Here is a 56448-nt window from a genome sequence, read left to right as displayed (position 1 = left end):
GGCGGTCCTCGTCCTGCCCGGTCTCACGATCGCGGGCGGAGCCACCTGGCTCTGGGGCAGGACCGAGGGACGCTGGGGCACCCCCATCGCCGACGGCGCCATGAACGAGGCCGTCTTCGAGACCTGGCCCTGGGTGATCCGGGCCGCCGCCGTCGCCTCGGCCCTGTTCCTGACCTGGCGCTCCCAGCGCCCCCGCTAGGGCCTGTCCGGCGGATCATGCCGAAGAAGCGGGGTCCGGCACGCCCGCCGCCCCGAGCTCCTCGAGCAGGAGGGCGCCCCCAGCGGCGTTGTCGTCACCCGCCGACTCCCCCGCTCGACCTGGCTGGAGATACCGCCGGCCCCCGACTCGTCCCGCCGGACAGGCCCCAGGCCCTGGGGAGGTACGCCGGTCCGTCGTTTGCGTGCGCTGGGCACAATGGCGGGTATGGCCTCCACGACCGCGCTCCCGCCCACCGTCGGTTTCGACCTCGACATGACGCTCATCGACTCCCGGCCCGGCATCCGCGCCTGCTACCAGGCACTCTCCGAGCGGACCGGGACCCCCATCGACGCCGACCTCGCCGTCACCCGGCTGGGACCGCCCCTCGCGGACGAGCTGGTCAACTGGTTCCCGGCCGACCGGGTCGACGAGATGGCCGACCTGTACCGGGCGATGTACCCGACGTACGCCATCGCCGCCACGCCCGCGCTGCCCGGCGCCCGCGAGGCCATGGCCGCCGTACGCGAGGCGGGCGGGCGCACCGTCGTCGTCACCGCGAAGTACGAGCCGAACGCCAAGCTGCACCTGTCCCACCTCGGCATCGAACCGGACGCCGTGATCGGCGACCTGTGGGCCGAGCAGAAGGCGCCGGCGCTGCGCGAGCACGGCGCGGGCGTGTACGTCGGCGACCACGTGGGCGACGTGCGCGGCGCGCGGACCGCCGGCGCGCTGTCCGTCGCCGTCGCCACCGGCCCCTGCGACCCCGCGGAACTGCGGAAGGCCGGCGCGGACGTCGTCCTCACCGACCTGACCGAATTCCCCCGCTGGTTCTCGGCCTACGCGGCCGGAATCCAGGTCTGATGCGTGGCGGCGCGTGCCCGGCCCCGGCCCGGCCGAAACGGCGGGGTCGGGGCACCGCCGAGAGCGACGGCCCGGGTCGCGCGCCCCGGGCCGTCGCCCGGCCGCAGAAGTCGGCCGACTCCGCCCCGGACAGCGGTAGTGCCGGTTCCCAGAGTGTCTCCGCGAGGTGCCCCAGTGTCCGTAACGTTGGTCAGCGGCGCATCGGAGAACCTACGTACAAGAGCGGTGGACCTTGGGTACGAGTGGAAGACAACGCGGTGAGCAATTCGCCGACACCTGCGCTGAGGCCGGACGGAGCCGGCTGAACCCCATCGGCCAGCTCCGGAGCACCGTCTCCCGCACACCGCATGCCGCCACGACGTATGCGCGTAACCTGCCCGGCCGGCATGACATCGGCACCGCGCTGCGGCGGACACCAGCATCGGTGTGGAACGACAATGTGACGGACTGCGCCGCCGCGCTCACTTATTACGCGGTGCTCGCGCTTTTCCCCACCCTCCTGGTCACGGTCTCGCTGATCGGGATCGCCGGCGCCTCGGCCACGGAGAACCTCATCAGCAACGTGATCGCTGTTGTCCCGGCAGAGTCACGCCCGGTGATGCACAGCACGCTCAGGAGCATGGCCGACCAGCGCACAGCTGCCTGGGTTCTGGCGGTCTTCGGCACGCTCGGCGCTCTGTGGTCTTCCTCCAGCTACCTGGGAGTCTTCCGCCGAGCCCTGCACGCCATGCACGGCGTCGAGGACCTCCGCCCCGCGTGGAGGACAACACCACGCCTGGTGATCACCGCTCTGGTGTTGCTGGCGCTCCTGGTCACCAGCGCCCTGGTGCTCGTCCTGACCGCCGAAGCGGCCCCCGCCCTCGGTCGGCTCGTAGGCCTGGACAGCATGGCCGGCACCGCGTGGAACGTACTGAAGTGGCCGCTTCTGCTGGGCCTGGTCGCCGTCCTGGTGCTGGTGTTGTTCCGCTCGGGCCCGGCCCGGACGCGCGGCGTGCGGCAAAGACTTCTGGGAGACGCTCTGGCCATGGCCCTGTGGCTCGCCGCCTCCGCCGGTTTCGCTCTCTATGCCTCGCAGGTCGGCTCCTACAATCGGCTGTACGGCTCCCTCGCCGGGATCGTCGTCTTCCTGGTGTGGGTCTGGCTGTCCAACCTCGCGCTGCTCATCGGTGCCCAGTTCAACGCCGAACTGGCCAAGATCCACCGCTGATAGGAACCTGCGTCTCTCCCATGCCCCAGGGAGAACCGATGGCTGGGCGGTTCGGCCAAGGGGCATCAAGGGGGCCCGACCGGAGAACGCCGACAGCGTTGCTCGCTTCAGGCTACGGGGCAGCCGGTCCGTGGTGGCAGCCGTTGCGGTCGTTGCTGTTGTCGAGTGTCACGCTGCCGTACTCTCGGCCGGCCACCTGCTCGACCTTGGCCGGGATTCGCATATCCCGCTTGTCGGGGTGGAGCCTGAGGCGTAGTTGTTCTGGGCTGTCGACCGAAAGTATGAAGGGGAAGCCTCTCCGGTCAGGTTCGGCGTTCTTGGCTGTCGGCTCCATGGGGCGACCGCCTCCAGCTGCTCCGCCAGGGTCACCGCGCGCTTCCGGGGCCTTTCCTGGGCCTGAGTTCGCCGACCAGTTCGGTCTCGATGCCGTGGGACCGCGACCTCCCGGCGTCACACGGGGCCGGCCGAGGCTCGTCGAAGGTGGCAGCGGCCTTGCGCCATCCTGGCGCGTGCACGAGCCGGTCGTGATCCCGTCTCCACCGGCCGGGCCGCCGACTGCGGTCGCCAACAGCAAAGACCAGAACCACCCGGGCGTCGCGCCGGCGAACCCGGCCATGACACAATCAAAACCGATCCGTTGGTGGTCAATGTCCGCCACGATCGCCGAGGTACCCGATGACGCGCTGTTGCTCCGCATGCTCGCCCACTGTCTCCTGGGCGAGCCGACCTGTACGGACACGTACGGTCCCTGCGTGAACCGCCGCGCAACGCGCCGCTCCACAGCGCGGGTGAACGTCCAAGCAAACCAACCCTGGCTGGGAGCTCGTAATGGCGCGGATAGCCCTGCGTGACAAGACCGCGAAGAATCCTGGGGAGCGGGTTCCCGGAGAACCTCCCCTGTCCACGCTCGGCCGGGTGCTGGCCATGATGCTGGCCTTCGCGGGGGCGGTCGTGTTCGCGGTGGTTCTGGCCCGGCTGACTCTGGAACCCTCGGCGGCGTCCGTGACGCTGACGCACAATAACCTGCGTCCTGGTGACTCCATCCGTGCGTACCTCGCGCATCCCGCGGCCCCTGACACAGTCAAGCAGCTCGGTGGCAATATTGTGATGGGGATGCCGTTCGGTGTGCTGCTGCCGGTACTGGTACCCCGAACGCGAGGACTGTTCCGCGTAGCGGCGGCCACCGCTCTCGTGATGATCCTCGTCGAACTCGTCCAGGGCGCCCTCATTGTCGGGCGCGCCTTCGACGTCGATGATGTATTGCTCAACACCACGGGTGCCCTCATGGGTTACCTGCTGATCGGCCGCCGGATGGGTCGCGCGGTGCATCCCCGACGCCGCTACTGGTGGGACCGGTTCACCAAACGCCAGGTGACTGCTGAAGACCCGGCATAGGCGCGCCGTGCCGCGCCCCCTGTTCCGCCGCCCTTCGCCGGGCGAACCATGGAGTCATGGCGTCGAGGAGCGAGCCGGGCGAGGATCCGGCCGTGGAGGCGGTTGGCCGGGCGGATGCGGTACGACTGACCGAGCAACCGCGGGCGGCGACTGGTGAAGCACGGCGGGCCGCAGTGGCCGTGGCACAGCGGGTACGGGACGCGCGCCGGGCGCGGGTGGCGATACCGCTTGGGTACAGCGGCGGGTGGGGTGAGTACGCGCAAGCCGAACTCGGGATCGGCAGGGCGCAGGCGTACCGGCTGATCGCCATCGCGGAGTCGGCCGAAGGGCTGAGCCGGGCGATCGGCGTGGCCGGTGTCCTGACCACGGTGTCGCCCGCGGGTGACACCGGTGCGACCGGGGTGATCGATCTGGGACTGTCGCAGCGGGCGCTGCGCGAAGTCACGGCCGGCTCGATGGACCGACCACCGTCGTCACCGAGCGGCTCACCACAGCAGCCCAAGCCGGGTGGCTTGAGGGGCGGCGGTCCGCGCCGTCGTGGGCTGGGCGGTCGACGAGCTCCGCCGCGCTCCACTCGTCCTCGGCGGTGATACCGGCGAGGGCGACGACGGTGCTCTGGAGCGGGCGCTCGCTGACACCGGGCACCAACCCGCTGACACGAACGCGGTACGACGCCTGGCCGACGAGATGGCCGCGGGCGGCTGGGAACGGTGCCGGCGGGCCGGCATCGACGACACGGTTGCCTTCGAGACCAAGGTCGCGATGGCCGGGGCCATGGTCCGCCGGGCTGTCGAGGAGAAGATCCCGTTCGGCTGGGTGACCGCGGACGCCAAGCCCGCATCAGCCACTACGGACAACGCGGCCACACGCCCCCAGAAGCCGACAAACCATCACCACGAGGACCGTTGCGGTACTAGATCTGCTTCGTGGCGGCGCGGGCCTGACGGCGTCCCGCCGCGGCCGAACGCAGCACGCCGGCGCCCGCCATCAGGAATCCGACGCCCATGAGCATGCTCAGTACGAACATGTACGTCGGAAAGGCGTCGGTTCCGAGGAACAGCGGTGCCACCGTGACCAGAGTGGCCACAGCGCCGATGATGAAGACGATGCCGCCGGCACGGACCAGGCCGTCTCCGGGAGCCGGGGAATTCGCTTGGGTTTTGTCAGCCACCCGACCAGGGTAGTTCCTGGCGCGAAGGAACAACCCGGCGGCGTCTTGCCACCGGCCCGAAGACCACTAGCCTTGGTTGCGGCGGGTCACCGGGGCCCGCCTGAGCGCTATCAAGAGCCGTTTCAGAAGCAGTTTTCCGACGAGTACGAGGACGAGGACGGTCGTGCCCACCGGCAAAGTCAAATGGTTCAACAGTGAGAAGGGCTTCGGCTTTCTCTCCCGTGACGACGGCGGGGACGTCTTCGTCCATTCCTCGGTGCTCCCCGCCGGCCTCGAGACGCTCAAGCCGGGCCAGCGCGTCGAGTTCGGCGTGGTCGCCGGGCAGCGCGGTGATCAGGCCCTGTCCCTGACCGTCATCGACCCGACCCCGTCGGTCGCGGCGGCCCAGCGCAAGAAGCCCGACGAGCTGGCCTCCATCGTCCAGGACCTGACGACCCTGCTGGAGAACATCACGCCGATGCTGGAGAGGGGCCGCTACCCGGAGCGCACCTCCGGGAAACAGATCGCCGGCCTCCTGCGCGCCGTCGCCGACCAGTTGGACGTCTAGTGCCGCAACAGGCAACGTCCGCCCCGTCGCGACGCCCGGCACGCACTCTCGCCGCACCGGACACAAGCCCAAGTACGTCCAGTACGAGGGCGTGCGCCCGGCACGCCGGGAGCACGCACCGGACGCCGCTCCTTGACGGGCAGACGTTGCCTGCCGCGGCACTGGCCCGTACCGGTCCCCGTACCTACGGGAACCGCAGGGCGTCCGGGCCGAGGGGCGGTACCAGTCCCTCGGCCGCCGCGCGTGTCAGCAGGCCCCGCACCGCCGCGTAGCCGTCCTCGCCGAGGTCGGCGGTGAACTCGTTGACGTACAGCCCGATGTGCTGGTCGGCGACGGCCGGGTCCATCTCCTGGGCGTGCTCCATGACGTACGGACGGGTCGCCTCGGGGTCCTCCCAGGCGGCCCGTACGGAGGTGCGGACCGAGTCGGCGAGCCGGGTCAGGGCCGCCGGTCCGAGGGACCGCTTGGCGATGATCGCGCCGAGCGGGATCGGCAGCCCGGTGGTCCGCTCCCAGTGTTCGCCCATGTCGGCGAGCTTGTGCAGCCCGTAGTTCCGGTACGTGAAGCGCGCCTCGTGGATCACGAGGCCCGCGTCGACCTTCCCGTCCCGCACGGCCGGCATGATCTCGTGGAACGGCATGACGACGATCTCGCCGACCGGGCCGGGCAGGGTGTCCGCCGCCCAGAGGCGGAAGAGCAGGTACGCCGTCGACCTCTCGCTCGGCACCGCGACCGTACGGCCGCTCAGGTCCACCCCCTCCTGCCGCGTCAGCACCAGCGGACCGCAGCCCCGGCCGAGCGCGCCCCCGCAGGGCAGCAGGGCGTACTCGTCGAGGACGTAGGGGAGGGCCGCGTACGACACCTTCAGCACGTCGAGCTCGCCGCGTTCGGCCATGCCGTTGGTGACGTCGATGTCGGCGAAGGTGACGTCGAGCGCGGGCGCGCCGGGGACGCGGCCGTGCGCGAGGGCGTCGAAGACGAAGGTGTCGTTGGGGCAGGGGGAGTACGCGATACCGAGCGGGCGACCGTCGGTCACGGGCTCAGGTTCGCCGGACTCGCCGGATTCACCGGGATTACGGGGTGCAGTGGTCATGCGGGTTCCAACTCTCCAGGACGGGCGCGAGCTTCCCGAACCCCTCGGTGAGGGCGGCCAGGGCGTCGCCGATGCGCCAGGCGGCGCGGTCGCGCGGGCCCACGGGGTTCGACACCGCCCGGATCTCCAGCACGGGCACGCCGTGCGCGGCGGCGGCCTCGGCGACCCCGAAGCCCTCCATGGCCTCGGCGAGCGCGCGGGGGTGCAGGCCGGCCAGGTGCGCTGCGCGGGCCGCGGTACCGGTCACCGTCGACACGGTGAGGACGGCACCGGTGAGGGCGCCGGTCGCGGCGGCCGCGCTTCGGACCAGGGCGGCGGGGGGCAGGTGGGTGACGGTGCCGAAGCCGAGTGCGGTCACCGGCAGGAAGCCGTCCGCAGTCTCGGCACCCAGGTCGGCGGCGGTGATCTCGTCGGCGACGACGAGCGAGCCGACGGGCGCGCGCGGCGCGAAACCGCCGGCGATCCCGGCCGAGACGACGACGTCGTAGGGGCGGCCCGACAAGGCGGCGGCGGTGAGGGCGGTGGCCGTGGAGGCGGCGGCGAGGGCCGGGCCGACACCGGCGGCGAGGACGTCGGGGCCGTCGGCGATCTCGACCACGGTCACCCCGGCCACCCCGGGCAGCGCGACCTCACGCACGGCCCCCGGGAACGCCCCGGCCACCGCGTCCCGCTCGGCGGGGACCGCGGTGGCCACGAGGACCCCGCCCCGCGTCCCCGGCCCCGTACGGGCGGGGGACGCGGGGCCGGGGGACGTACCGGGGCCGCCCGGGCCGTTCCCCGGGTTGATCAGGCGTCCTTCTTCAGCCGGAAGTTCCACAGGCCCGTGGCGTCGCTCTCGCCCTCCTTGACCGACACCAGGGTCGAGTCGCCCTGGGCGCCGTACTGGGCGTTGAAGAACACGCTGCCGGGGATGGTGCGGTAGGTCTTGGTGCTGGATTCGGTCAGCGGCTGACCGTTCATCAGGATCGTCCAGCCCTTGTCGGCGACCTCCGGGTCGACACCGAAGCGCACGGTCTCGTCCGGGTCGACCGTGATCTCCTCGACGTCCTTGTCCTGGAGGCACTTGGAGAGGTCGGCGGCCTTCAGGGCCTCGCCCTCGCCACCGCAGGTCGCCTCGGAGCTCACCGAGGAGCTGCCGACGGTGAGGGTGGACATCGCCGTCGGCTTGTCACAGGCAGACAGGACGAGCAGTCCGGCGGATACGGCGCCGGCGGTGGCGACGGCACGGCGGCGTCGCACGGCGCGGGCACTCGGAGCGGCTGCGCCGCGAGGCAACGTGGTCATGGGCGAAAGGCTATCGGGCACGCCCCACCCCCTCCCCACGTGGGGGTGCGGCGTGGCCGGAGCGTTACGCCACCCGCGCGCGAGCCCTCCCGGGAGCGGGGCAGGACCCGTCCGGTCCGTACGCCGACCGGGCTCACGAAACCCGCGTGCGCGAGCCGTCCCCGGGGCGGGGCAGGACGGGCCGGGGCGAGGACCGGTGCGGGTGCCGCCGCCGGAGGCCGCGGCACCCGCACGCCCGTCCGGTCCGTACGCCGACCGGGCTCACGCGACCCGTGCGCGTCCGTTGCCCCCGCTCCCCCCGCTCCCCCCATTGCCCCCGTTGCCCCCGTTGCCCCCGCTGTGCCGGGCCGAGCCGATCAGGCCGCGGACGGTGGCCAGCCAGCCGATGGCGACGATCGCGGCGCCCACTGCCAGGCCCATCGACCCGATCAGCGGCATCGCGATGCCGATCGCCCCGCCCAGCACCCACGACACCTGGAGCAGCGTCTCGGAGCGCGCGAACGCCGACGTACGGACCAGTTCGGGCACGTCCCGCTGGATCAGCGCGTCCAGGGACAGTTTGGCGAGCGCCTGCGCGAACCCGGCGATCCCGGCCAGGCAGGCGATCACGACCGCGCCGAACAGCGCCGCCGCGGTGATCGCCGCGGCGGCCACACAGGCGACCACCGTCACGATGATGATCTCCGGCGCCCGGGACCTCAGCGAGGCCCCGACGGCCGTACCGAGCGCGTTGCCCGCGCCCGCGGCCACTCCCACGACGGCCAGGGACACGGCGGCGCTCTGCCCGGACATCGGATGCTCGCGCAGCAGGAACGCGAGGAAGAAGATCAGGAACCCGGTCAGACAGCGGATGGACGCGTTGGCGGCCAGCGCGTGGGTGACGGCCGGGCCGACCGTGCGCAGGCCGGGCCGCTTGACCGGCTTGAGGTGCGGACCGTGCAGATGTGCCTCGTCCGCCGCGAGCAGCGCCGTGTCCTCACCCTTCGCGGAGTCCACCTTCGACGGCAGCGTGAACGCCAGCACCGCCCCCGTGACGAACAGGACGAACGCCCCGTACAGCGGCCAGCGCGGCCCGAGCTGGTGGAGGCCCGCGCCGATCGGCGCCGCGATGCCGGTGGCCAGCAGGCCGCCGAGGGTGACCCGCGAGTTGGCCTTCACGAGCGAGAACGCGGGTGGCAGCAGCCGCGGCACGACGGCGCTTCTGACCACCCCGTACGCCTTCGAGGAGACCAGTACGCCCAGGGCGGCCGGATACAGCTGGATGCTGCCGGTGACGACCGCCCCGGACAGCACCAGGGCGAGGATCGCCCGGGCGAGCATCGCGCCCGCCATCGCGGCCCGGCGGCCGTGCGGGAGACGGTCCAGGAGCGGGCCGACCACCGGGGCCAGGAGCGTGAACGGGGCCATCGTGATGGCGAGGTAGAGGGCGACCCGGCCGCGGGCCTCGTCCGTCGGCACGGAGAAGAAGACGGTGGACGCGAGGGCGACGGTGATCATGACGTCGCCGGCGCCGTTCACCCCGTGCAGTTCGATCAGTTTGCCGAGGCCGGACTCGCCGGCGCCGTGCGCGTGGGTCGCCCGGCGGATTCCGCGCGCGGTCCCGGTCACCGGGAGGCGCAGACCGCGCCCGAGCGCGCGCAGCGGACCGCCGGCCCGGCCGGTCCCGACACCTCGGCCCTTTTTCGGACCCTTCACCTTGACCCCGTCGGCCTCACCGGTCCCGGTGGCGCCCTGGGGTGTCCTCGCGGTAGCCACGACGTTCATAGTGCCCCGATATGGCGGTACGTAGTGCCGTAACCGTGGTGACGGCTCCGACACGTGCCGCTGTCCGGCGGAACGCCCCGGTGGTGCGGCGCCCGCCGGCCGTCCGCCACGCGGTGCGGCAAGGGCGTTGTGTGCGGGCGTCGCGGGCCCCGCGGGCGTGGTGGGGGTGACGGGGGGGCGGGACGGATTCCGGCGCCCGAGGGCCCGAGAACCACCGTCGGTGTAGGCCATACGCACGCGAGAAGGTAGCGTGCGTATCTCAGCCATCCCGCAGAATGGATGGAGGCGCGCCCGAGCACGAACCGGCGCGGACGTCGACGCGGTCCTCCGGTCCGCTCCGTCCGCCCCCCGCGCTGGGAGTGGCGCACACGTGAGACGGCGTAGGAGAGAAGCGATACCTGTGAGCGCAGCGACAACGCGAAGCCGCACCCCCGACCGCCTGTGCGCCGAGGCGGTCGACCTCGCCCGTGCCGCAGCCGAGGAGGCCGCCGCGCCCGGGGTCGTCGGAGAGCACGAGGGGCTCGTCTCCGAGGGCGACCGGGTCGTCACCCACTTCTTCGCCTGCCGCGAGCTCGGTTACCGGGGCTGGCGCTGGGCGGTCACCGTCGCCCGAGCCTCCCGCGCCAAGCTCGTCACGGTGGACGAGGCGGTCCTGCTGCCCGGTCCCGACGCGCTGCTCGCACCGGAGTGGGTGCCGTGGAGCGAGCGGCTGCGCCCCGGCGACATGGGCCCCGGCGACCTGCTGCCCACCGACGCCGAGGACCTGCGGCTGGAGCCCGGCTACTCGGGCGAGGACGAGCCGGCCCCGAACTCGACGGTCGCCGCGGCCGCCTCGGTCACCGGGGAACTCGCCGAGCTGGTGGAGGCGGAGGACGCCGAGGTCGCCGGGGGCTCCCCGGCCGACCTGACGATCGCACCCGCCCGCGGCTCGATCGCGTCGGTCGCCGAGGAACTCGGCATGCGCCGCGCCCGCGTCCTGTCCCGCTACGGCCTGCACATCGCCGCCGACCGCTGGGAGGAGGCGTACGGCGCCAAGACCCCGATGGCGCAGGCGGCGCCCGCCTCCTGCGTCAGCTGCGGTTTCCTCGCCCGTATCGGCGGTTCCCTGGGCCAGGCTTTCGGCGTGTGCGCCAACGAGTTCTCCCCGGCCGACGGCCGCGTGGTCTCTCTGGCGTACGGCTGCGGCGGCCACTCCGAGGCCGCGGTCATGCCCAGGCCGCCGCAGCCCGTCCCGCCGAGGATCGACGAGACCCGCGTCGACCCGTTCCCGCTCCGCCCGGCCGCGGACTCCGGCTCGGTCCCGGCGACGGAGGACTCGGCTTCGGCGGACCTGGGTCACTCGTAGGCGGAGTACCCCGCCCCCGCAGGGGCCGTCCCCCGACGGCCCGGGCGAAGGCGTCGTCCTTCGTCCGCCGCCTCTCCGTCACTCGCCAGGGGGGCGACGACGGAGAGAGCCGGGCGGCCCGCACGGCGTCCGGTGTCCGCTCGGGCGTGGAGTGAGCCTCCCTCGTGTCCCGCAGTGCCGCCGCCATGGCCTTCGGTATGGCCTCGATGTCCGGGTTCGTTCCGTGGAGGATCGTGGCCGGTGCCGCCAGGACGAGGTCCGGGCGGGCCCGGGCGGGATCGGTGATCACCGGCATGGTGTTCGGTCCGGCGACGACCGGCCGTACGGTCAGCGACGGCCACGAGTGGAACCCGACGGGTTCGGGCCGGGCGTCCCCTTCGGCTGCGGCCCGGTTCTGGCAGGTGACGAACAGCACTCGGGTCATCCACCGGGTCGGCCGGGACATGCGTCCCGGCCCTGCTGGGGCGCTCGTGACGGAGCCGGGGAACTCGTAGGGATGGTGCGGGGCCTTCTTCGTTTCCGTGCCGCCGGAGAGCTCCCGCCCGGCTGCCCGCCATGCTGTGGACAGGGCTTCGGCAGCGCGTCGACGACCGGTTCGGCGGCGTGTGCGAGGGGCGCCGGTCCGGCCCGTCACAGCCCGGCGAGGGCCGGTGAGGGCCGGTGGTGGGCGAAATCGGCCGTGGCGGGGAACCGCCGACCCCCTCTTTGGTCGTCTCGCGTTCGTGAGTGGGACGACCAGACGTGCTCGGATACGGAACGAGTACGACCATCGGGGGGATCGATGTTCACTGTTTTCCGACTGTCGGCGCCCGCTGTCCGGCCTTCGCGCGGGGCCCTCACCGCCGTCGCGGTGGTGACGGCGGTCGCGGTGCTCGCCGGCTGCGGCGGCGACGGAGAGCGGAGGGGCACGACGAAGGGGGGCACGCAGACCTCGCCGAGCGCCTCCGCCTCGCCGAGCGCCTCCGCCGGGCCCTCGGCCTCCAGCGGCGTCGGTGCCCTGCCCGACGCGTACGACTTCACTCCCGCTCCGGAGCGGATACCGAGGACGGCTGCCCAGGCCCGCGCTCTCACGCGCGACGTCGCGCTCGCGCCCGCCGACTGGACGCCCGACATGGTCCGGCACGACCCGTACGAGACGGCCGGCACCTGGCCGGTGCTTCCCGACACCTGTGTCTGGACCCGCGGGAAACTGCCCGACGGGGTGCTGGACAGCCACAACCGCCGTATCGACCTGCCGGCGAAGGACGGCAAGGGCCGTGTCCTGGGATCGGTGACGGTCACCGTGCACCGGAACGAGGCGGGTGCCGAGAGGGAGTTGAAGGACACCGTTCAGGAGAGCTTCCGCTGCCCCGTGCAGGATCTCGGCGGCGGGCAGAAGCTCGACGGGCTGATGTCGATGCACATCGATCCCAAGGACGTGAAGAACGCCGACGCCACGCTCTTCGAGGCCGGCAGCTACTCGGGACCCGCCTCCGACGGACCCCAGGGCTACGTCTGGACCAAGTCCCGCATCGGGCCCGTCACCACGGCCGTCTCCGTCAAGGGCGCGAAGGGCCGCACGACCAAGGACCTGATCCGGCTCGCCGCGGAGGCCGGGGCGAAGCTGCTGTACCGGGTGGAGCTGGAGCTGAAGTGACCGACCTGCAACCGCTCGGGCCCAGGGACCCGGCGCGCATCGCCGGCTACCGGATACTGGGCCGGCTCGGCGCGGGCGGCATGGGCGTCGTCCTGCTCGGCAGATCGGCGGGCGGCACACTCGTCGCCGTCAAGCTGATCCGGGCCGAGTACGCGGACGACGCCTCGTTCCGCGCCCGGTTCCGGCGCGAGGTCGCCATCGCCCGCCGGGTGCGCACCCGATACGCCGTTCCGGTCGTCGACGCGGACACCGAGACCGCCGCGCCGTGGCTGGCGACCGCGTTCGTGCCCGGACCGTCGCTGGCCGACGCGGTCGCGGCGACCGGCCCGCTGCCGGTGCGGAGCGTACGGGCGCTGGGCTGGATGCTCGCCGAGGCGCTGGAGGCGGTCCACTCCGCGGGCATGGTGCACCGGGACGTCAAACCCGGCAACGTCCTGCTCGCGGCCGACGGCCCGCGCCTCATCGACTTCGGCATCGCCCGCGCCCTGGACGACACCGTGCTCACGGCCGCGGACGCCGTGGTCGGCTCCCCCGGATTCCTCTCCCCGGAGCAGGCACAGGGCCGCCCCGTCGGACCGCCCAGCGACGTCTTCTCGCTCGGCTGCGTGCTCGCCCACGCGGCGACCGGGACCCGGCCCTTCGGCAGCGGTCCCGTCGAGGCCATGCTGTTTCGGACCGTGCACGACCCGGCGCGGCTCGACGGCGTTCCGGCAGAGCTGCGGCCGGTCGTCGACGCGTGCCTGGCCAAGGAGCCGGGCGAGCGGCCCACCGCCGCGCGGCTGCGGGCCGGCTGCGCGGAGGACGCCACCGGACCCGCCTGGCTGCCCACCTCCGTCACCCACCTCATCGCCGAACGCTCCGCCCGGATGCTGGCCCTGCCGGAGATCGACGCGACGCACGTCGACCGTCCGGCGCACGCCGGCCGTCCCACACGGGTCGTGTCGCCCGACGGCCCGGACACCGAGGGGCGTTCCGGACCGCCGGGCAGACGGCGGATGCTCACGTACCTCGTCTCCGGGGCAGCCGGTCTCGCCGTCGCCGGGCCCACGGCGTGGCTGATCGGCCACGACGGCGACAGCGGCGACGGCGCCCGCCGACGCGACACGCCCAAGCCGGTGCTGCACCTCGGACTCCAGGCCGATCTGAGCGGCCCCGGACGCCGTCAGGGCAGGGCCGCCGAACAAGGAGTCCGCCTCGCCGTCGCGGAGCACAACGCCCGTGACGACAACCCGTTCACCCTGGCCCTGACCACCGCCGACGACCGGGGCGCCGCGGCGGGCGCGGAGTCGGCCGCACACCGCCTCGCGGCGGACGAGCGGATCGCCGCCGTGATCGGCGCGACCGGCGCGGACGCGGTCGGAGCCACGCTCGACACGTACGACGGGGCCGGGCTCACCCTCGTCAGCGTGCTCGACGGCGACATCCGCCACCTGAACCGGGTCCTGCTGTGCGCGAGGCCCGACAACGCCCTGCAGATGTATCCGGTCGCGCAGTACCTCGGGCTGCACGACCTCGACGACATCGCCCTCGTCGACGACGAGAGCGAGTACGGACGGCAGGTGACCCGCCTGTTCGCCGAAGGGCTGCGGGGCACGGGCGGGCGCAACGTCCTGCCAAAGACGGTCCCCGCGGACGGCCGGGACACCGACGCCCGGGTCCGGGCCGTGATCGCGCGGTCCCCCGGCGCCGTGGTCTACGGTGGCGGGCCCGACGGCGTGGCCCGCTTCGCCCGCGCCCTGGCGGAGACCGGCTACCGCGGACCCCGCCTCGCCAGTCAGACCGCCCACGATCCCGGCTTCCCCGCGCGGGCCGGGGCGGCCGCCGAGGGCTGGCTCGTGGTGTCCACGGCGACCGACCCGGCGGCCGCGCCGTCGACGCGCGGTTTCACCCGGGCGTTCCGCGCCCGTCACCGGGCCGATCCGCCCTCCTTCGCCGCCGAGGCGTACGACGTGGTGCGGCTGGTCGCCTCCTGCGTGCGCAAGCTGGACCGGCCCCGGCCGACCCGGCACGATCTGGTGCCCGTGCTGCGCAGGACGACGTACAAGGGGGTGTCGAAGAGCTATGCCTTCGAGCCGGAGAACGGCGGGTACGTGGGCGAGGGCGTCTTCTTCTACCGTGTGACCAAAGGCCGTTTCCGCTTCCTCGGCAGCGATCCCCGGAAGGTGTGACCCGGTCCGGCCGTACCGGTACGCGCCGGCACGGCCCGGGGCGCGTCCCGGGGGGCGCCCGCCCCCTCCGGCGCGATGCGCGCTCACGGCCGGTGGAGCGGTACCTTCGGGCTCACGCCGACGACGGCCGACGAGGAGAGATCAACGTGAACATGTTCGTACGGCCTGCGGACGAGGGCGCGGACCCGTTCGGTACGGCGCGTCTGCGGCGTGGGGTGCTGGACGCCTGGGCCGCCAGTCCCGCGCGGTTCCGTGAGGACGCCAACGCCGAGGAGGATCTCGTCCTCGGCGGGTACCGGGACCGCCTCGTCGTCGAGCTGGCGCAGAACGCCGCCGACGCCGCCGCCCGCGCGGGAGTGCCGGGGCGGCTTCGGCTCACGTTGCGCGACGGGGTGCTCGTCGCCGCCAACACCGGTGCCCCGCTGGACGCGGCCGGCGTCGAGTCGCTGTCCACCCTGCGTGCCTCCGCGAAGCGGGACGCCCCCGACCGCGCGGTCGGGCGGTTCGGGGTCGGCTTCGCCGCCGTGCTCGCCGTCACCGACGAGCCCGCCGTCGTCGGGCGGCACGGCGGGGTGCGCTGGTCGCTCGCCGAGGCGCGCGGGCTCGCCGAGGAGAGCGCCGGGACCAGCGCCGGGCTCGGTGACGAGATCCGGCGGCGGGACGGGCACGTACCGCTGCTGCGGCTGCCCTTCCCCGCCGAGGGGACCGCCCCGGACCCGTACGACACCGCCGTCATCCTGCCGCTGCGCGACACCGCCGCCGCCGATCTCGCCGAGCGGCTGCTGCACGCCGTCGACGACGCCCTGCTGCTCGCGCTGCCGGGGCTGGAGGACGTCGTCGTCGAGATCGGCGACGACGCGCCCCGTACCGTGACCCGCCGGGCCGAGGGCGACCTCACCGTCGTCGAGGACTCGCGGGAGGGGACCACCCGGTGGCGCACCGCCGCCGCGCACGGGCCGCTCACCCCGGACCTGCTCGCCGACCGGCCCGTCGAGGAGCGGCTGCGGCCGCACTGGTCGGTGACCTGGGCCGTTCCGGTCGACGCCGACGGCACTCCCGCCCGGCCCCGGACCAGTCCCGTCGTGCACGCCCCCACCCCCAGCGACGAGCCGCTCGGCGTGCCCGCCCTGCTCATCGCCTCCTTCCCGCTGGACTCCACCCGCCGGCACACCGCCCCCGGCCCGCTCACCGACTTCCTGGTGGAGCGCGCCGCCGACGCCTACACCGGGCTCCTCGCCGACTGGCGCCCGGTGACCGCCGGGATCATCGACCTCGTGCCCGGCCCGCTCGGCAAGGGCGAGCTGGACGGGGCGCTGCGGCAGGCGGTGCTCGCGCGGCTGCCGCGGACCTCCTTCCTGCCGCCCGCCGTCGAGCCGGCCGGGCGGGGCGAGGAGGGTGAGGACTCCGATCTGCCCGAGTCGCTGCGGCCCCGGGACGCCGAGGTCGTCGAGGGGGCGGGCGTCGAGACCGTACGGGTCCTCGCCGAGGTGCTTCCGACCCTGCTCCCCGCCGGGCTCGAGCGGCGGTCCGAGCTGCGCACGCTCGGGGTGGCCCGGGTTCCGCTGACCGATGCCGTCGACCGGCTCGCCGGGCTCGAGAAGTCGCCCGACTGGTGGCGGCGGCTGTACGAGAGCCTCGCCGGGGTCGAACCGGACCGGCTCTCCGGGCTGCCGGTGCCACTGGCCGACGGCCGCACCACCATCGGCCCCCGTCAGGTCCTGCTGCCCGGTGCCGAGGCCGCCCGGATCGACCCCGCGACGCTGGCCCGGCTCGGCCTCAAGGTCGCCCACCCGGACGCCGCGCACCCCCTCCTGGAGAAGCTCGGCGCCCTCCCGGCGACTCCGCGCGCGGTGCTCACCACCCCGCAGGTGCGGGCCGCCGTCGCCGCCTCCCTCGACGACGAGGGCGCCCTGAACTGGGAGGACGAGGCGCCCGACGCCGACGAACTCGCCGACACTGTCCTCGGGTTGGTGCGCGACTCAGGTCTCGAACCGGGCGACGAGCCCTGGCTGGGCGCCCTCGCCCTCCCCGACGAGGACGGCGAGCTCTCCCCGGCCTGTGAACTGGTCTTCCCCGGCGGCCCGTTCGCCCAGGTGATGCGGGAAGGGGAACTCGCGGCGGTGGAAACCGAGCTGGCTGAGCGATGGGGTGAGGGCCCGCTCGCCGCCTGCGGTGTGCTGGTCGACTTCGTGCTCGTCCGTGCCACCGACGTCGTCCTCGACCCGGACGAACTCGATCCCCGCGAAGGGGACTTCGCCGAGCCCGACGACGCGGGTCTGCTGGACGCCGTGGACGTGTGGAGCGAGGACGTCCTCGACCGCTTCCCCGACAGTCCCGTCCCCCCCGTCGCCACCGAACTCGTCGCCGTCCGCGACCTGGACCTCGTCGACGACGACCAGTGGCCCCACGCCCTCGCCCTGCTCGCCCGCCCGCCGCTGCGCGACGCCCTCACCCAGCCGGTCCGCGTCCTGCTGCCCGACGGCACCCACGAGGTCGTACGCCCCTACACCGCGTGGTGGCTGCGCGGGCACCCGGTGCTCGGCGGCCGCCGTCCGGCCGGACTGCGCGCCGCCGGGAGCGATCCGCTGCTGCGCGGCCTGTACGACGAGGCCGACGCCACCGGTTTCGACGACGAGCAGGTGCTGCGGGCCCTCGGCGTCCGTACCTCCGTGTCCGCGCTGCTCGACGAACCGGGCGGCGCCGCCGAACTCCTCGACCGCCTCGCCGACCCCGACCGGGAGGTCACCACCGGTCAGCTGCACGCCCTCTACGGGGCGCTGGCCGACCTCGACCCGGAGCAGGTGACCCTGCCGGACAGGGTGCGCGCGGTGGTCGACGGACGGGTCGAGGTGGTGGACGCGGCGGACGCGGTGGTCGTCGACTCGCCCGACCTGCTGCCGTTCACCGGGGGTGTGGCACTGCTGCCCGTGCGCCCCTCGCGCGCCGCCGAGCTGGCCGAACTGTTCCAGGTGCGACGGCTGAGCGAGTCCGTCACCGGCGACGTCGACACCGAGGGCACCGAGCACGACGTGCCGGAGCCGGTGCGGGTGCTGCTCGGGGCGGGCACCCCGGGCACCTACGTCGAGCACGAGGAGCTCTTCGTGGACGGCGTGGAGATCGACTGGCGGCTGACCCGTGACGGCGTGCTGCACGCCGCCACCCTGGAGGGCGTCGCCGCCGGACTGGCCTGGGCGGCCCGGCAGTGGCCGCGCCGGTTCGAGGTCGCGGCACTGCTGGAGGACCCGTCCAGGACCGAGGAACTGGCCCGGGACCGCTGGTTCGACTGACGGGTGTGGGAGGAGGGAGGGGGCTGGAATACCGGCTCCCCCCCCGCACGGGTCCGCCGGACGGGCTTCCCGCACGGGCCCGCCGGTTACTCCGTGGGTGCCTGGGCGCCGGACTCCGCCGCGTACGCCTCCAGCTCGCGGGCGAGTGTCTCCGCGTCGTACGGGCCGGTGTGCCGGCGGTCGCCGATGAAGAACGTCGGGGTCCCGCGGGCACCGCCGGCCTCGGCGCTCGCGGCGTCCGCCCGCACCTTGGCGGCGGTCCGCTCGTCGTCGAGGTCGCGGAGGAACCTCTCGACGTCGAGCCCGAGCCCGGCGGCGTAGCCGGCGACGTCCTCGTACTCGAGCTCGTCCTGGTGCTCGAAGAGCAGGATGTGCATGTCCCAGAAGCGGCCCTGCGCGTCGGCGGCGACGGCCGCCCGCGCGGCGAGTTCGGAGTGCGGGTGCACGTCGGGCAGCGGCAGGTGGCGGAAGACGTAGCGGAACCGGTCGCCGAACCGCTGCCGCAGTTCCTGGGTCACGCCGGTGGCGCGGGCGCAGAAGGGGCACTCGTAGTCGCCGTACTCGACGAGGGTGAGCGGCGCCCCGGGAGGTCCGTAGACGTGGTCCGTCTCCGGGTCGACCGGGCGGTCCAGGCGGCGGGGCAGGTCCGCGTCGGTCTGGCCGCGCAGGACGGCGGCCAGGCGGAACACGAGCCGGCCGAGGGCGGTGGCGAGCACGGCCGCCAGCAGCACGCCGACGGTCGCCTCGGCACGTACCACCGGGTCGTCGAAGGCGAGCCCGACGATCAGCAGGGACACGGTGAAGCCGATCCCGGACAGGGCGCCGCCGCCCAGGACATGGCCCTGCCCCACACCGGCCGGCAGCTGCCCGAGGCCGGCCCGGGTGCCGAGGCGGGCGCAGCCCCAGATGCCGGCCGGCTTCCCGACGACGAGACCGACGGCCACGGCCCAGGTGAGGGAGGAGGTCAGGGCGTTGGTCAGGACGCCGCCGCGCAGGTCGACACCGGCGTTGGCCAGCGCGAACACCGGGACGATGACGTAGCTGGACCAGGGGTGGAGCACCGTCTGGAGCCGCTCGTTGACCGAGACGGCCTGCTGGAGCCCCCGGTGCGCGGTCCTGCCGACGTCCGCGAGGGGGGACTGGCGGAAGGCGCGGAAGAGCCGCGCGGCCTGTTCCACCCCCTCGCGCGACGGGTTCGTGGCCGGGATCAGGAGACCGCCGAGCATGCCGGCGATGGAGGCGTGCAGGCCGGCCTGGAGGGTGGCGAGCCACATCACCAGGACGATCAGGACGTACGGTGCGGCCCGCCAGACGCGGAAGCGGGTCAGCGCGGACAGCGCCACGCCCAGGGCGAGCGCGACGGCCAGTTCCGGCACGCTGATGCTGCCGGAGTAGACCACGCCGATCACGGTGACGGCCACGATGTCGTCGATGACGGTGACGGCCAGCAGGAAGACGCGCAGCTGCGTGACGAAGCGCGGGCCCACCACGGCGAGCGCGCCCAGCATGAACGCCGTGTCGGTGCCGATGACCACACCCCAGCCCGTGGCGGCGTCGCCCCCGGGCGCGATCGCCAGATACAGCAGGACGGGCACGAGCATGCCGCCGATTCCGGCGAGGCCCGGGAGCATGAGCCTGCGGCGGCTGTTCAGCTCACCCACGGAGACCTCGTAGCGGACCTCCAGGCCGATGACGAAGAAGAACAGGGCCATCAGCCCGTCGTTGACCCAGTGCCCGAGGTCCATCGACAGACGGGCGTCACCGAGGGAGAGCGACAGATCGGTGTGCCAGAGGGAGGTGTACGCCTCCGACCAGGGCGAGTTCGCCCAGATCAGGGCCACCGCCACAGCGGCCAGGAGCAGGCCCGCGCTGCCCGCCTCGGTCGCCATGAAGGTGCGTACCGGGGTGGACAGCTGGGCCGCCAGTTCTCTTCTCCGTGACCGGGACTGGGAGCCCTCGGACTTGTTCCTCCGCGGGATCATCAGGGGGTCACCGTGCCCGTCCGTCCGCCGGTTTGCCTCCTGGCCGTGTCACGCGGGTGAGGCGTGGGGGCGGGGGTGTGCCGGCCCGGATGCCGATCCTGAAGTGTCGCGCACATATTTCCCACTTCTCGTACAACCATTCGCCGCAACTGCGTATCTGATCACGTGAGTCAACAGACTCCATGGTCACTCGGGTTCCGGATGTGACGACGAGCCGTTGGGTGACGTACCCAGAAGAATGTCGACCACCGGGACCCCTTTCTCCACATGGGGAACGCATGCGTATTCGTGCCACCGTCGCCGCAGTCTCCGGCGCCCTGGCCCTGTCCGCCCTCGCCGTCCCGGCCGCACAGGCCGACGGTCCCGGCAACGGGAACCCGACCAAGACCAGCGCAGCCGAGCGGTTCGGCACCTCCTCCGCGAAGTCGACGGCCCGTGTGGCGGCCGCCGCCGCGCCCACCGTCTCCAACGTCAAGGTGAACGCCGGCAAGAACGTCGTCCTCGGCACCACCACCGTCAAGACCTTCGCCGTGTCCCTGACCGCCAGCCACCCGAGCGGTATCGCGGACGCCTACATCGACCTCTGGCACGGCACCGACGTCGAGACCGACGTCGACGGCTACCTCCCGCCGAACGAGGAAGCCGCCAGCTGCACGGCCACCAGCGCCACGACGTCCAACTGCAAGCTCACCATCACCGCCACGCCCGGCTACGACGGCAACGTGTACGCCAACTTCCTGGCCGGCACCTGGAAGGTGACCGCCGGCGCGCTGGCGAACAACGGCGAGATGTTCTGGGACGACTACTACAAGACCCACAAGGTCCAGCGCCTGTCGAAGCTGACCGTCAACGCCTCCCCCGAGCCGGTGAAGAAGGGCAAGACCATCACGGTCACCGGCAAGCTGAGCCGCGCCAACTGGGAGACCGGCTCCTACTCCGGCCTGCCCAGCGGCCAGTCCGTGGCGCTGCAGTTCCGCAAGTCGGGCACCAGCACCTACACGAACGTCAAGGGCATCAAGACCGCCGCGGGCGGCGCCCTGAAGACGACCGTCACGGCCGCCACCGACGGCTACTTCCGCTTCAAGTACGCCGGCATCACGAGCACCGCCCCGGTCACCGCGGCGGGCGACTTCGTCGACGTGCAGTAGGACGCGTGCCCTGCTGGTCGCGCGTTCACCGCAGTCGCGCCCCGAGGGGCGCGGGGAACCGCGCGACCAGCCCCCACCGACCCGCACGGAACCCACAGGCGACCCGCCCCCGGCGGCCCCTGCCGAGCGCTAAGCGGGAAGGCGGCGGTCCACCCACTTCCACAGGAACTCCAGGGTGGCCGCCGCCACCACCGCGATGCCGACCGCCACCCACGGCATCGTCATCCCGACCAGCTTCAGCGCGAAGAACTCCTGGAGCCACGGCACGACCAGCACCAGCAGGAACCCGGCGGCCATCGTCGCCACCAGGGCGATCCGCCACCACGTGTACGGGCGGGCGATGATCGCCAGCACCCAGATCGAGATCAGGAACAGCGTCAGCGTCGCCGCGCTCGTCTCCGCCTCCAGGGCCCCCTCACCGCTGTAGTGGTGGCGGGCGATCAGGTACGTGGTGAACGTCGCCAGCGCGGCCAGCACGCCGCCCGGGACCGCGTACCGCATGACCCGCCGTACGAAGTTCGGCCGCGCCCGCTCCTTGTTCGGGGCCAGGGCCAGGAAGAACGCCGGGACGCCGATGGTGAGCGTGGACAGCAGCGTCAGATGGCGCGGCAGGAACGGGTACTCCACCTGCGAGCACACCACCAGCACCGCGAGCAGCACCGAGTAGACGGTTTTCACCAGGAACAGCGTCGCGACCCGGGTGATGTTGCCGATCACCCGCCGCCCCTCCGCCACCACCGACGGCAGCGTGGCGAAACTGTTGTTGAGCAGCACGATCTGCGCGACCGCCCGCGTGGCCTCCGAACCGGAGCCCATCGCGACCCCGATGTCGGCGTCCTTCAGGGCGAGCACGTCGTTGACCCCGTCGCCGGTCATCGCGACCGTGTGCCCCTGGGACTGGAGCGCGCCCACCATGTCCCGCTTCTGCTGCGGGGTGACCCGCCCGAACACCGTGCCCTCGTCGAGCGCCCCGGCCATCGCGTCCCGGTCGGCGGGCAGCCCGCGCGCGTCGACGACCGTCCCCGCCAGCCCGAGCTTCCCGGCGACCGCGCCGACCGACACCGCGTTGTCGCCCGAGATGACCTTGGCGTCGACGTCCTGCTCGGCGAAGTACGCCAGCGTGTCCGCCGCGTCCGGCCGCAGCCGCTGCTCCAGCACCACCAGCGCGGTGGGGCGGACCCCGACGGCGGCCTCGGGGTCGTCCAGGCCGCGCTCGCCGCGGGCGAGGAGCAGCACCCGCAGGCCCTGCTCGTTCAGCCGCCCCGTGCGGGCCAGGGCCGGGGCGCCGGCGTCGAGCAGCACGTCGGGAGCACCGAGCAGCCAGACGGACGTGGTCCCGTCGCCCTCGGTGAAGGCGGCACCGCTGTACTTGCGGGCGGAGGAGAAGGGCAGGGCGTCGGTGCGCCGCCAGTCACCGGCGTCGGGGTAGGCGTCGGCGATCGCCCGGAGCGAGGCGTTCGGCCGCGGATCGGAGACGCCGAGGGCACCGAGCACCTTCCGCACGTACGCCTCGTCGCCGTCGCGGCTGCTGCCGCTTCCGGGGGCGTCGCCGTCGCCGTCGCCGAGCAGGTGCAGTTCCGCGACGTCCATGCCGCCCTCGGTGAGGGTGCCGGTCTTGTCCAGGCAGACCGTGTCGACGCGGGCCAGTCCCTCGATCGCGGGCAGCTCCTGCACCAGGCACTGCTTGCGGCCCAGCCGGACGACCCCGATCGCGAAGGCCACCGAGGTGAGGAGCACCAGCCCTTCGGGGACCATCGGCACGATCCCGCCGACCGTGCGGGCGACGGAGTCCTTCCACTCGTTGTCCTTGACGAACAGCTGGCTGATGATCAGCCCGGTCGCGGTCGGGATCATCATCCACGTCACGTACTTGAGGATCGTGGAGATGCCCGAGCGCAGCTCGGAGTGGACCAGCGTGAACCGGGACGCCTCCTCGGCGAGCTGCGCCGCGTACGCCTCGCGCCCCACCCTGGTCGCCTGGAAGGCGCCGCCGCCCGCGACCACGAAGCTTCCGGACATGACCTGGTCCCCCGGCCGCTTGACCACGGGATCGGCCTCTCCGGTGAGCAGTGACTCGTCGATCTCCAGAGAGTCGGCCTCCGCGCACACCCCGTCGACGACGACCTTGTCACCCGGCCCGATCTCGATCAGGTCGTCCAGCACGATCTGCGAGGTGCCGATCCCGGCGCTCACCCCGTCCCGGCGCACCGTCGGCCGCGCCTCGCCGATCACGGCCAGGGAGTCCAGGGTCTTCTTCGCCCGCCACTCCTGGATGATGCCGATCCCGGTGTTGGCGAGGATCACGAAGCCGAACAGGCTGTCCTGGATGGGCGCGACGCCCAGCATGATCACCCAGAGGATGCCGATGATCGCGTTGAACCGGGTGAGGACGTTCGCGCGGACGATCTCGGTCAGCGACCGGCTGCTGCGCACCGGCACGTCGTTGACCTGCCCGAGGGCCACCCGCTGAGCCACCTCGGCGGAGGTCAGTCCGGTCACCGGTGACGTGAGGGTGCCGGGATGCACGGTACCGGACTGCGGGTCCGCGTCGAGATGCGTCATGCGGACGACGGTACGTGCGCGGGCACGGCCCCACCCACCCGTTGAGCGGAAGATCCGACCGGAGGAGGACGGCCGTGGCACCGTGGTCGTACGGGAGCCGCGGGCGGCCGGGTGGTTCGTCCGGCCGGCGGGGACGTACGGAGCCGTCCGGCCGGCGGCGACGTCAGTCGGTCGAGGAGGTGGGGGAGGCGGGGGCGGCGGGGGAGGGGCCGCGGAGCGGTTCGGCCTCCGGGACGTCCCCGCTCCCGACGGCCTGTGCGGCCCGCGCGTGCCTGATCGCGCTCTCGCGCCGGCGGACGTACCAGATGCCGATGAAACCGAGGCCGCCGCCGGCCAGACAGGTCCACAGCCACCAGGTGTGGCCGTGGTCGTCGAACCAGCCGTAGAACGGCAGCTGCACCAGGAAGAGGGCGAACCAGATGATCGTGCCGCCGACGACGGTGGCGAGCACGGGGCCCTCGAAGGGCTCCGGCGCCTCGTGCTTGGGGGTCCCCTTGACGATGTCGGAGAGACCCGAGAGGAAAGCGGCCATGCGGACAGCTTACGAGGAGCGGAGGGTGTGACGTCCGCCGCGTCCGCGCCACGCCGCCCACCTCGGTCTACGCGCGGAGATAGCGAGGGCGTCGTTATATGTTCATACTGAATCCGTTTGTCTCTGGCCACTTCTGTTCGTAGAAAACGCCAAAGGGCTTTGGGGGAAGCCCGTCGGCGATGAGGTTTCCGCATGCCCACGTCGGCCCCCGCCAAGGCTCCGATGCCCGATCAGCCGGGGTCCGGCCCCGGCCACGGCGCACTCGACCGCTACTTCAGGATCTCCGAGCGGGGCAGTTCCCTGCCCCGCGAGATCCGTGGCGGATTCGCCACCTTCTTCGCGATGGCCTACATCATCGTGCTGAACCCGATCATCCTGGGCAGCTCGACGGACCTGTACGGCAACCAGCTCGACAACGGTCAGCTGGTCACCGCGACCGCCCTGACGGCGGCGTTCACCACGCTGCTCATGGGCGTCATCGGCAACGTGCCGATCGCGCTGGCCGCCGGCCTCGGCGTGAACTCGGTCGTCGCGCTCCAGCTCGCCCCCCGGATGTCCTGGCCGGACGCCATGGGCATGGTCGTGCTGGCCGGTTTCGTCGTCATGCTGCTGGTCGCCACCGGTCTGCGCGAGCGCGTGATGAACGCCGTCCCGTACGGTCTGCGCAAGGCCATCGCCATCGGTATCGGCCTGTTCATCATGATGATCGGTCTCGTCGACTCCGGCTTCGTCTCCCGCATGCCGGACGTCGCGAACACCACGGTGCCGATGCAGCTCGGCACCGGCGGTCACCTCACCGGCTGGCCGGTTCTCGTCTTCGTCCTCGGCGCGTTGCTCACGCTGGCGCTGATCATGCGCAAGGTGCCCGGCGCGATCCTCATCTCGATCGTCGTGATGACCGTTCTCGCCGTGATCATCGAAGCGGTGGCCGACGTCCCCTCCTGGGGCCTGACGGCCCCGGCCTGGCCCGGCAACCCGGTCGCCACCCCCGACTTCGGCCTGATCGGCGAGGTCAGCCTGTTCGGCGGCTTCGAGCAGGTGGGTGTGCTGACCGGCGTCCTGTTCGTCTTCACCGTGCTGCTGTCGTGCTTCTTCGACGCCATGGGCACGATCATGGGTGTCTCCGACGAGGCCAGGCTGACCGACGCCCAGGGCCAGATGCCCGGCATCAACAAGGTCCTCTTCATCGACGGTGTCGCGGTCGCCGCGGGCGGCGCCAGTTCCGCCTCCGCCACCACCGCCTTCGTGGAGTCCACGGCCGGTGTCGGCGAGGGCGCGCGCACCGGCTTCGCCAACGTCGTCACCGGTGCGCTCTTCGCCGTCGCGCTGTTCCTCACGCCCGTCGCCACCATGGTCCCGTCGCAGGCGGCGACCCCGGCGCTGCTCGCGGTCGGCTTCCTGATCCTGGCGGGTTCGATCAGGGAGATCGACTGGGCGGACCACACCATCGCCATCCCGGCCTTCGTGACCATGGTGATGATGCCGTTCACCTACTCGATCACCAACGGCATCGGCATGGGCTTCATCACCTTCGTGGTGCTGCGCCTGGCGGCCGGGCGCGGCAAGGGGGTGCCGGCGGCGATGTACGTGGTGTCGGCGGTGTTCGCCTTCTACTACCTGATGCCGGCACTGGGCCTGACCTGAGCCGGTCCCGTGGCAGAAGGGGCGCGGCTCAGGTGACGTCGTAGAACTTCTCCGTCTCCTCGACGGCGGTCTGGAACCGCTGGTCGAAGTCATCGCGAACGAGCGTCCGGACGACATAGTCCTGGACGCTCATTCCGCGTCTGGCGGCGTGCTGCCGGAGCCGCTCGAGCAGCTCGTGGTCCATGCGCAGGCTGAGTACGTCGGTCCCCATGGGCATGAGCGTTGCCGCACATCCCGGCTCGGCGTGCGCGCTTCCACGCCGAGGTCACCCGTATGAGTGATTCGAGTGAGTAATTCGGCCTCGTGGTTCGCCTCCTGGTTCGCCTCGGTGTTCCGGCGCGCGGGTGGCCGGTGTCACGGGTGCCGACGGAATCCGGGTGCGCCCGAGGGGTCCTTTAGCGAGAGTAATGAGTTACGCTAAAGAACATGCCGGACCTCAGCCATGGCGACGACGCGGCCGCCGTGAACGCCCTCCGATCCGCCGTGATGCGACTGTCCCGTCGGCTCAAGCACCAGCGCGTCGACGAGTCGCTCAGCCCCACCGAGATGTCGGTGCTGGGCACCCTGGCCCGGTGCGGCCGGGCCACCCCGGGCGAGCTCGCCCGCAGGGAGCACGTCCAGCCGCCCTCGATGACCCGCATCGTGGCGCTGCTGGAGGGCAAGGGCCTGGTCCGGCTGGAGCCGCACCCCGACGACCGGCGCCAGAAGGTCGTCACGCAGACCGGACAGGCCGAGGCGATGCTGGACGAGAGCCGCCGCAGGCGGAACGCCTTCCTGGCCACCCTGGCCGCGGAGCTCGACGAGGACGAATGGGCGAAGCTCCGTGCCGCCGCCCCCGTCCTGGAGAAGCTCGCACACATCTAGACGTGCGAGGTACGCGGTGACCGGGGCGCGCGGTGAGGCGCCGGCGAGGCACGGGGCACGAGGTACGAAGCACGAGGTACGAAGCACGAGGTACGAAGCACGAGGTACGGAGCAACAGCAGCTGTCACCAGGAGGCGAACTTTGAGTACGGGATCCGGAGCAGACTCCGCCCCCGCACCGGACCACGACGACAACCGGACCACCCGCGACACCGAGACCGGCACCGGTACCCACACCGGCACCGACGTCATGGGAGACAAGCCCCGCAAGGCCGGGATGTTCTCCTCTCTGAAGGTCAGGAACTACCGCCTGTTCTTCGCCGGCCAGGTCGTCTCCAACACCGGCACCTGGATGCAGCGCATCGCCCAGGACTGGCTGGTGCTCACCCTCACCGGCTCCTCGGCCGCCGTCGGCATCACCACGGCCCTGCAGTTCCTGCCGATGCTGCTGTTCGGCCTGTACGGCGGCGTCCTCGTCGACCGGTTGCGCAAGCGCCCCACACTCCTGTTCACCCAGTCCGCGATGGCCCTCACCTCGCTGGCACTGGCCGCCCTGACGCTCACCGGCCACGTCCAGATCTGGCACGTCTACGTCGCCGCCTTCGTCACCGGCCTGGCCACGGTGATCGACAACCCCGCCCGCCAGTCCTTCGTCGCGGAACTCGTCGGCCCCGGCCAGCTGCAGAACGCGGTCAGCCTGAACTCCGCGAACTTCCAGTCCGCCCGGCTGGTCGGCCCCGCCGTCGCGGGTGTGCTGATCACCGGCGTCGGCACGGGCTGGGCGTTCTTCCTCAACGGCGTGTCCTTCGTCGCGCCGATCGCCGGCCTGCTGATGATGCGGGCCCGCGAACTGCACGCCGTCACGCCGTCCCCGCGCGGCAAGGGGCAGCTGCGGGAGGGGCTGCGCTATGTCGCGGGCCGGCCCGAGCTGCTCTGGCCGATCGTCCTGGTGGGGTTCATCGGCACCTTCGCCTTCAACTTCCCCGTCTACCTCTCGGCCTTCGCCGACGACGTCTTCGACGGGGGCGCGGGCGCGTACAGCCTGTTCAACACGCTGATGGCGGTCGGCTCGGTGGCCGGCGCCCTGCTCGCCGCCCGGCGCGGCACGGCCCGCCTGCGGCTGCTGATCCTGGCCGCGCTGGCCTTCGGCGGACTGGAGATCGTCGCCGCCGGGGCACCCGCCCTGTGGCTGTTCGCCCTGCTCATGGTCCCGATCGGCCTGGTCGCGATGACGGTCAACGTCACCGTCAACACCAGCATCCAGATGGCCACCGACCCGGCCGTACGCGGTCGCGTCATGGCCCTGTACATGATGGTCTTCCTCGGCGGCGCACCCGTCGGCGCCCCGATCGTCGGCTGGATCACCGACACCCACGGCGCCCGCGTCGGCCTCGCGGCGGGCGGTGCGATCGCGGCCCTCGCCGCCGCCGTGATCGGCCTGATCCTGGCCCGCGTCGGCAACCTGCGCCTGACGGTCGGCTGGCACGGCGGGCACCCCCGGATGCGGTTCGTGCCGCGGGAACGGCAGGAGGCGCTGACGCCGGTGGGGTGATCGGGAATGCCGCGGGGGCGCACGCCCCTCGGGTCAGTCGCGGGGGAACCCGTCGGTCCTGAGGACGAGACCGACGGCCGTCCGGGTCAGGTCGATCTCCTCGCCGAAGCCGAAGGTGACGTCGACGTGGTACTTCCCGTCCTTCGGCTGCATGTGCAGGTGCCACTCGCCGGTGTACGGGTCCACGATCAGGTACACCGGTACGCCGGCGGTGGCGTAGGCATCCTTCTTCGGGCCGTAGTCGTTGCCCGCGGTGTCCTTGGAGACCACCTCGGCGACGAACTCGACGTCCTCGTGACGCCGGCGGCCCTTGACGCCCTGCTCGGCGCCGTCCGCGAGGGCCACCACGTCGGACGCGAACCCGTTGAGGCGCCCCGGGTAGTCCATGCGGACGTCGGATTTGACTTGCTTGCGCGGGTACTTGGCGCGCAGTTGCTCAACGATGTCCAGGATGATGTCCCAGCGGGTGTTCCGTTGCGGCGTCATGAAGATGTGCCCCCCGACGATCTCGGTCTTGTATCCCTCGGGGACGGGCATCTTCTCCAGCCACTCGAACATCGCGTCGAGCGTGAGGTCGCCGGTGCTTTCGGCCATCTCGATCCTGTCTGCAAGGACGGTCATCGTGGCGCTCCTGCCCGGCTGAGCTCCGGACGAGTGCAGCCGCGCGGTACGACGATACGCACGGTGACCAGGACACGCACAGGCGTACACGCGTTCCACCGGAAGACCGGAGACTGGGCGCATGAGACTCTTCGCCGCCCTGCTGCCCCCCGACGACGTGTCCCGTGAGCTTGCCGCCGAGGTCGAGGTGTTGCGAGGGCTCCCCGGTGCCGATGGGCTGCGCTGGACGGGCCGTAACGGCCGGCACTTCACGCTCGCCTTCTACGGCGAGGTCGACGACGCTCTCGTGCCCGGGCTGACGGCGCGCCTGGAGCGGGCGGCGGCGCGGACCGGGCCGTTCGAGCTGGCGCTGAGCGGTGGCGGCCACTTCGGGCACGGGAGGGCGGTGTGGGCCGGGGCGGACGGTGACCTGCGGACCCTGCGCCTGCTCGCCGAGCGCGCCGGGGCGGCGGGGCGGAAGGCGGGCGTCGAGAGGGAGGAGCACCGCCGCTACAAGGCCCACCTGACGCTGGCCCGCAGCGGCACCGGCGTCGACGTACAGCCGTACCTCGCGGCGCTCGCCGGGTTCCGGAGCCGTTCCTGGACCGTGGGCGAGGTGGCGCTGGTGCGCAGCCACCTGCCGACGTCGGGCGTACCGGGGGAGCAGCCCCGTTACGAGGTGGTCGCGCGCTGCCCGCTCGGGCCGGCCGGTTAGGCTCGATGTCGTGGACCCGAAAACCCGGAACCGGATCATGGCCGGTGTGCTCGTACTGATGTTCGCCATGGTGGCGCTGGCGTCGGCGCTCGGAGGATAGAACCCGATCCTCGCGCCGACGCCACCACCGCTGTGGCTGCCGTCCTACCAGGCGAAGGCCTCCGGGGACGGGCCCGGGCCGGGGAAGATCTCGTCCAGTGAGGCCAGCAGCTCCTCGCCCAGTTCCAGCTCGACCGCCCGCAGCGCCGATTCCAGCTGCCCGGCGGTGCGCGGACCGACGATCGGGCCGGTCACCCCGGGACGGGTGAGCAGCCAGGCCAGGGCCGCCTCGCCGGGCTCGATGCCGTGCTTGTCGAGCAGGTCCTCGTACGCCTGGATCCGGGCGCGGCCCGCCGGGTCGGCGAGGGTGTCGGCGGCCCGTCCGGAGGCACGGCGTCCGCCTTCGACCTGCTTCCTGATCACACCGCCGAGCAGCCCGCCCTGCAGCGGCGACCAGGGGATGACCCCGAGCCCGTACTCCTGCGCGGCCGGGATGACCTCCATCTCGGCGCGGCGCTCGGCGAGGTTGTAGAGGCACTGCTCGCTGACCAGGCCGATGGTCCCGCCCCGCCGGGCCGCGGTCTCGTTCGCCTGGGCGATCTTGTAGCCGGGGAAGTTGGACGACCCGGCGTAGAGGACCTTCCCCTGCTGGACCAGGACGTCGACGGCCTGCCAGATCTCGTCGAACGACGTGCTGCGGTCGATGTGGTGGAACTGGTACAGGTCGATGTGGTCGGTCTGCAGCCGCTTCAGCGAGGCGTCCACGGCCCGCCGGATGTTCAGGGCCGACAGCTTGTCGTGGTTGGGCCACGCCTCGCCGTCGGCGCCCATGTTCCCGTACACCTTGGTGGCGAGCACGACCTTGTCGCGCCGCCCGCCGCCCTTGGCGAACCAGTTGCCGATGATCTCCTCGGTGCGGCCCTTGTTCTCGCCCCACCCGTAGACGTTGGCCGTGTCGAAGAGATTGATCCCGGCGTCCAGCGCCGCGTCCATGATGGCGTGGCTGTCGGCCTCGTCGGTCTGCGGACCGAAGTTCATCGTCCCGAGGACGAGCCGGCCGACCTTGAGTCCCGTGCGTCCCAGCTGTGTGTACTTCATGCCCCAAGCCAACGTCTTGGAGTGCCCTCCAGGCAAGCGGGCCGGGGACGGGGGAGCGGGATCAGTCGCGGGGGAGGTCGGCCGTGCCTGCGGGGACGACCCAGGCCGTCGGCTGTCCGGTGACCGAGGCGATCATGTCGAAGTCGCCGTCATAGTGCAGGACGATGGCGTCGTGACGTTCGGCTGTCGCTGCGATGATCAGGTCGGAGACCGACAGGGCCTTCCGGTTCCCCCCTCTGGATGAGAAGCGTCCGGACGTCGAGCGCCCGGTCCCAGGCCTCGTCCGGAGTCGGCAGCCACTCGAAGCCGCGCATTTCGTCGCGGATTCGTTCGGCGTCGGCCTTGGACCGGGCACTGTGCAGGACCTCGAGTTCCACCGCGCCGCACACCGCCAGCAGTCCGGCGTTGTGCGGCGGGTCGACGACGGCGCGGACCGTCGGCTTCGGATAACGGGCCAGGGCCGACTTGTCGATCAAGTAGTGGCCGGTCACGCGGCTCCCCGCGAGTCGGTCGTCTCCTCCACGGGCCCCGTGAGCCCGGGCAGCCCGCCTTCGGCAAGCCAGTTCAGGAACGACGCCCGCTTCCGGCGTTTGATGGCGTCCTCGAGAGCCGCGTTCACGGTGGCGACCTTGGTGTTCGTTCCGAAGATCTCGGCAGCTTCGGCCGGCTTGTCGTCGTCGATGTCGATGACTGTTCGTGCCATGTGAATCTCCGGGACGGGCCAGCGCTCAACAGAGCGAGGGTATCGAGATCATCGGCACTTGATATCTCTGGTTACCGTTTCCCGGAGCCTCGCTCGGGGCTCCGGGGCTCGTAGGGTCCGCCCAGCTCCCAGCCCTGGTGCATCGCCTCCGCGAAGGCCTCCGCGATCCTGTCTTCGCCGTTCGCGTTGGGATGGGTGCCGTCGTACGTGTCGGTGTGGATGTCGTACGCGGGCGGGAGGGTGGCCAGCAGGACGGGGGAGGCCGGGGTGTCGAGGTCGGCGGCCACCTTCGCCAGGAGTTCGTTGAAGCGGGTGACCTGGACGGCGAAGTCCGGGTCGGCCTGCGCACGGATGTTGGGGATCACCGGGAGCAGGACCAGGCGGACGCGCCGGTTGGCCGCCCGTGCTTCGGCGACGAAGGAGACGACGTTGTCCGCGGTCTGTTCGGCGTTCGTGTAGAAGCCGAGGTCGATCAGGCCCAGGGAGACCAGGAGGACGTCGGCGCGCAGGGTCCGGACGGCCTCGCCGATCAGCGGTGCCATGTGGTGCCAGCCCTCGCCCCAGCCGGCCAGGTGCCCCTGGGGGAAGTCCGGGTCGGCGTAGGCGTACGAGGTGGGGGCGTCCGTCTGCCGGTCGTGCAGCGTCTCGCGCGGGCCGACGAGGGTGAACGGACCGTCGTACTCCGCGCACAGGTGCTGCCACAGGCGGTAGCGCCAGGTGTGCTCACCCGCGCTCCCGATGGTCATCGAGTCGCCGACGGGCATGAACCTGAGCATCGGATCATCATGGACGATCGGCCCCGCCACCGCGATGTGAGTCCGACCACCCGACGTGAACCGCTCGGCCCCCCGCCGTGAACTGCGCGGTGTGGTGGCAGTCTTGGGGCATGCGCCGACCCTTCGCACTGCTCGCCGCGGCCCTCCTCCTCGGGGCGGGTGCCGCCCCCGCCTCCGCAGCCGACGGCGACGACGCGGGTGCCGGGAACGAGTCCTTCACGATCCAGGACCCGCGGATCACCGAGTCCAGCGGGCTCGCCGCCTCCCGGCTCCACCCGGGCGTCTACTGGACCCACAACGACAGCGACGACGGCGCCCACCTCTACGCCGTCGACAGCGCGACCGGCGAGACCGTCGCCCGGATCACCTTCACCGGCGTCGGCAGTCCCCGGGACGTCGAGGCCGTCTCCATCGGGCCGGACAACCGGATCTTCGTCGGGGACATCGGCGACAACCTCGGAGGCACCTGGCCCCACGTGTGGATCTACGAGCTGCCCGAGCCGAAGGAGCTGCGGGACCAGACCGTGCGGGCCACGCAGTACGTCGTCACGTACTCCGACGGGGCCCGCGACGCCGAGTCCCTCGTCGTGCACCCGAAGACCGGGCGCGTCTACATCGTCGACAAGAAGGAGGAGGGCGGGCACCTGTACGAAGGGCCCGCCGAACTCTCCGCCTCGGGCGGCAACGTCTTCCGGCCGGTCGCCCCCGTCGACCTGTGGGCCACCGACGCCGCCTTCTCGCCCGACGGCCGGGAACTCGCCGTGCGGTCGTACTTCGGCGGCATCCAGTACGCCTGGGACGACGCCACGGACGGGAAGATCGAGCGCAGGGGGCGGCTCAGCGTGCCGCTCGCGGGGCAGGGCGAGTCCGTCAGCTACTCCGCCGACGGCTCCCGGCTGATGTACGGGAGCGAGGGCGAGCAGAGTCCGGTCGAGTCCCGGGAGGTGCCCGGGAGCGGCGGCGCCGGTGGCGGGGACGGTGAGTCGTCCGGGGACGGAGGCTCGGCGGCGGACGGGGAGGACGGTGCCGGTGGGGACGGGCTCAGGACCGGGGTGATCGGGGTGATCGTCGTGGGGGCCGTCCTGCTCGGGCTACGACGGCTGTTCCGGCGGAGCTGACCGGTCCGGCCCGGCCGCGGGGGCGGACGGCGGGGCGCCCTTCGCGGTGCGGGCGGTCACGAACACTTCCAGGCCGTCCAGGATGCGCTGCAGTCCGAACTCGAAGTGGTCGAAGTCGGAGCCGAAGGTGTCCTCGGAGAGCGAGGCCAGAACGGGGTAGCGTCCGCTGAGCATGGCCTTCTCCAGGGCCGGCCGCTGTGCCTCCCAGAACTGCGCGTCCGTCAGTCCCGAGCGGCGCTCGGCCTCCGCCTCGTACAGCTGGGTGCGGGCGGCACCGACGACGTATCCGTCGATCATGACGATCGCCGACACCAGTTCGGGGTCGGACAGGTTCATCGGCTTGATCCGGGTGAGCACCTTCTCCATGCCGTCGAGCGCGCTCGGGCCGAGGATCGGGCGGGACTGGTTGACCTCCAGCAGCCACGGATGGCGGCGGTACAGCGCGAGGGTGGCGCGGCCCAGGGCTTCCAGGGTGGAGCGCCAGTCGCCGTCACCGAAGTCGGCGGGATCCTCCGACGGGCGCTGCACACGGTCCAGCATCAGGTCGAGCAGCTCGGCCTTGCCGGGGACGTAGCGGTACAGGGACATCGTGCCGGTGCCGAGCTCGGTGGCGATCCGGCGCATGGAGAGCGCGCCGAGCCCCTCCCGGTCCGCGACCTCGACGGCGGCCTCCACGACGCGGTCCAGGGTCAGGCCCGGCTTCGGCCCCCGGCTGGGCCGTCGGCCCGTGTCCCACAGCAGGTGGAGGGTGCGGGTGATGTCACCGCTGCCACTGGATTCCGTACCGCCCGTACCGCTCTTCATGGGGGCAGTTTAGATCCGCGCGAAAAAACTGGGTACGGCGTACGCGTAATCGGGTACGGTGTACCCGGTTATCGGAAGGGGGACCCATGAACGACGGTTACGCGGTGCGGGCCGAAGGACTGGACAAGCGGTACGGCGAAAAACGCGCCCTCGACGGCTTCGATCTCGCCGTCCGCACGGGCACCGTGCACGGCCTGCTGGGGCCGAACGGCGCCGGCAAGACCACCGCGGTCCGCATCCTGTCGACGCTGGTCCGGCTGGACGGGGGGCGGGCCACGGTGGCCGGCCTGGACGTCGGGCGGCGGGCGCGCGAGGTGCGGGCGCGGATCGGGCTCACGGGGCAGTACGCCGCCGTGGACGAGGTGCTCACCGGACGGCAGAACCTCGAGATGTTCGGGCGGCTGTTCCACCTGGGCGGGAAGCGGGCCCGGTCGCGGGCCACCGAACTGCTGGAACGGTTCGGCCTGAGCGACGCCGCCGACAAGGGCGTCGACGGCTACAGCGGAGGCATGCGGCGACGGCTGGACCTCGCCGCCTCCATGATCCTCGCGCCGGCCGTGCTCTTCCTGGACGAGCCGACGACGGGGCTCGACCCCCGCAGCCGGAACGAGGTCTGGGACTCCGTGAGGGCGCTGGTCGCGGACGGCACGACCGTGCTGCTCACCACGCAGTACCTGGAGGAGGCCGACAGGCTGGCCTCCCGCATCACCGTCATCGACCAGGGGCGGGCCATCGCGGACGACACCCCGGACGGGCTGAAGAACCTCGTCGGCGGCGACCGCATCGAGGTCGTCGTCGCCGAACCGGCCGACATCCCGCGGGTGGTGAAGGTGGTGTCCCGGGTCACCGACGGCGAACCCGAGTCGGACGAGAGCGAGTCGCGCGTGCACGCCCCGGTGACGGACCGGGTGGCCGCGCTGACCGAGGTGGCGCGCACCCTCCAGGACGAGGGAGTGCGGGTCGAGGACATCGGGCTGCGCAGGCCCAGCCTCGACGACGTCTTCCTGCGCCTCACCGGCCACCGCACGGACGTTCCGCAGCCGAAGGAGGCCACCGCGTGAGCACCGCCGACCCGGTCACCGGCCGGGATGCCGATTCCCCCGCCGGTCCGGCCGCCGCCCCGGCCGCGCGCAGCCGCGCCTACTGGGCGCTCTCCGACTGCTGGAACATCGTCCGCCGCGGCCTGACCCACTACCGGCGCCAACCCGTCAACATCGCCTGGCAGCTGGGCTTCCCGATCCTGTCGGTGCTGCTCTACGGCTACGTCTTCGGCAGCGCGATGACGGTGCCCGGCGGCGGGGACTACAAGGACTTCCTGATGCCCGGGATGTTCGTGATGACGATGGCGTTCGGCTTCATCAACACCGCGACCATAGTGGTGTACGACGTCACCAAGGGCGTGATCGACCGGTTCCGCTCGATGCCGATGGCGCCGTCCGCGGTGGTGGCCGGGCGCGGGGTGACCGATCTGGTCGTCGCCTGCGCCGAGTTGGGCATCCTCGTGCTCACCGCGCTGGCCATGGGCTGGCGGCCGGACGGAGGCTGGGGCTTCCTCGCGGCGTTCGGGCTGCTGCTGTGGCTGCGGTTCGCGCTCATCTGGCTCGGGGTGTGGCTCGGGCTGCTCGTACCCAACCCGGAGGCGGCGGGCGGCCTGTTCGCGGTCGCCTTCCCGCTGACGATGATCTCCAGCATCTTCGTGGCCCCGCAGCTCATGCCCGACTGGCTGGGCTGGATCGCCGCCTGGAACCCGATCTCGTCCACGGCCGCGGCCACGCGTGAGCTGTTCGGTACACCGGTCGGCGGCGGCGACTCCTGGGTCGAACAGCACGCGCTGCTGATGGCGGGGGTGTGGCCGCTCGTCCTGACGGCGATCTTCTTGCCGCTCGCGGTACGGAGGTTCCAGCGGCTCAGCCGGTGAGCGGCTGAGCCGGGCATGAGGCGGGCGGTGTTCGAGAGGTGAATGCCGTCCGCCTTCTTGACGTGTCCATGTGACATGGCTTGCATGGAGGGTGCGGGGTAGTGGGAGCGCTCCCACTCGTTCCGGGCCCGCCCCTCCGAGAGGAAGCAGCGACATGTTCCGCAGCTTGCGAAGAGCGCTGTGCGTGGCCGTGGCGGCGTTCCTGTTGCCGCTGGCGGGTGTGCAGTCGGCCGGTGCGGCGGAGCCGGGCGACGGCACGGCCCGTACGGCGGCGGCCGGCGAAGGGTACTGGCACACCGACGGCCGGCGGATCCTGGACGCGTCCGGACAGCCCGTACGCCTCGCCGGCATCAACTGGTTCGGCTTCGAGACCGACGTCCACGTGGCCCACGGCCTGTGGGCCCGCGACTACAAGGGCATGCTCGACCAGATCAGGTCCCTCGGCTACAACACCGTCCGCGTCCCCTACAGCGACGACATCCTCAAGCCGGGCACCCTGCCGGACAGCATCAGCCACGACGGCATCAACACCGACCTGCGGGGCCTGACCTCGCTCCAGGTACTGGACCGGATCGTGGCGCACGCGGGGCGGGCGGGCCTGAAGATCGTGCTCGACCGGCACCGTCCCGACGCGGCCGCCCAGTCCGCGCTCTGGTACACCGACGCGGTCCCCGAATCGACGTGGATCACCAACCTCAAGGCGCTCGCCGCCCGTTACGAGGGCGATCCGACCGTCATCGGCATCGACCTGCACAACGAGCCCCGCGATCCCGCCTGCTGGGGCTGCGGCGACACGGCGCGCGACTGGCGGCTGGCCGCCGAGCGGGCCGGCAACGCGGTGCTGTCCGTCAACCCCGAGCTGCTGGTCTTCGTCGAGGGCGTGCAGTCGTACAACGGGGCCAACGGCTGGTGGGGCGGCAACCTGATGGGCGTCGCCGAGCACCCGGTCCGCCTGGACGTGCCGGACCGGCTCGTCTACTCCGCCCACGACTACGCCACCAGCGTGGCCCAGCAGCCCTGGTTCGGTGATCCCTCCTTCCCCGCCAACATGCCGGAGATCTGGGACAGGTACTGGGGCTACGTCTTCAAGCAGGACATCGCCCCGGTCTGGCTCGGCGAGTTCGGCACGACCCTCCAGTCGGGAGTGGACCAGCGGTGGCTGTCCGCACTGGTGTCGTACCTGCGGTCCACCTCGGAGCACGGGGCCGACAGCTTCCACTGGACCTTCTGGTCCTGGAACCCCAACTCCGGTGACACCGGCGGGATCCTCAAGGACGACTGGAGGACCGTGGACACGGTGAAGGACGGGTACCTCGCGGACATCAAGGCGCCGGGGTTCGCGGCGGGCGACCCGGGCGACCCGGGTGACCCGGGTGACCCAGGTGATCCGGGCGACCCCGGCGACCCCGGTGACGGGGCCGAGTGCGCCGCCGCCTACACCGTCAGCAGCGACTGGGGCGGCGGCTTCAACGCCGAGGTGAAGGTCACCAACACCGGTACCGTGCCGCTGGGTTCCTGGAAGGTGACGTGGACCTGGAGCGGGACCCAGAAGGTCACCAGCATGTGGAACGCGTCCCACACCCAGTCCGGGTCGACGGTCACCGCCGTCAACGCCGGCCACAACGGAGCGCTCGCGGCGGGCGCGTCGGCGAGCTTCGGCTTCGGGGGCACACCCGGCGGCGGGAGCGTACCGAGCGTGAGCTGCACGGCGACGTGAGCGACGTCTGATCAGGACCCGGCACAGTGTTCCGTACACGGTGCCGGGTTTCCTGCCGACGCAGGCCGTACGACTGATGCCAGGGGGCGTGAGTTCCAGGAAAGGTCACGATTCGCCAGTCGCCGATACGCTGCCTGTATGGGGCAGCTGGTGCTTCCACCTGCGGATTTCCGGCTCTACGGGAAAGCGGCCCTCACGGAGGGGGAGCTTTCGGTCAAGTGTCCACACGGTGGCTGGATGGCTTGCTGTCTGGCTCAGGTGGTGCGACACTGGGCAGGCAAGGTCCTATGTGTTCTTTGGAGAGCACTCAAAGGATCTTGCTCTCGTAGGCCCCCGGCGTGCCGGGGGTTTCTGCGTTTCTAGGCGTTATCCGTGTCGAGCCACACGATGCCATCGGTACCGTGGTCGGGAAGCCAGTGCTGTGACAACCGCCGGTAGGACTTCGCCACAGCCCTCACTGGATTCATCTTCGGCCACACCTCGGGATGGGCAAGCCCTAAATGATGGAAGGCGGCGTAGCCGACCATGTCGGCAGCCTGAATGAACTGGCTGTATCGACTGTCCTGCATGATCGGGTCTTCGAGAATCCTGCGAGTGGTAAGTGGCAGTCGGCGATGTGCTGCCCGGTAGGGACTTGCGTTACGTACCGCCTGCTCCCAGAGCTTCTGAGCGTCTTCCTGCGCCATGCCGGAGGTGTCCTCGGGTCCAGCCTGGCCGTCGTACATGATCAGTATGCGGGTGTCCTGCTCAAGGGCCCATAGTTCCATGTGGTCGACGAAGCCCTGATACACCTCGGCTATCTGAGCGGTACGGCCCGCGACAGTCAGCACACGCAGGCTGGCGCACCGGGCCAGCTGCCTCATCATGAGGTCGTGCGCAGCAAGGCGTGCCGGGCGCCCGAAGCGCTGATTCTGTTCGTCAGTCGCACAGGGCCGGCCTCGCCCTTTGACCAGGCTGTTGGCATGCAACTCGGTGTTCTTCGGGATGCCCCACGTCTCCTCCAGCCCTCGTCGGCCTTCCAGCCAGCAGTGCAGGAGGTCGTTCCAGCCTTCTTCGGGTACGAGAAGCCCGGTCAGAGTGCGGCCCTGGTCCGCCCCCGAGTCATCGGCGTAGCAAAAATACACGTTCGGAATATATGGCGTCAGGAGACCGCAGGTAGAACCTCTTTGCAACTCTTACTTGCGCATGGAACATTCTCGTCTCCCATGCCCAGACGATGCATGCGTTGAGCAACGGCGCTGTCAGCGGGATGCTCCAGACGGCCGACTACACCCGGTACGTCTTCGAGCACCACGCCGCACTTCAGAATGCGCCACGGGACACGGAAACCGCGGTGCGGGCCCGCATGAAACGGCAGGAGTGGCTGTACCAACCGGGCAAGCGGTTGAACCTGCTCATGCGCGAGAGCGTGCTGTGGGCTCGTATCTGCCCCCCCGAAGTGTTGGCAGCCCAACTCGACCGTCTGCTCGGCGTGGTGGGCATGGACACCGTGCACATGGGAATCGTGCCGCTCGATGCCGACCTGTCGTTGACGTTGAATAATTCCTTCTGCGCGTTGGACGACCGTCTCGTCGTCGTAGAGGACTGGCATGCCGAGCTCTGGCTCGACGACGCCGAAACGATTGCTCTCTACCGCCGTGTCTGGGACTCCTTCGCGGAGTCCGCCGTCTTCGGCCCCGAGGCCCAACAGGGGATCGCCCGCGTGCGCCGGAGCATCAGGGTTTGAGGGCGTGCGGTCGTACCCGGCCTCGGGGCTGGCAGGCGCACATGTTCATACGTCGCGTATTCGCTGCTGAGCAGCAGGTCCATCACCCTGTGTGTTTGCTGTTGCGCCGGGTCCCGCGGTGTCCGTTCATCGTTTTGGCTACGGGGCGATGTGGGGCCGTAGGAAGCGGTGGAGGATCAGGCGCAGCGTGGGGATCTGGTCGGCCGGGCTGAAGGACGGGTTGGTGGCAGCACTGGTGTAGAGGGTTGCGATGAGGGCCATGACCCATGCTGCGGTGTCGTCCGGGTTCAGGGCAGGGTCGATCTGTCCTGCTGCGGCCGCGTTCCGCAGCAGGGCGATGATGGTGGACCGTTCCTCGTCGTCGTCGCGGCTCAGCTGCGCTTCGAGGTCGGGGTCGCGGTAAGCCTGGATCATCGCCTCCATGACGAGTGCGGGGGCCAACGGCTCCATGGCGGGGGCGGCGAGAAGGTCCACGATGTCGAGGAGGGCGGTCCACGGGTCGTCGGCGGCGCGAGCGGTGGCGAGACGCTCGGCCTTGGTGGCGCTGTCGTGCTCGTCGTCCTCGAAGACGGCGTGGAAGATCGCGCGCTTGTTGGGAAAGTAGTGGAACAAGTTGCCCGCGCTCATGCCGGCGGCCTTGCAGATTTCCGCCGTGGTGGTGCGCTCGAAACCTTTGGCGGCGAAGAGTTCAGCCGCGGCGTTGACGATGTGCCGGCGCCGTGCCCGGTGTCTGGCTGGGTCGACCGTCCTCATAGGGGCTCCTTCTGGCCGGTTCTCGATTCCTCCGGCAGGCGACCAATAATAGACCGAGCGCTCGGTCTATTATTGAGAGGGAGAGGGAAGGCGAGAGCGAGGGGGAACATGGACATGCGTAAGAGCCCCATGCGGCATCCGCAAGGCGAACCGCTCACTGTGCTCGGTGCGTCGCTGTGGAGCACCGTGTGCGTCTACACCGGGTTCGTGCTTGCCGGGGTGGGGGTCGGCTGGCTCGTCGGCCTCCTGGCCGACTGGCTCATAACGCTGCCCTGGGCACCGCTGCAGGGGCCGGCCGAACTGGTCGTGTGGCTCCCCGTTCCGGTGCTGCCGGCCGCAGGTTCGGTGGCAGGGCTTGCCCTTGGACTTGTCGCCCAGTACGAGCAGCTGGTGATTCATCTGTCTGGTGAGCGCGTTGTGCTCAGGCGCAAGGGCCGGGAGCAGGAGTTCCCGTCTCGTACCATCGCCGCAGTGTTTCTGGACGGCAAGCGACTCGTCCTGCTCGGCCACGGCGGTGGCGAACTCACCCGACAAGAGTGCGACCTGGCCGCCGGCCGTGTTGCCGATGCCTTCACCGAGTATGACTACACGTGGGCGGACGCCGATCCGTACAAGGACGAGTTCCGCCGCTGGGTACCTGATGCTTCCGGACTCCCGGAGGGGGCGAACGCCATCCTCAAGGCCCGCCAGATGTCGTTGGGGGAGAAGGGCTCGTCCGACGACGATGTTGAGCAACTCCGTGAGGAATTGGCCCGTCTCGGCGTCGTGGTGAGGGACGAGAAGCGACGCCAGTACTGGAGGAGGGTCAACCGGGAGCCACGTCCGGCCGTGGAGTGAAGAGCGGCGAGACCGGCTGACCGTGTCCCTCGGTGAAGCCGAATCCGGTATGCCCCTGTGTGACCCCCCGGGGGCATTGATGGTGGCCGGCCCCGGCAGCGGCTTTCACCCGCGGGTTCATCGTGACCGAGGTCATGAACCCCTTCCGGAAGTCGTCGTACTCGGGACAGGAGAACGCCTGCGTCGAGATCGCCGAAACGGTTCCGGGCGGCCGGGCCGTCCGCGACAGCAAGCAGCAGGGCGGCCCCCTGCTCACCGTCTCCCGCGAGGGCTGGCAGGCCTTCCTGCGCCAGTTCGCGTAGGCATCGCGTACACGAAGGGCGCCCGGCGGATCACCGCCGGGCGCCCTTCGTCGTTGTGCCGGGGAACGGCTACAGCTGGCCGATGACGTAGTCCACGCACTTCGTCAGGGCCTCGACGTCCGCCGGGTCGACCGCCGGGAACATCGCCACGCGGAGCTGGTTGCGGCCGAGCTTGCGGTACGGGTCGGTGTCGACGATGCCGTTGGCGCGCAGCACCTTGGCGACCGCGGCGGCGTCGATCTCGTCCGTGAAGTCGATGGTGCCGATGACCTGGGAACGCTTCGCCGGGTCGGTGACGAACGGGGTCGCGAACTTCGACTCCTCGGCCCAGCCGTACAGGCGGGACGACGAGTCCTTGGTGCGGCCGGTGGCGAAGTCCAGGCCGCCCTGGCCGTTGAGCCACTTCAGCTGCTCGTTCAGCAGGAACAGGGTGGCCAGCGCCGGGGTGTTGTACGTCTGGTTCTTGCGGGAGTTGTCGATCGCCGTGGGCAGCGAGAAGAACTCCGGGACGTGGCGGCCGGACGCGTGGATCCGCTCGGCGCGCTCGATCGCGGCCGGGGAGAACACGCCGATCCACAGGCCGCCGTCGGAGGCGAAGGACTTCTGCGGGGCGAAGTAGTAGACGTCCGTCTCGGCGATGTCCACGGGCAGGCCGCCGGCGCCGCTCGTCGCGTCCACGAGGACCAGGGAGCCCTCGTCGGCGCCGGGCACCCGCTTGATCGGCATGGCGACGCCGGTGGAGGTCTCGTTGTGCGTGAACGCGTAGACGTCCACGCCCGCCTCGGCGGCAGGCTCGGGGTGCGTGCCCGGGTCGGCGGCGACGACGGTCGGCTCGGCGAGCCACGGGGCGAGCCTGGCCGCCTTGGCGAACTTGGAGCTGAACTCGCCGAAGGTGAGGTGCTGCGACCTGTTCTCGATCAGGCCGTGGGTCGCGACGTCCCAGAACGCGGTGGAGCCGCCGTTGCCAAGGACGACCTCGTAGCCGTCGGGGAGCCGGAACAGCTCGCGGACGCCCTCGCGCACCTCGCCGACCAGGTTCTTCACCGGAGCCTGGCGGTGGGAGGTGCCCATCAGGGACGTGCCGGTCGCGGCCAGCGCGTCCAGCGCCTGTGTCCGCACCTTGGAGGGACCCGCACCGAAACGACCGTCGGCGGGCTTGATGTCAGCAGGAATCCGGATCTCAGCCACGACGGGAGCCTAGCGGCTCCGGGAAACCTCGGTGAAACCTCGTCCGTCGGCTGAGACGCGGAGGGGAGGGTGCGGTCGAACCGCTGGACGGACGGGAAACGTCCGTCCAGCGGTCCGGCCCCGGGCGGGTCAGCCCAGCGTGACCGGAAGCTCGTACAGGTCGTTCTGCGTGACCACCGGCTTGTTGCGCAGCTTCTCCGCCCCGACCGCCAGGTCCAGCTTCGGGAAGCGCGCGTACAGGGCCGGCAGGGCCACGCCCGCCTCCAGACGGGACAGGGCCGCCCCGGGGCACACGTGCGGACCGTGCCCGAAGGCGATGTGCCGGTTGGCGCTCTCACGGGTGATGTCGAAGACGCCGGCGCTCGGGCCGTGCGCCTGCTCGTCCCGGCCGATCGCGGCGTACGACACGATCAGCGCCTCCCCGGCGGGGAGGACGGCGTCGCCGACCGGTACGTCCTCGGTGGCGAAACGGATCAGTACGTGGGAGGTGGGCGTGGAGTACCGCAGGGTCTCCTCGACCACCGCCGGCCAGTCCACCTCGCCGGACAGCACCCGGGCCCGCTGCTCGGGGTGGAGGGAGAGGTTGACCACCGCGTTGACGATGAGCGAGATCGTCGTCTCGTGACCGGCCGCGATCATCAGCTGGAGCGTGGAGACGATCTCCTGGTCGGTGAGCCGGTCGCCGTTCTCGGACGCCTCGATGAGCGCGGACGTCAGGTCGTCGCCGGGGTTCTCCCGCTTGTGCGCGACCGTCTCCGTCATGATCTGCGCCAGTTCGGTCAGTGTCGCGACGACCTCCCCGGGCGGGGTCTGCGTCGAGAAGAACTTCTCGAACAGTTCCTTCAGCCGCGGCAGCCGCTCCTCGGCGAGCCCCATCAGGTCGGCGACCACGTACATCGGCAGCGGGTAGGCGAACAGGGCCTTCAGGTCGACCGTCGGGCCCGGCTCGTTCGCCACCCGGTCCAGCAGGCCCTCGGTCAGCTCCGTGATGCGCTCGCGCATCCGCTCCACCCGGCGCACGGTGAGCGCCTGGGCGACCAGGGTGCGCAGGCGGCGGTGGTCGGCGCCGTCCACGGTCAGCATGGAGCGGCCCGGGTTCGCCAGTCCGATCAGCGGCCAGTCGTTCGCGATCTCGCCGCGCTGCCAGGCACCCCAGACGTCGATGTCCTTCACCACCCGGGGGTCGGTGAGCAGCTTCTTCGCCTCGGCGTGGTGCGTGACCGCCCACACCGGCACGTCGCCCGGCAGCACCACCCGCGCCAGCGGGCCCGCGGCCCGCAGCGCCGCGCTCTCCGCGTCGAGGTCGGTGACGAACGGGTCCAGGGGAATCGGGTTCCCCTCCGTGCCGGACGCGGGTGTCCGTGTGTCCGTACCAGCCGTCATAGGTGTGAGCCTCCATGGGCGGGGGTGGGTGTGAACGTGACCGGGAGTTCGGACAGTCCGCGCAGCCACGGCGACGGGCGGCGGGTCAGGGACGCGGCCGGCACCGTGAGGTCGATGTCCGGCAGCCGGTCCAGGACCACCTCGATGCCGGTCCGCGCGATCACCTCGGCGATCTCCTGCGCCGGGAACGGGCACCGGTGCTCCCCGTGGCCGAAGGAGAAGTGCGCGCTGTTCCCGCCGGTCAGGGCCGAGCCGTCGGGCCGCACCTGGGGATCGGAGTTGGCGCCCTGGAGGCCGAGGAGCACCAGGTCGCCGGCGCGGATGCGGCGGCCGCCCAGCCGGGTGTCGCGGGAGGCCCAGCGGCCGGCCACGTTCTGCGAGGGGGTGTCCTCCCACAGCACCTCGTTCATCGCCTCGGCGACGCTGTTGCGGCCGCCGAACAGGGACGCGGCGAACCGCTTGTCCGTCAGCATCAGGTGCAGGGAGTTGCCGATCCAGTCGGCGGTCGGCTGGTGCCCGGCCGCCATCATCACCATCAGGTCCTGGACGATCTCCTCGTCGGTGAACCCGGAGGGGTGGGCGAGCATCCGCGACGCCACGTCCTCGGCGGGTTCCTTCCTCCGCGCGGCGACCAGTCCGGTCATCGACGTGAACAGGTGGGTCTGCCCCGCCAGTGCCCGCTCCCGGCCGTCGATCATGTCGTTGAGGGCGGTGACGAGTGCCGGCCCCTGCTCGTCGGAGAAGCCGTAGAGCCGGGCCAGGACGCGCACCGGCAGCAGCATCGCGAACTCGCCGATGATGTCGGCGGAGCCCCGGGGGCAGATTCCGTCGATCAGTTCGTCGGCGAACCTCTCCGCGTAGCCGCGCAGCTCGAACGGGTCCACCGCTTCCAGCGCGTGGGCCAGCATCCCGGCCCGCTCGCGGTGCCGCTCGCCGACGGTGTAGAGGATGGAGGGCTGCTTACGGCCGATCATCGGCAGCAGCGGCCAGTCGTCGGGGATGGCGTCCCACTGGTTCCACAGCTCGGAGTCGCGGCTGAACAGCACCGGGTCCCCGGTGATCTGGTGCAGTTCGCGGTAGCCGAGCACCAGCCAGGCGGGTACGCCGCCGTCGAGCAGCACCGGGACCACGCTGCCGTGCTCGCGCCGCATCTCCCGGTACACCCCGGCCGGGTCGTTCTGGAGCAGGGGGCCGCTGAAGTGGACGGGGTTGGCGGAAGCGGGGCTCACACCAGCTCCTGACGGGGGGCTCGGGCCTGGTCGGCGTAGAGGGCCTGGACGTGTTCCACCAGCGTGATCAGTACCAGCTTGCTGGACTCCCGGGACCGCGCGTCGCAGGTGACCAGCGGTACGTGCGGGTCGAGGTCGAGGGCCTCGCGGATCTGCCGCGGGGCGAAGGCGGGACCGCCGAAGTCGTTGCAGGCCACGATGAACGGCGTGCCGTGCTTCTCCAGCCGGTCGATGGCGTACCAGGATTCGTCGATGCGCCGGGTGTCGACCAGGACGACCGCGCCCAGCGTGCCCGAGAACAGCCGGTCCCACAGGAACCAGAAGCGCTCCTGCCCCGGCGCCCCGAACAGGTACAGCACGTTGCGCCGGTCCAGGGTGATGCGGCCGAAGTCGAACGCCACGGTGGTCGCGGTCTTGCCGCTCACCGCGCTGACGTCGTCGACGTCCTCCCCGGCCCGGGTCATCGTCTCCTCGGTGCTGAGCGGACGTATCTCGCTCACCGAGCGGACCATCGTCGTCTTGCCGGCGCCGAAGCCGCCCACGACCACGATCTTGAGGCCGTTGTCGGCCGACGCGCCCAGCGGCGTACGCGTCTCGGACGGCGTACGTCTCTCGGACGGCGTACGCGTCTCAGAGGTTGCGGAGTCCAACGAGCACCTGCTCCAGGATGTCGGGGTCGGGTACGGCGGCCTTGCGGGGGTGACGGGCGCTGACGCGGCCCGACGCCTGGAGGTCGGCGAGCAGGATGCGGGTGATGCTCACCGGCAGCTTCAGCTCGGCCGCGATCTCCACGACCGCCGTGGGTCGTTCGGTCAGCCGCAGGATCGCGGCGTGCTCGGACTGCATGCCGGGCACCGGGTCGCACTCGGCGACGACCAGGGTGACCAGGTCGAAGGGGTTGTCGGACCCGGACCGGCTGCGGCCGCCGGTGACGGTGTACAGACGATCGGGTGCGTCGTCCCTGCCCGGCCTGCTCATGAGCTGCGCGGGGGAGCGGTCAGGTGGTCCCCGAGCTGCTCCACGAGCTCGCTCATGTTGTGCCCGATGAGCCCGGCGTCGGCGTCCTCGCTGGTGACCAGGGCCAGATGCGCGCCCTGGCCGGCCTCCACGATGAACAGCACGCCGCCGTAGAACTCGGTCATCGCCGAGCGGACGCCTCCGCTGCCGTCGCCGAACTCCACGGACGCGCCGTGCGACAGCGACTGGATGCCCGCGGCGATCGCGGCGAGCTGGTCGGCCTGGTCGGCGGAGAGTTCGGGGGTGCGGCACAGTTTCAGGCCGTCCCTGGACAGCACGAGCGCGTGCCGCGCGCCCGGCGTGCGCTCCAGCAGACCCTCTATCAGCCAGGTGAGCTTCTCGTCGGCGGTCGTCGTGCCGGTCATGAGGTGGTGTCGCCTTCCGGGGTCGGGGGAGTGGTGGGGGTGGCGTGCGGGGCGGCCCCGGCCGGGGCGCCTCCGGTGGTTTCGACGGCTGCTTCGGTTCCCGGGGCCGCGTCCGCGGCCGTGTCGTCCGCGGCCGTGTCGTGCGTGGCCGTGGCGTGCGGGGCGGTGTCGTGCGTGGCGGTGTCGTGCGTGGCCGTGGCGTGCGGGGCGGTGTCGTGCGTGGCCGTGGCGTGCGGGGCGGTGTCGTGCGCGGGGGTGGCGCGTACGGCCTGGCGGAAGCTGCTGAAGCGGGCCGTGCGGGCCTTCGTCTCCTCGGCGGTGGGCGGCGCCTGGCGCGGGGAGGCGGTACGGCTCTGGGAGCGGGCGCGCTCGGCCTCGGCGAGGGTCCGGCCGCGGCGGCGGCGGGGGAGGACGAGCGGGGGTTCGGCCGTGTCCGGGCCGGCGCCGGTGGCCGTGCCGGTGCCCGGGGACTCGTGGGTGGGCACCGGGTCGGGGTCGAGGTCGGCTCCGGCGCGGGACGCCGCGTACGAGTGGCTGGGCGTGGGAGAGGGCTCGGGCGTGTCCCGCTCCGTCTCCGTCCGGGGCGCGGCGTGCGTGACCCGGGTGCCCTGGGTCTCGGATCCGTCGTGCGGGGTGCTGTGGTCCGTCTTCGGGGCCGTCCCGTCGGCGGGGTGGGCCGCCGGTGCGTCGTCCGGGTGGGCGCGACGGCGCTGCGGGAGGTCGTCCGCGGTGGAGGGCTCGGGGCCCGTGGGCACCAAAGTCCGCGGCTGTCCGGCCACGGGGGTCTTTGGTCCGGCGGCGGGCGGTGCGGTCCGGGACGGTGCGTCGCCGGACGGGATGCCGTTGCCGGCGGTGGCCGCCGTGGCGGTACGGGCCGCCGGGGCCGTCGCAGGGGGGAGCGAGGATTTGGGCGCGTCCGTCGGTACGAGGAGGTCCTGCGGTACGAGCATCAGGACGCCCGTGCCGCCACGCGCCGAGGGGCGGTACGAGACCCGGAGTCCGTACCGCCGGGCCAGCCGGCCCACCACGGCCAGTCCGAGCCGTGTGCCGGTGAGGCCGCCGAGGCCGGCCGTCTCCCCGGCGACCGCTCGCTCGGCGCGCCGCAGCTGGGCCTCGCCCATGACGAGCCCGCTGTCCTCGACCGAGACGATGACCCCGGCCGGCACCTCCTCCACGTAGACGTGGACCTCGGCGGTCGGCGGCGAGAAGTTGGCCGCGTTGTCGAGGAGTTCGGCGAGCGCGTGCATCACGCCTTCGGCGGCGTGCCCGGCGACGGCGATGTCGGCGGCGGAGTGGACGCGGATCCGCCGGTAGCCGCTGATCCGGCCCATGGCGCCCCGCAGGATCGACTCCATGCCGATCGGCCGGGCCCAGCGGCGCCCGGAACGGGCACCGGTGAGGACGGCGACGGAGTCGGCGAGCCGGCCCGCCTGCGCGGTGCGGTGGTCGAGGTGGAGGAGGTCGGCGAGGACCTCCTCGTCGTGGTGCTTGTCCTCCATCGCGCGCAGGTCCGCGAGCATGCCGGTGGACAGCGCCTGCATCCGGCCGGCCGCGTTGGCGGTCGCGGACAGCGCGGCGGCGCGGGCGCTGTTGGCCTCGCGCAGCCGGACGGCGAGCCGGGCGTTCTCGTCGATGTGGCGGTCCCGGTCCCCGGACAGCCGCGCCCGCTCCTCGCCCAGCCGGTCGCGTTCCTTGCGGAGCCGGTCGCGCTCGTCGGAGTGCTCCTGGACCAACGCGGAGGTCTGGGCGGCGTGTTCCTCGTCGCGCCGGCGCAGTTCCCCGGCGTGCTCGTCGGCGAGGCGGGCGAGCGTGGCCGCGTGGCCGTCCGTGAGCCGGGTGATCTCGGCGGAGTGCTGTTCGGTGAGCCGGGCCCGCTCGGCGGTGTGGTCGTCGGTGAGCCGGGCCCGCTCGGCGGCGTGCTCCTGCCGCAACCGGGCGGTGGTGATGTCGTGGTGTTCGTTCAGGCGATCGCGCTCCGCGGCCAGGGACTGTGCGAGGTGGGCCCGCTCCTGGTCCAGTTCGGCCGACAGGCGGGCCCGTTCCCGGGTGAGTTCGCCGGTCAGCCGCTCGTGCTGGCGGCGGTACTCCTCGGCCTGCCGGGTGCGTTCCCGGATCAGCCGGTCGACGTCCACGTCGGCCGTCGCCAGGCGCGCGCGGAGCGCTCGTGCGGACAGGACGGCGTGGGTGGCCCAGGTGACCGCCGCGCACAGCAGCAGGGCCGCCACCGTCCCGGTCGTTCCGACGGCGCCGCGTGCGGGTTCCGGTCCCAGCGCCACCGCGACGACGACCGCGCCCGCGGCGAGCACCAGGGTGAGCAGGGGGACGGGCAGCAGGCTGCGGGGGGTGGGCCGGTCGCCGGGGAGCAGGGGGGAGGTCATCAGTCGGGTCCTCGGTCGGGTCCTCGGTCGGTCCGCGTTCCGTTCGCCCGCGCACCTGCCTTCTCATGTGCTCGGCCGTCCACGTACTCGACCGACCGACTCCGGCACGAACGTCACTGTACGAACATGAGTCGTCATGGATGTACAACCAGCGGTCACTATAGGGGAGTTAGTGATCGACTTGGGAGGGTTCCGTTTCTCTGTCCGGGATTTGATCCAGTCATGGGGTGAGAGGGCTGTCGTACGGCGTGCCGCACGACAGGGCGTACGGTCACCGCGGGACGGCCCGTACGGGGGCATCCTGAAGGCATGACGGATCTCCGGGAACTGCGGGCCGGGCTGCGCGCGGACGTGCGCGGCGAGGTGGATTTCGGCACCACCGCGAAGGCGCTCACCACCATGGACGCCTCCAACTACCGCCGGGTGCCGCTGGGCGTCGTCTCCCCGCGGGACGCCGACGACGTGGCGGCGGCCCTGGCGGTGTGCAGGGCGCACGGCGTCCCCGTGGTGCCGCGCGGCGGCGGCACGTCGATCGCGGGTCAGGCGACCGGTTTCGGCGTGGTGCTCGATTTCACACGGCACATGAACCGTCTGCTGTCCCTCGACCCGCAGGCCCGCACGGCCGTCGTCCAGCCCGGTCTCGTCCTCGACCGGCTCCAGGAGGCCGCCGCACCGCACGGCCTGCGCTTCGGCCCCGACCCCTCCACCCACAGCCGCTGCACCCTCGGCGGCATGATCGGCAACAACTCCTGCGGCTCGCACTCCGTCGCCTGGGGCACGACGGCGGACAGCGTCCGTGAACTGTCGGTCGTCACCCCGCGGGGCGAGCGGCTGCGCCCCGGCCGGGGGTGGGCCGGGGCGCCGGAGGGACTGCGGGAGCTGGTCGACGGCGAGCAGGCCCGCCTGCGCACCGGTTTCCCCGAGCTGCCCCGCCGTATCTCCGGATACGCCCTGGACGCTCTGCTGCCCGAGAACGGCGCCGACGTCGCCCGCTCCCTCTGCGGCTCGGAGGGCACGCTGGGCGTGCTGACGGAAGCGGTCGTGGACCTCGTGCGGGCGCCCCGCGCGCGTGCGCTCGCCGTGCTGGCGTACGCCGACGAGGCCGGGGCCGCCGAGGCCGCGGCCGGACTGCTGGAGCACCGCCCGCTGACCGTGGAGGGCATGGCGGCCGACCTGGTGCCGTCCGCGGCGGACCTCCCGCGCGGGGGAGCCTGGCTGTTCGTGGAGACCGGCGGGGACACGGAAGGAGAGGCACGCGCGCGTGCGGAGACGGTCGTCCGCGCGGCGGACGTCCTGGACTCCCTCGTGGTCACCGACCCGGCCCGGCAGCGCACGCTGTGGCGCATCCGGGAGGACGCGAGCGGCACGGCGACCCGGATGCCGGACGGGACCGAGGCCTGGCCCGGCTGGGAGGACTGCGCGGTGCCGCCCGCCCGGCTCGGCGCCTACCTGCGGGACTTCCGCGGGCTGCTGGCCGACCACGGGCTGCGCGGTGCCCCGTACGGGCACTTCGGGGACGGCTGCATCCACGTCCGCATCGACTTCGACCTGCTGACCGGGCCGGGCGTCACCCGTTTCCGGAGCTTCTCCGGGGAGCTCGCCGACCTGGTCGTCGCCCACGGCGGATCGCTCTCCGGCGAACACGGCGACGGGCAGGCGCGCGCCGAACTGCTGCCGCGCATGTACGGCCCGGACATGGTGGCCCTCTTCGAGCGCGTGAAGGGCGTCTGGGACCCGGACGACCTGCTCAACCCGGGGATGCTGGTGCGCCCCGGGCCCCTGGACGCGAACCTCCGGTTCTCCGTCCTGCCGAGGGAGCCGGTCGACGTCGCCTTCGGCTACCCGGCCGACGGCGGTGACTTCCCGGCGGCCGTCCGCCGCTGCGTGGGCGTCGCCAAGTGCCGTACGACGTCGGTCTCAGGACCGGCGGTGATGTGCCCCTCCTTCCGGGCGACGGGCGAGGAGGAGCACTCCACGCGCGGCCGCGCCCGCCTGCTGCACGAGATGCTCGCCGGCGAGCTGGTGACCGACGGCTGGCGCTCCACGGAGGTGCGGGACGCCCTGGACCTGTGCCTGTCCTGCAAGGGCTGCCGCTCGGACTGCCCGGTCGGGGTCGACATGGCCACCTACAAGGCCGAGTTCCTCCACCACCACTACGCCGGGCGCCGCCGCCCGGCCGCCCACTACACGATGGGCCGGCTGCCGGTGTGGCTGGGCCTGGTGGCCCGTACGAGGTCGGCGGGCGTGGTCAACGCCCTGGCCTCGGTGGGCCCGCTCGCCCGGGTGGCGAAGCGGCTGGGCGGGATCGCGGGGGAGCGGGAGATCCCGCGGGTGGCGGAGGAGACGTTCACGCGGTGGTGGCGGGGGCGGGGAACCGCCGTGTCTCCCGGAGGAACCGCCGTGTCTCCCGGCGGCGACGGGACCCTGGTGGTCCTGTGGCCGGACACCTTCACCGAACACCTCTCGCCCTCCGTGGGCCGGGCCGCCGTACGGGTCCTGGAGGCGGCGGGCCTGCGGGTGGCCCTGCCTCCGACACTGCGACTGGCCGGGCGCCCGGTGGGGGACGGCCGCTCACGGTCGGCGGCACGGCTGCTGACGGCCCGCAGGGGCCGGGTCTGCTGCGGGCTGACGTACATCTCCACGGGCCAGCTCGACCGGGCCCGCGCGGTGCTGCGCCGCACCCTCGACCTCATGGAGCCGGTCCTGGCCACGGACGCCCCGGTGGTCGTCCTGGAACCGAGCTGCGCGGCGGCCCTGCGCACGGACGCACCGGAGCTGCTGCACGACGACCCCCGCGCGGCACGGCTCGCCGCGCGGGTCCGCACCTTCGCGGAGACCCTGGAGCAGTACGCCCCCGACTGGACCCCGCCGGAGCTGAACCGCCCCGTCACCGGCCAGACCCACTGCCATCAGCACGCGGTCCTGGGCGAGGTCCCCGACCGCCGCCTGCGCGAGGCCGCCGGCCTCACCGGCGAGCTGTCCGGCGGCTGCTGCGGTCTGGCGGGCGACTTCGGCTTCGGGAAGGGCCACTACGAGGTGTCCGTGGCCTGCGCGGAGGACCAGCTCCTGCCGTCGGTACGGGAGGCGCCGGACGGGGCGGTGATCCTGGCCGACGGCTACTCGTGCCGGACGCAGCTGGAGCAGCTGGCGGGGGTGCGGGGGAGGCACCTGGCGGAGGCGCTGGCGGAGGCGCTGGCGGAGGCGTTGGAGGAAAAACCGTGAGCACTCGCGGCTGATCCGTCCCGGGGGTGCTCGGACGAGCCGGTGCGGTGGGTGCGGCGGCGGCCGTCAGGGCGTGGTCTCGCCCCGTACCAGCGGCCCGCACACCGGCTGGATGTCCTCGGGCAGGTCGTCCGGGAGGCACCAGCGGGCCTCCAGGATCTCGAAGGGGTCGATGCGCAGCTCGCCGCCCAGCAGGCGGGCCTCGTAGGCCACTTCCAGACGGGTGCGGAAACCGCTGTTCAGCATCACGAGGCGGCCCGCCTCCACGTCGAGGCCGGTCTCCTCCCTGACCTCGCGCACCACGGTCTGCCGGAAGTCCTCGTCCTTGTGCGCGAAGCCGCTCGGCAGGCCCCACTGGCGGCCCGGTGACCACATCCGGTGCCGGAGCAGCAGGACCCGCCCCTGGTCGTCGCGCACGACACCGGTCACCCCGACCACGAACTTGGCGTTCAGGAACCACATGACGCGGCTCTGAACGGGGCGCAGAAGTCGCCAGAGACGGGCAAGAAGTCGTCGCACGGGGCCTCGGGAGTCAGGAGTGGGCGGAGAAGGGCTTCACCGATGGGGACGGTACCCGCCCTGGTGCCCGCCCCTCGCCCATCGACACCTCCGACGCCTCGGCCGGAACCTCCCGGACGGGGCGTCTCCGTCCGGTGGCACACGCTCCGGTGGTGGCCCGGCTCGCGTCCCTCAGGCTGTCGATGGGCGCGCTCGGCGACGAGGGCGCCGCGGCCCTGCTGAGCGGTCAGCCGCTCACCCACCTGCGCGCTCTCGACCTGCACCACCACTACCTCAGCGACGCCATGGTGCTGCGGGTCCGGGAGGCCCTCGAACCGGCGGGCGTACGGGTGGACCTGTCCGAACAGGAGAAGGAGGACGAGGACGACGAGGACGACGAGGGCACCCGCTACGTCGCCGTCGCCGAGTGACTCCTCCTTCCCGCCCCTTCCCGCCCCTTCCCGCCCCGCCCAGCCCTGGCTCCCCCGATGCCCCGGAGGCGCTCGGTCCGCATGACGGACGGAGTTGACCCGGGCGGGGCGAGGGACTCATCGTCAGGTACGTAGAAGCGTCATGGTGCTGACCGAGGTCATATCCTGGGCCGGAAAGTCCACCGCGACGCACCGTTGCCGAGGGGGCCCTCCGCTTCCTCCGGCCAGCCCGAGGAAGGCGCCGTGACGATGTCGAGTGCTGCCAGCCCGTCCACCCCGGCCGCCGTCCCCGGGGCGGCTCCGGGGCATGCGCCACAAGCGGCGGGCGCCCCACGCGGGCGCGGCTCCCTGGGGCCGGTCGGGCTGGTGCTCGCCGGGGGGATATCCGTGCAGTTCGGCGGGGCGCTCGCGGTGACGCTGATGCCGAGGGCCGGTGCGCTCGGCGTTGTGACGCTGCGGCTGCTGGTGGCCGCGGTCGTGCTGCTGGTGGTGTGCCGGCCCCGGCTGCGCGGGCACTCGCGCGCCGACTGGACCACGGTGATCGCCTTCGGCGTCGCCCTGGCCGGGATGAACGGCCTCTTCTACCAGGCCGTCGCCCGCATCCCCCTCGGCACGGCGGTCACCCTGGAGGTGCTCGGCCCGCTCGCCCTCTCCGTCCTGGCCTCCCGCCGCGCGATCAACTTCCTGTGGGCCGGACTCGCCCTCGCCGGCGTCGTCCTGCTCGGCGGCGGAGGCTTCGACGGCCTCGACCCCCTGGGCGTCGCCTTCGCCCTGGGCGCCGGCGTCATGTGGGCGGCCTACATCATCTTCAGCGCGCGGACCGGCCGCCGCTTCCCGCAGGCCGACGGTCTCGCCCTCGCCATGGCGGTGGCGGCGGTCCTGTTCCTGCCGCTGGGCGTCGCCGAGTCCGGTACGAAGCTCCTCGACCCGACGATCCTCGCCCTGGGCGCGGCGGTCGCGGTGCTCTCCTCCGTCCTCCCGTACACCCTGGAACTGCTCGCCCTGCGGCGCCTGCCCGCCTCCACGTTCGCCATCCTGATGAGCCTGGAACCGGCCATCGCCGCGGCCGCCGGCTTCCTCGTCCTCAGCCAGGTCCTCACCCTCACCGAGGCCGCCGCCATCGCCCTGGTCATCGCGGCCAGCATGGGCGCGGTACGGACCCAGGTGGGACGGGGACGGGCGAAGGTGCCGGGGGACGATTCCTGACGGTTGTGGCGGGGCGGGGTGCTGCGGTGCCAGAGACGGTTCCTGATCAGTGAGCAGGAGTGAGTCTTGGACCCAAACCTGGTCGACTGGCGCATCCCAGAAGGGAACCGGCGCCGGCAGGGGTGGGCGGCGGCACACCCGGGTAGGCACGGTGCAGTTACCGGGGGGACGGGAGAGCACCATGCTGGCGGGGGCGATCGGTGATGTCGTGCTGGGGCTGCTGGCCAGCTGTCTGAGCGGCCTGGCGGTGTGGCTGTGGCAGCGCGGCAGGCACAACCGGGAGCTCCGGGCGCGGATGCGTGTCGTCGGTGCCCGTCCCGGTGACACCTGCCTGATCGTGATGAACAACAAGTACGGCGCTCCGGGCACCACCCATCACCACGACGTGCAGGCGATGATCGAGACAGCCGTCCTCAGCCACAGCCTGCAGTGCGAGGTCGAGATCGTCCGCAGCGACGACTTCCGGGGCAGCAACGGGAACAAGCCGGAGTTCTGCATAGGGGGCCCGCTCGGTTCGAACGTGCGGAGCGCGGGGCATCTCGCCCACAGCCTCCCCGGCGTCACGTTCCTCCCCCACACCCATCCGGACCATCCGCTGGCCATCGGGGCGGGGGGCGAGTTCTACCACTGGGACCGCGGGAACGAGGGGTACGCGCTGCTCGCGAAGTTCACCGCTCCGGGAGGGTCCCGTCCCGTCATCCTCATCTGCGGGCAGAGCGCCGTCACCAACCACGCCGCTGCGTACTTCCTCCGCCACTCGTACCGCCGGATAGCGGAAACCGTCTCCTCCACCGAACGCTTCTGCCTGATCCTGAAGGTCTCCTCGATACGCACCTACGGTTTCCAGGGGGCCACCCTGGAACGCGACCTCACCGACGCGGCCTTCGCACCCAGGGCATAGCGAGTCCCCCGCGTACGGGCGCAATGACCCCGCGAGCCCGGGTCATGGAGAGCGGGCACGTCGATTCATGCAAGCATGCTTGCTTGTTTCCCGGGCCGCTGCCATGCTCCACGCAACCGCGCCGCACACCGTCGTGCCCCGAGGGGAGCGCCATCGTGTCCGATCCGTCGTCCGTGATCGACGATCTGCGTGAGGAGAGCGAGGAGGCCGACCGGCTCGTGGCCCGGCTCGGGCCCGAGGGGTGGGGGCTGGCGACGCCCGCCGCCGGATGGAGCGTCGCTCACCAGATCGCCCACCTCGCCTGGACCGACCGGTCGGCGCTGCTCGCCGTCACGGACGCGGAGGGGTTCCGTGGACTGGTGGAGCGGGCCCTCGCCGCCCCGCACACCTTCGTCGACGAGGGTGCCGAGGAATACGCCCGGCTCGCGCCCGCCGAACTGCTCGCGCGGTGGCGTAAGGGGCGTGCGGCGCTGGAGAAGGCGCTGCGGACGGCGCCGCCCGGGGCGCGCTTCCCCTGGTACGGGCCCTCCATGTCGGCGGCCTCCATGGCGACGGCCCGGCTCATGGAGACCTGGGCCCACGGGCTCGACATCGCGGACGCGACCGGTGTGGTGCGGCCACCCACCGGCCGGCTGAGGCATGTGGCCCGGCTCGGGGTGCGGACCCGGGACTTCGCCTACGGGGTGCACGGACTCACCCCGCCCGCCGATCCCTTCCGCGTCGAACTCGTCGCACCAAAGAGCGCGGGCGGCGGGCTGTGGGGTTACGGGCCCGAGGACGCCCCGCAGCGGGTCACCGGGCCCGCGCTCGACTTCTGTCTCCTCGTCACCCGGCGCGCCCACCGCGCCGATCTCGCCCTCACCGCCGACGGGCCCGACGCCGACCGCTGGCTCGACATCGCCCAGGCCTTCGCCGGGCCGCCCGGGGGCGGACGCCCGCCGAAGGGGGAGAGCGAGGACGGCCAGGGGCACACCCCGTGACGGCGCCTCTGCGGATCGGGAACGCCTCCGGCTTCTACGGGGACCGCTTCGACGCCCTGCGCGAGATGCTCACCGGCGGTGGACTCGACGTCGTCACCGGGGACTACCTCGCCGAGCTGACCATGCTCATCCTCGCCCGCGACCGGCTCAAGGACCCCTCCGCCGGGTACGCCCGCACCTTCCTGCGGCAGCTGGAGGAGTGCCTCGGCCTCGCCCACGAGCGGGGGGTGCGCATCGTCACCAACGCCGGAGGGCTCAACCCGGCAGGGCTCGCCGACGCTGTGCGGGGGCTGGCCGGGCGGCT

At 72.0% G+C, this 56448-nt stretch carries 52 protein-coding genes and 3 pseudogenes (2 of these 55 cut by a window edge); 30 read left to right on the top strand and 25 right to left on the bottom strand.

Annotated features, from left to right (window positions below; genetic code table 11):
• The 6 genes and pseudogenes from ACWZEH_RS15185 to ACWZEH_RS15160 all read left to right on the top strand — a co-directional run.
• Positions 1-199, top strand: the final stretch of a protein-coding gene (locus tag ACWZEH_RS15185) for a hypothetical protein (protein WP_456198904.1). Its footprint begins 944 nt before the window's first position; the window shows 199 of its 1143 coding nt (coding positions 945-1143); the start codon falls outside the window, past its left edge; it ends in the stop codon at positions 197-199.
• A 225-nt stretch (positions 200-424) separates the two neighbouring features.
• A complete protein-coding gene (locus tag ACWZEH_RS15180; protein ID WP_456198902.1) occupies positions 425-1060 on the top strand; it encodes an HAD family hydrolase in 636 nt (211 codons plus the stop codon).
• 424 nt (positions 1061-1484) lie between these two features.
• A complete protein-coding gene (locus tag ACWZEH_RS15175) occupies positions 1485-2267 on the top strand; it encodes a YihY/virulence factor BrkB family protein (protein WP_456198900.1) in 783 nt (260 codons plus the stop codon).
• Positions 2268-3095: 828 nt separating this feature from the next.
• Complete coding sequence (locus ACWZEH_RS15170) at positions 3096-3662, top strand: VanZ family protein (protein ID WP_456198899.1); 567 nt, start codon at positions 3096-3098, stop codon at positions 3660-3662.
• Positions 3663-3718: 56 nt separating this feature from the next.
• Positions 3719-4252, top strand: a complete 534-nt coding sequence (locus ACWZEH_RS15165; RefSeq protein WP_456200053.1) for a hypothetical protein — start codon at positions 3719-3721, stop codon at positions 4250-4252.
• Between the two features lie 115 nt (positions 4253-4367).
• Positions 4368-4493 (top strand): annotated as a pseudogene (locus ACWZEH_RS15160) (transposase); the annotation flags it as partial.
• An 82-nt stretch (positions 4494-4575) separates the two neighbouring features.
• Here the strand turns inward: ACWZEH_RS15160 and ACWZEH_RS15155 are convergent.
• Positions 4576-4833: a hypothetical protein gene (locus ACWZEH_RS15155; RefSeq protein ID WP_456198897.1), complete on the bottom strand. Its 258-nt coding sequence runs from the start codon at positions 4831-4833 to the stop codon at positions 4576-4578.
• Between the two features lie 163 nt (positions 4834-4996).
• On the opposite strand from ACWZEH_RS15155, the gene ACWZEH_RS15150 reads away from it, so the two are divergent.
• Positions 4997-5380 carry a cold-shock protein gene (locus tag ACWZEH_RS15150; protein ID WP_042169034.1) on the top strand — a complete coding sequence of 128 codons (384 nt, stop codon included), beginning with the start codon at positions 4997-4999 and terminating at the stop codon, positions 5378-5380.
• Between the two features lie 184 nt (positions 5381-5564).
• Here ACWZEH_RS15150 and ACWZEH_RS15145 read toward each other — a convergent pair whose 3' ends face one another.
• The 4 genes from ACWZEH_RS15145 to ACWZEH_RS15130 all read right to left on the bottom strand — a co-directional run bounded on the left by ACWZEH_RS15145 (position 5565) and on the right by ACWZEH_RS15130 (position 9512).
• Complete coding sequence (locus ACWZEH_RS15145; protein WP_456198895.1) at positions 5565-6473, bottom strand: 1,4-dihydroxy-6-naphtoate synthase; 909 nt, start codon at positions 6471-6473, stop codon at positions 5565-5567.
• Entirely contained in the window at positions 6454-7167 is a 714-nt protein-coding gene (locus ACWZEH_RS15140) for a futalosine hydrolase (protein ID WP_456198893.1), read from the bottom strand. Before ACWZEH_RS15140 ends, ACWZEH_RS15145 begins: the two co-directional genes overlap by 20 nt.
• 92 nt (positions 7168-7259) lie before the next feature.
• Positions 7260-7757 carry a DUF2771 domain-containing protein gene (locus ACWZEH_RS15135; RefSeq protein ID WP_456198891.1) on the bottom strand — a complete coding sequence of 166 codons (498 nt, stop codon included), beginning with the start codon at positions 7755-7757 and terminating at the stop codon, positions 7260-7262.
• 261 nt (positions 7758-8018) lie between these two features.
• Positions 8019-9512: an MFS transporter gene (locus ACWZEH_RS15130; protein ID WP_456198890.1), complete on the bottom strand. Its 1494-nt coding sequence runs from the start codon at positions 9510-9512 to the stop codon at positions 8019-8021.
• A 409-nt stretch (positions 9513-9921) separates the two neighbouring features.
• Between ACWZEH_RS15130 and ACWZEH_RS15125 the strand changes: the two genes are divergently transcribed.
• The 5 genes from ACWZEH_RS15125 to ACWZEH_RS15105 all read left to right on the top strand — a co-directional run bounded on the left by ACWZEH_RS15125 (position 9922) and on the right by ACWZEH_RS15105 (position 17957).
• Positions 9922-10866: a DUF3027 domain-containing protein gene (locus tag ACWZEH_RS15125; RefSeq protein WP_456198888.1), complete on the top strand. Its 945-nt coding sequence runs from the start codon at positions 9922-9924 to the stop codon at positions 10864-10866.
• Positions 10867-11030: 164 nt separating this feature from the next.
• Positions 11031-11360 (top strand): hypothetical protein, encoded by a 330-nt coding sequence (locus ACWZEH_RS15120; protein WP_456198887.1) that lies wholly within the window; start codon positions 11031-11033, stop codon positions 11358-11360.
• A gap of 287 nt (positions 11361-11647) precedes the next feature.
• Positions 11648-12502 carry a hypothetical protein gene (locus ACWZEH_RS15115; protein ID WP_456198885.1) on the top strand — a complete coding sequence of 285 codons (855 nt, stop codon included), beginning with the start codon at positions 11648-11650 and terminating at the stop codon, positions 12500-12502.
• A gap of 5 nt (positions 12503-12507) precedes the next feature.
• The gene (locus ACWZEH_RS15110) at positions 12508-14670 is read left to right on the top strand and encodes a bifunctional serine/threonine-protein kinase/ABC transporter substrate-binding protein (RefSeq protein WP_456199611.1); all 2163 of its coding nucleotides are present in this window, start codon (positions 12508-12510) and stop codon (positions 14668-14670) included.
• Between the two features lie 146 nt (positions 14671-14816).
• Positions 14817-17957 (top strand): sacsin N-terminal ATP-binding-like domain-containing protein, encoded by a 3141-nt coding sequence (locus ACWZEH_RS15105; RefSeq protein ID WP_456198884.1) that lies wholly within the window; start codon positions 14817-14819, stop codon positions 17955-17957.
• 86 nt (positions 17958-18043) lie between these two features.
• On the opposite strand, the gene nhaA is transcribed toward ACWZEH_RS15105, so the two are convergent.
• The gene (gene nhaA / locus ACWZEH_RS15100; protein ID WP_456198882.1) at positions 18044-19939 is read right to left on the bottom strand and encodes a Na+/H+ antiporter NhaA; all 1896 of its coding nucleotides are present in this window, start codon (positions 19937-19939) and stop codon (positions 18044-18046) included.
• Positions 19940-20217: 278 nt separating this feature from the next.
• On the opposite strand from nhaA, the gene ACWZEH_RS15095 reads away from it, so the two are divergent.
• Entirely contained in the window at positions 20218-21087 is an 870-nt protein-coding gene (locus tag ACWZEH_RS15095) for a calcium-binding protein (RefSeq protein ID WP_456198880.1), read from the top strand.
• 129 nt (positions 21088-21216) lie between these two features.
• Here ACWZEH_RS15095 and ACWZEH_RS15090 read toward each other — a convergent pair whose 3' ends face one another.
• Together ACWZEH_RS15090 and ACWZEH_RS15085 are read right to left on the bottom strand one after the other, a co-directional pair.
• Entirely contained in the window at positions 21217-23649 is a 2433-nt protein-coding gene (locus ACWZEH_RS15090) for an HAD-IC family P-type ATPase (protein WP_456198878.1), read from the bottom strand.
• Positions 23650-23812: 163 nt separating this feature from the next.
• The gene (locus ACWZEH_RS15085; protein ID WP_456199609.1) at positions 23813-24151 is read right to left on the bottom strand and encodes a DUF2530 domain-containing protein; all 339 of its coding nucleotides are present in this window, start codon (positions 24149-24151) and stop codon (positions 23813-23815) included.
• 222 nt (positions 24152-24373) lie between these two features.
• Between ACWZEH_RS15085 and ACWZEH_RS15080 the strand changes: the two genes are divergently transcribed.
• Complete coding sequence (locus ACWZEH_RS15080; RefSeq protein ID WP_456198876.1) at positions 24374-25825, top strand: NCS2 family permease; 1452 nt, start codon at positions 24374-24376, stop codon at positions 25823-25825.
• 28 nt (positions 25826-25853) lie between these two features.
• Here ACWZEH_RS15080 and ACWZEH_RS15075 read toward each other — a convergent pair whose 3' ends face one another.
• On the bottom strand, positions 25854-26036 hold the full coding sequence (locus ACWZEH_RS15075) for a ribbon-helix-helix protein, CopG family (RefSeq protein ID WP_456198874.1): 183 nt from the start codon (positions 26034-26036) through the stop codon (positions 25854-25856).
• 215 nt (positions 26037-26251) lie between these two features.
• On the opposite strand from ACWZEH_RS15075, the gene ACWZEH_RS15070 reads away from it, so the two are divergent.
• Together ACWZEH_RS15070 and ACWZEH_RS15065 are read left to right on the top strand one after the other, a co-directional pair.
• Positions 26252-26689, top strand: coding sequence for a MarR family winged helix-turn-helix transcriptional regulator (locus tag ACWZEH_RS15070; RefSeq protein WP_456198872.1), 438 nt, complete (start codon positions 26252-26254; stop codon positions 26687-26689).
• A 141-nt stretch (positions 26690-26830) separates the two neighbouring features.
• Positions 26831-28240, top strand: a complete 1410-nt coding sequence (locus tag ACWZEH_RS15065; protein WP_456198870.1) for an MFS transporter — start codon at positions 26831-26833, stop codon at positions 28238-28240.
• Positions 28241-28273: 33 nt separating this feature from the next.
• Here the strand turns inward: ACWZEH_RS15065 and ACWZEH_RS15060 are convergent, their stop codons facing one another.
• Entirely contained in the window at positions 28274-28861 is a 588-nt protein-coding gene (locus ACWZEH_RS15060; RefSeq protein ID WP_456198868.1) for a Uma2 family endonuclease, read from the bottom strand.
• 121 nt (positions 28862-28982) lie between these two features.
• On the opposite strand from ACWZEH_RS15060, the gene thpR reads away from it, so the two are divergent.
• Positions 28983-29555: an RNA 2',3'-cyclic phosphodiesterase gene (gene thpR / locus ACWZEH_RS15055; protein ID WP_456198867.1), complete on the top strand. Its 573-nt coding sequence runs from the start codon at positions 28983-28985 to the stop codon at positions 29553-29555.
• A 144-nt stretch (positions 29556-29699) separates the two neighbouring features.
• Here thpR and ACWZEH_RS15050 read toward each other — a convergent pair whose 3' ends face one another.
• The 4 genes and pseudogenes from ACWZEH_RS15050 to ACWZEH_RS15035 all read right to left on the bottom strand — a co-directional run bounded on the left by ACWZEH_RS15050 (position 29700) and on the right by ACWZEH_RS15035 (position 32171).
• Positions 29700-30692 (bottom strand): aldo/keto reductase, encoded by a 993-nt coding sequence (locus ACWZEH_RS15050; protein ID WP_456198865.1) that lies wholly within the window; start codon positions 30690-30692, stop codon positions 29700-29702.
• Between the two features lie 61 nt (positions 30693-30753).
• Positions 30754-31183, bottom strand: a pseudogene (locus tag ACWZEH_RS15045) (PIN domain-containing protein).
• Positions 31180-31395: a type II toxin-antitoxin system VapB family antitoxin gene (locus ACWZEH_RS15040; protein WP_456198864.1), complete on the bottom strand. Its 216-nt coding sequence runs from the start codon at positions 31393-31395 to the stop codon at positions 31180-31182. Before ACWZEH_RS15040 ends, ACWZEH_RS15045 begins: the two are co-directional and overlap by 4 nt.
• A 71-nt stretch (positions 31396-31466) precedes the next feature.
• On the bottom strand, positions 31467-32171 hold the full coding sequence (locus tag ACWZEH_RS15035; RefSeq protein WP_456198862.1) for a GDSL-type esterase/lipase family protein: 705 nt from the start codon (positions 32169-32171) through the stop codon (positions 31467-31469).
• A 110-nt stretch (positions 32172-32281) separates the two neighbouring features.
• On the opposite strand from ACWZEH_RS15035, the gene ACWZEH_RS15030 reads away from it, so the two are divergent.
• The gene (locus ACWZEH_RS15030; protein WP_456198861.1) at positions 32282-33289 is read left to right on the top strand and encodes a WD40 repeat domain-containing protein; all 1008 of its coding nucleotides are present in this window, start codon (positions 32282-32284) and stop codon (positions 33287-33289) included.
• Here ACWZEH_RS15030 and ACWZEH_RS15025 read toward each other — a convergent pair.
• Positions 33263-34093: a TetR/AcrR family transcriptional regulator gene (locus tag ACWZEH_RS15025; protein WP_456198859.1), complete on the bottom strand. Its 831-nt coding sequence runs from the start codon at positions 34091-34093 to the stop codon at positions 33263-33265. The two genes, ACWZEH_RS15030 and ACWZEH_RS15025, sit on opposite strands and share 27 nt — an antisense overlap.
• A gap of 86 nt (positions 34094-34179) precedes the next feature.
• On the opposite strand from ACWZEH_RS15025, the gene ACWZEH_RS15020 reads away from it, so the two are divergent.
• The 3 genes from ACWZEH_RS15020 (at position 34180) to ACWZEH_RS15010 (ending at position 37728) form a co-directional block, all read left to right on the top strand.
• Positions 34180-35154: an ATP-binding cassette domain-containing protein gene (locus ACWZEH_RS15020; protein WP_456198857.1), complete on the top strand. Its 975-nt coding sequence runs from the start codon at positions 34180-34182 to the stop codon at positions 35152-35154.
• Positions 35151-36011: an ABC transporter permease gene (locus ACWZEH_RS15015; RefSeq protein ID WP_456198856.1), complete on the top strand. Its 861-nt coding sequence runs from the start codon at positions 35151-35153 to the stop codon at positions 36009-36011. The genes ACWZEH_RS15020 and ACWZEH_RS15015 overlap by 4 nt, the downstream gene beginning before the upstream one ends.
• 154 nt (positions 36012-36165) lie before the next feature.
• Positions 36166-37728: a cellulase family glycosylhydrolase gene (locus ACWZEH_RS15010; protein ID WP_456198854.1), complete on the top strand. Its 1563-nt coding sequence runs from the start codon at positions 36166-36168 to the stop codon at positions 37726-37728.
• A gap of 359 nt (positions 37729-38087) precedes the next feature.
• Here ACWZEH_RS15010 and ACWZEH_RS15005 read toward each other — a convergent pair whose 3' ends face one another.
• Positions 38088-38852, bottom strand: a complete 765-nt coding sequence (locus ACWZEH_RS15005) for a DUF3800 domain-containing protein (RefSeq protein WP_456198852.1) — start codon at positions 38850-38852, stop codon at positions 38088-38090.
• Between the two features lie 68 nt (positions 38853-38920).
• Here ACWZEH_RS15005 and ACWZEH_RS15000 point away from each other — a divergent pair, with 68 nt between their 5' ends.
• The gene (locus tag ACWZEH_RS15000; RefSeq protein WP_456199608.1) at positions 38921-39454 is read left to right on the top strand and encodes a DUF5753 domain-containing protein; all 534 of its coding nucleotides are present in this window, start codon (positions 38921-38923) and stop codon (positions 39452-39454) included.
• 138 nt (positions 39455-39592) lie between these two features.
• Here the strand turns inward: ACWZEH_RS15000 and ACWZEH_RS14995 are convergent, their stop codons facing one another.
• Complete coding sequence (locus ACWZEH_RS14995; RefSeq protein ID WP_456198851.1) at positions 39593-40207, bottom strand: TetR/AcrR family transcriptional regulator; 615 nt, start codon at positions 40205-40207, stop codon at positions 39593-39595.
• A gap of 108 nt (positions 40208-40315) precedes the next feature.
• Here ACWZEH_RS14995 and ACWZEH_RS14990 point away from each other — a divergent pair, with 108 nt between their 5' ends.
• Both ACWZEH_RS14990 and ACWZEH_RS14985 read left to right on the top strand, forming a co-directional pair.
• Positions 40316-41044 carry a YqeB family protein gene (locus ACWZEH_RS14990; RefSeq protein ID WP_456198850.1) on the top strand — a complete coding sequence of 243 codons (729 nt, stop codon included), beginning with the start codon at positions 40316-40318 and terminating at the stop codon, positions 41042-41044.
• Positions 41045-41166: 122 nt separating this feature from the next.
• Entirely contained in the window at positions 41167-41346 is a 180-nt protein-coding gene (locus tag ACWZEH_RS14985; RefSeq protein ID WP_456198848.1) for a DUF397 domain-containing protein, read from the top strand.
• A 69-nt stretch (positions 41347-41415) separates the two neighbouring features.
• Here the strand turns inward: ACWZEH_RS14985 and serC are convergent, their stop codons facing one another.
• From serC to ACWZEH_RS14950, 7 genes are all read right to left on the bottom strand, one after another.
• Positions 41416-42534 (bottom strand): phosphoserine transaminase, encoded by a 1119-nt coding sequence (gene serC, locus ACWZEH_RS14980; RefSeq protein ID WP_456198846.1) that lies wholly within the window; start codon positions 42532-42534, stop codon positions 41416-41418.
• 129 nt (positions 42535-42663) lie between these two features.
• Positions 42664-43917: a cytochrome P450 family protein gene (locus ACWZEH_RS14975; RefSeq protein WP_456198844.1), complete on the bottom strand. Its 1254-nt coding sequence runs from the start codon at positions 43915-43917 to the stop codon at positions 42664-42666.
• Complete coding sequence (locus ACWZEH_RS14970; protein ID WP_456198842.1) at positions 43914-45146, bottom strand: cytochrome P450; 1233 nt, start codon at positions 45144-45146, stop codon at positions 43914-43916. Before ACWZEH_RS14970 ends, ACWZEH_RS14975 begins: the two co-directional genes overlap by 4 nt.
• Positions 45143-45796, bottom strand: coding sequence for a GTP-binding protein (locus tag ACWZEH_RS14965; RefSeq protein WP_456198840.1), 654 nt, complete (start codon positions 45794-45796; stop codon positions 45143-45145). The genes ACWZEH_RS14970 and ACWZEH_RS14965 overlap by 4 nt, the downstream gene beginning before the upstream one ends.
• Positions 45777-46124, bottom strand: coding sequence for a DUF742 domain-containing protein (locus tag ACWZEH_RS14960; RefSeq protein ID WP_456198838.1), 348 nt, complete (start codon positions 46122-46124; stop codon positions 45777-45779). Before ACWZEH_RS14960 ends, ACWZEH_RS14965 begins: the two co-directional genes overlap by 20 nt.
• Positions 46121-46528 (bottom strand): roadblock/LC7 domain-containing protein, encoded by a 408-nt coding sequence (locus ACWZEH_RS14955; RefSeq protein WP_266077183.1) that lies wholly within the window; start codon positions 46526-46528, stop codon positions 46121-46123. Before ACWZEH_RS14955 ends, ACWZEH_RS14960 begins: the two co-directional genes overlap by 4 nt.
• Positions 46525-48906, bottom strand: coding sequence for an ATP-binding protein (locus ACWZEH_RS14950; protein ID WP_456198836.1), 2382 nt, complete (start codon positions 48904-48906; stop codon positions 46525-46527). Before ACWZEH_RS14950 ends, ACWZEH_RS14955 begins: the two co-directional genes overlap by 4 nt.
• 309 nt (positions 48907-49215) lie before the next feature.
• Between ACWZEH_RS14950 and ACWZEH_RS14945 the strand changes: the two genes are divergently transcribed.
• Entirely contained in the window at positions 49216-52128 is a 2913-nt protein-coding gene (locus ACWZEH_RS14945; protein WP_456198834.1) for an FAD-binding and (Fe-S)-binding domain-containing protein, read from the top strand.
• Positions 52129-52194: 66 nt separating this feature from the next.
• Here the strand turns inward: ACWZEH_RS14945 and ACWZEH_RS14940 are convergent, their stop codons facing one another.
• On the bottom strand, positions 52195-52647 hold the full coding sequence (locus ACWZEH_RS14940; RefSeq protein ID WP_456198832.1) for an NUDIX hydrolase: 453 nt from the start codon (positions 52645-52647) through the stop codon (positions 52195-52197).
• Between the two features lie 62 nt (positions 52648-52709).
• Here ACWZEH_RS14940 and ACWZEH_RS14935 point away from each other — a divergent pair.
• The 5 genes and pseudogenes from ACWZEH_RS14935 to ACWZEH_RS14915 form a co-directional block, all read left to right on the top strand.
• A pseudogene (locus ACWZEH_RS14935) lies at positions 52710-53057 on the top strand (hypothetical protein); the annotation flags it as partial.
• A gap of 243 nt (positions 53058-53300) precedes the next feature.
• Positions 53301-54263, top strand: coding sequence for an EamA family transporter (locus ACWZEH_RS14930; RefSeq protein WP_456198831.1), 963 nt, complete (start codon positions 53301-53303; stop codon positions 54261-54263).
• Between the two features lie 181 nt (positions 54264-54444).
• Positions 54445-55164: a hypothetical protein gene (locus tag ACWZEH_RS14925; RefSeq protein ID WP_456198830.1), complete on the top strand. Its 720-nt coding sequence runs from the start codon at positions 54445-54447 to the stop codon at positions 55162-55164.
• Between the two features lie 155 nt (positions 55165-55319).
• Positions 55320-56144 (top strand): TIGR03084 family metal-binding protein, encoded by an 825-nt coding sequence (locus ACWZEH_RS14920; RefSeq protein WP_456198828.1) that lies wholly within the window; start codon positions 55320-55322, stop codon positions 56142-56144.
• Positions 56141-56448, top strand: the 5' portion of a protein-coding gene (locus ACWZEH_RS14915; RefSeq protein ID WP_456198826.1) for an acyclic terpene utilization AtuA family protein. It continues 1381 nt past the right edge of the window; the window shows 308 of its 1689 coding nt (coding positions 1-308); its start codon is at positions 56141-56143; the stop codon falls past the right edge of the window. Before ACWZEH_RS14920 ends, ACWZEH_RS14915 begins: the two co-directional genes overlap by 4 nt.

It is taken from the genome of Streptomyces yamdrokensis, from assembly GCF_053890455.1.
The sequence above is the reverse complement of the archived record's forward strand: the minus strand, read 5'-3'. Positions and strand labels throughout refer to the sequence as shown.

Bases quoted from the DNA above. Each gene is read 5' to 3' on its own strand.
- ACWZEH_RS15180 (WP_456198902.1), top strand. From the start codon at position 425: ATGGCCTCCACGACCGCGCTCCCGCCCACCGTCGGTTTCGACCTCGAC.
- ACWZEH_RS15170 (WP_456198899.1), top strand. From the start codon at position 3,096: ATGGCGCGGATAGCCCTGCGTGACAAGACCGCGAAGAATCCTGGGGAG.
- ACWZEH_RS15165 (WP_456200053.1), top strand. From the start codon at position 3,719: ATGGCGTCGAGGAGCGAGCCGGGCGAGGATCCGGCCGTGGAGGCGGTT.
- ACWZEH_RS15145 (WP_456198895.1), bottom strand. From the start codon at position 6,473: ATGACCACTGCACCCCGTAATCCCGGTGAATCCGGCGAGTCCGGCGAA.
- ACWZEH_RS15135 (WP_456198891.1), bottom strand. From the start codon at position 7,757: ATGACCACGTTGCCTCGCGGCGCAGCCGCTCCGAGTGCCCGCGCCGTG.
- ACWZEH_RS15115 (WP_456198885.1), top strand. From the start codon at position 11,648: ATGTTCACTGTTTTCCGACTGTCGGCGCCCGCTGTCCGGCCTTCGCGC.
- nhaA (WP_456198882.1), bottom strand. From the start codon at position 19,939: ATGATCCCGCGGAGGAACAAGTCCGAGGGCTCCCAGTCCCGGTCACGG.
- ACWZEH_RS15095 (WP_456198880.1), top strand. From the start codon at position 20,218: ATGCGTATTCGTGCCACCGTCGCCGCAGTCTCCGGCGCCCTGGCCCTG.
- ACWZEH_RS15090 (WP_456198878.1), bottom strand. From the start codon at position 23,649: ATGACGCATCTCGACGCGGACCCGCAGTCCGGTACCGTGCATCCCGGC.
- ACWZEH_RS15080 (WP_456198876.1), top strand. From the start codon at position 24,374: ATGCCCACGTCGGCCCCCGCCAAGGCTCCGATGCCCGATCAGCCGGGG.
- ACWZEH_RS15075 (WP_456198874.1), bottom strand. From the start codon at position 26,036: ATGGGGACCGACGTACTCAGCCTGCGCATGGACCACGAGCTGCTCGAG.
- ACWZEH_RS15070 (WP_456198872.1), top strand. From the start codon at position 26,252: ATGCCGGACCTCAGCCATGGCGACGACGCGGCCGCCGTGAACGCCCTC.
- ACWZEH_RS15060 (WP_456198868.1), bottom strand. From the start codon at position 28,861: ATGACCGTCCTTGCAGACAGGATCGAGATGGCCGAAAGCACCGGCGAC.
- thpR (WP_456198867.1), top strand. From the start codon at position 28,983: ATGAGACTCTTCGCCGCCCTGCTGCCCCCCGACGACGTGTCCCGTGAG.
- ACWZEH_RS15050 (WP_456198865.1), bottom strand. From the start codon at position 30,692: ATGAAGTACACACAGCTGGGACGCACGGGACTCAAGGTCGGCCGGCTC.
- ACWZEH_RS15040 (WP_456198864.1), bottom strand. From the start codon at position 31,395: ATGGCACGAACAGTCATCGACATCGACGACGACAAGCCGGCCGAAGCT.
- ACWZEH_RS15035 (WP_456198862.1), bottom strand. From the start codon at position 32,171: ATGCTCAGGTTCATGCCCGTCGGCGACTCGATGACCATCGGGAGCGCG.
- ACWZEH_RS15030 (WP_456198861.1), top strand. From the start codon at position 32,282: ATGCGCCGACCCTTCGCACTGCTCGCCGCGGCCCTCCTCCTCGGGGCG.
- ACWZEH_RS15025 (WP_456198859.1), bottom strand. From the start codon at position 34,093: ATGAAGAGCGGTACGGGCGGTACGGAATCCAGTGGCAGCGGTGACATC.
- ACWZEH_RS15020 (WP_456198857.1), top strand. From the start codon at position 34,180: ATGAACGACGGTTACGCGGTGCGGGCCGAAGGACTGGACAAGCGGTAC.
- ACWZEH_RS15010 (WP_456198854.1), top strand. From the start codon at position 36,166: ATGTTCCGCAGCTTGCGAAGAGCGCTGTGCGTGGCCGTGGCGGCGTTC.
- ACWZEH_RS14995 (WP_456198851.1), bottom strand. From the start codon at position 40,207: ATGAGGACGGTCGACCCAGCCAGACACCGGGCACGGCGCCGGCACATC.
- ACWZEH_RS14990 (WP_456198850.1), top strand. From the start codon at position 40,316: ATGGACATGCGTAAGAGCCCCATGCGGCATCCGCAAGGCGAACCGCTC.
- ACWZEH_RS14975 (WP_456198844.1), bottom strand. From the start codon at position 43,917: ATGACGGCTGGTACGGACACACGGACACCCGCGTCCGGCACGGAGGGG.
- ACWZEH_RS14960 (WP_456198838.1), bottom strand. From the start codon at position 46,124: ATGAGCAGGCCGGGCAGGGACGACGCACCCGATCGTCTGTACACCGTC.
- ACWZEH_RS14955 (WP_266077183.1), bottom strand. From the start codon at position 46,528: ATGACCGGCACGACGACCGCCGACGAGAAGCTCACCTGGCTGATAGAG.
- ACWZEH_RS14950 (WP_456198836.1), bottom strand. From the start codon at position 48,906: ATGACCTCCCCCCTGCTCCCCGGCGACCGGCCCACCCCCCGCAGCCTG.
- ACWZEH_RS14945 (WP_456198834.1), top strand. From the start codon at position 49,216: ATGACGGATCTCCGGGAACTGCGGGCCGGGCTGCGCGCGGACGTGCGC.
- ACWZEH_RS14925 (WP_456198830.1), top strand. From the start codon at position 54,445: ATGCTGGCGGGGGCGATCGGTGATGTCGTGCTGGGGCTGCTGGCCAGC.